Raw genomic sequence first — 57483 nt, forward strand, 5'->3', positions numbered from 1 at the left:
ATCACGGTTCGGGAGATGATGAGCCACCGGGCCGGGCTGTCCGGGCTGCCGATCAAAGCCGGCGACGACGTCCGCGACCATCTGCAGATGGAGGAACGGCTGGCCGCCGCACCGCACAGCGCGCTGCGCGGCCATCCCGCCTACCACGCACTCACCTACGGCTGGCTGACGTCCGGGCTGGCCCGCGCCGTGACCGGCAGCGGGATGCGGGAGCTGTTCCGGTCCGAGATCGCCGCGCCACTGGGTACCGACGGTCTGCACCTGGGCCGCCCGCCGGCCGGAGCCGCCACCCGAGCCGCCGAGATCATCGGGCCCCAGAAGATCCCCGGGCTGCCCGGCATCGGCTCGTGGGCGCCCACGGTGGCCCGGCATCCGTCGTCGGCGTTCTTCGGTGCGGTCTACTTCCCGTCGATGACCCACGCCATCCGCGGAGACACCCCGCTGCTGGACGCCGAGATCCCCGCCGCCAACGGGGTGGCCACCGCGCGCAGCCTGGCCCGCATGTATGCCGCGCTGATCAACGGTGGTGAGGTCGGCGGCGCCCGGCTGCTGTCGGCGGAGCGGGCTGCGGGACTGCGCGGACGAGTTGATCTGACCCGTGACCGCAACCTCGGTCTGCCGATGTCGTTCCACCTCGGCTATCACGCTTCCCCGGTGCCGGGGGTGCTCCCCGGATTCGGGCACGTCGGGCTGGGCGGTTCGCACGGCTGGGCGATGCCGGACTCGGGTCTGGCCATCGGTTTCGTGCACAACCGGCTGCTGACCCCGTTCTTGATCACCGACCAGGCCGGGTTCCTCGGCACCGCGCAGTTGATCCGCCGAGGCGCGGCGACCGCCCGCGCCCGCGGCTACCGGACCGTGTCGGACTTCGGGGCGCCCTATCAGCTGCCCGCCGCGGTCGCCGGCTGAGGACCCGGCCGTCCGGCCGGACTAGTCCAGTTGGAACAGGATCAGCAGCACCAGCGCCAGTGCCCCGATGCTCCAGCCCACCAGCGGGATCGCGACCGTCGCCGGTTCGCTGCGCCGGCTCCGCAGGCGGCCGGCACCGAAAATCACCAGTGACAGCAGCCCGGTCACGGCCGCGAACGGCGCCCAGACCGCGTCGATCTCCCGGAACAGCACGATCCCGGCCAACGCAGCGACACTGAGTGCGGTGCGTTCCCAAGCCAATTCGGTGCGCTCGTTCTGCAGGCAGGGGGGTTCGTCGGTCATCGTCAGGCCCGGAAGATCAACAGTGCCGCCGCGGTCAGTGCCGTCAGCACCAGCACCACGCCGAGCAGCACCGGCAACCGGCTGGGCGGCAGTTCGACACCGGCGTTCATCGCCTCCTGCACCTGGCGCCAGCGGCGCACCGAGAGCACGGCCAGCAACCCGCCCATGGCGATCAATCCCGCGCTCAGTCCGTGGCGCACGCCGGGGATCCCGAGGCTCGGCAGGATCATCAGCGCCACCCCGCCGCCGATCAGCGCCAGCGCGGTACGCGTCCAGGCCAGGAACGTCCGCTCGTTGGCCAGGGTGAACCGGTAGTCGAGCTCGGGCACGCCTGCCACCCTAATTAGGTCAACCGTTAGAATCGACGTAACGGCACCGATCCGGCCATCACCGGGGAGCCTTCGGAAGAACCGCCACCGTCGGTGGCCAACTAGACCCGAACGGGCCGGCCCGTCACAGCCTGCGAGTTGAGCGGCGTGCGCAAGCACGCAAGCGGGGTGGTACCGCGGCGCTCGCGCACACCGCGCGTCCGTCGTCCCCGTGCCGGAACATCAGGCACAGGAGACGACCGCCGTGGCCGACACCCCGCAGGCTTACCCCCGCTTCGCCGGCGGCACCCCCAACTTCCCCTCGCTGGAACTCGACGTACTGCGGTACTGGTCCGACGACGACACCTTCCGGGCCAGCATCGCCCGCCGCGAGGGCGCCCCCGAGTACGTCTTCTACGACGGCCCGCCATTCGCCAACGGCCTGCCGCACTACGGGCACCTGCTCACCGGCTACGTCAAGGACATCGTGCCGCGCTATCGCACCATGCGGGGCTACAAGGTGGACCGCCGGTTCGGCTGGGACACCCATGGCCTGCCCGCCGAACTCGAGGTGCAGCGCCAGCTCGACATCCACGACAAGGCCCAGATCGAGGCGATGGGCATCGGGGCGTTCAACGAGGCCTGCCGCGAATCGGTGCTCAAATACACCAAGGAGTGGGAGGCCTACGTCACCCGCCAGGCCCGCTGGGTCGACTTCGACAACGATTACAAGACCCTGGATCCCACCTTCATGGAGTCGGTGATCTGGGCGTTCAAGCAGCTGTGGGACTCCGGCCTGGCGTACGAGGGCTTCCGGGTGCTGCCGTACTGCTGGAACGACGAGACCCCGCTGTCCAACCACGAGCTGCGGATGGACGACGACGTCTACCAGTCCCGCCAGGACCCCGCGCTGACGGTCGGTTTCCTGGTGCCCGACGGGCCGCTGGCCGGGGCCCGCCTGCTGGTCTGGACGACGACCCCGTGGACACTGCCGTCCAACCAGGCCGTCGCCGTGCACCCCGAGGTCGACTACGCCGTCGTCGCCGCGCCCGACGGCAACCGCTACGTGCTGGCTAAGGCCCGGCTGGACGCCTACGCCCGGGAACTGGGGGAGGAGCCGCAGATCGTCGCCTCCTACACCGGCGCCGAGCTGCTCGGGACGCGCTACCAACCGCCGTTCCCGTACTTCACCACCGGGGACACCGCGGTCAACGCATTCCAGGTGCTGCCGGCCGATTTCGTCACCACCGAGGACGGCACCGGCATCGTGCACATGGCCCCGGCCTACGGCGAGGACGACAAGGCCACCACCGACACCGTCGGCATCACGCCCGCCAACCCGGTCGATTCCCGCGGCCGGTTCGACGCCACCGTTCCCGACTACGCCGGACAGCAGGTCTTCGACGCCAACCCGAACATCATCCGGGATCTGAAGAACCACACCGGATCCGCGGCGGCGGGCGGCGCGGTGCTGCTGCGCCACGAAACCTACGAGCACTCCTATCCGCACTGCTGGCGCTGCCGCAAACCGCTGATCTACCGCGCGGTTTCGTCATGGTTCGTGCAGGTCACCGAGTTCCGCGACCGGATGGTGGAACTCAACCAGCAGATCACCTGGCACCCCGAACACGTCAAAGACGGCCAGTTCGGCAAGTGGCTGTCGGGCGCTCGCGACTGGTCCATCTCTCGAAACCGCTATTGGGGCAGCCCGATCCCGGTGTGGAAGTCCGACGATCCGCTCTACCCGCGGATCGACGTGTACGGCAGCCTGGACGAACTCGAACGCGACTTCGGCGTGCGGCCGGACAACCTGCACCGGCCCTACATCGACGAGCTGACCCGGCCCAACCCCGACGACCCGACCGGCAAATCCACCATGCGCCGCATCGAGGACGTCTTCGACGTGTGGTTCGACTCCGGGTCGATGCCGTTCGCGCAGGTGCACTACCCGTTCGAGAACCAGGACTGGTTCCACACCCATTTCCCCGGGGACTTCATCGTCGAGTACATCGGCCAGACCCGCGGCTGGTTCTACACCCTGCACGTGCTGTCCACCGCCCTGTTCGACCGCCCGGCATTCAAAACCTGTGTGGCACACGGGATCGTGCTCGGCAACGACGGTGCGAAGATGAGCAAGTCGCTGCGTAACTACCCGGACGTGTCCGAGGTGTTCGACCGCGACGGCTCCGACGCCATGCGCTGGTTCCTGATGGCCTCGCCGATCCTGCGCGGTGGCAACCTGATCGTCACCGAACAGGGCATCCGGGAGGCGGTGCGCCAGGTGCTGCTGCCGCTCTCCAACGCCTACAGCTTCCTGGCCCTCTACGCCCCGAAAAAGGGTGTGTGGCGCACGGATTCGCAGAACGTGCTGGACCGCTACATCCTGGCCAAGCTCGCCCGGCTGCGCGACGACCTGACCGCGGCCCTGGATTCGTGCGACATCTCCGGGGCCTGTGAACAGTTGCGCCAGTTCACCGAGGCGCTGACCAACTGGTATGTGCGACGGTCCCGCAACCGGTTCTGGGAGGAGGACGCCGACGCCATCGACACCCTGCACACCGTGCTGGAAGTAACCTGCCGACTGGCCGCACCGCTGCTGCCGATGCTCACCGAGGTGATCTGGCGCGGCCTGACCGACGGGCGGTCGGTCCACCTGACCGACTGGCCCGCCGCCGATCTCCCGCACGACGAGGACCTCGTCGCGGCCATGGACCGGGTGCGCGACGTCTGCTCGGCGGGCTCCGCGCTGCGCAAGGCCAAGAAACTGCGGGTGCGGCTGCCCCTGCCGAAACTCACCGTCGCGACCGACGACCCGGACCAGCTGGCCCCGTTCGCCGAACTCATCGCCGACGAGCTCAACGTCAAGGGCATCGAGCTGACCGACGACATCGACGCACACGGCCGGTTCGAGTTGACCGTCAACGCCCGGGCCGCCGGACCGCGGATCGGCAAGGACGTGCAGGCCGCGATCAAAGCCGTCAAGGCGGGCCAGGGGGTGCTCAATCCCGACGGCACCCTGACCGCCGGCCCGGCAACCCTGATCGAGGGCGAGTACACCTCGAAACTCGTTGCCGCGGACCCGGAATGGACCCACGCGCTGCCCGACGGCGCCGGCCTGGTGGTGCTCGACGGCACCGTTACCGAAGAACTGGAGGCCGAGGGCTGGGCCAAGGACCGCATCCGCGAGCTGCAGGAACTGCGCAAGACCACCGGGTTGGATGTCTCCGACCGGATTCAGGTGGTGCTGGCGGTGCCCACCGACAAGGCCGCCTGGGCGCGTACCCACGCCGGTCTGATGGCCGGGGAGATCCTGGCCACCGGCTTCGAGATCGTCGAACCCGGCGCCCTGCCCGATGGCACCGACATCGGCGACGGCGTGCTGGCCCGGCTGACCAAGGCTTGACCGCGTCGAATCAGCGGACCTGGACCTGCCGGCGGTCGTAGCCGACGACATCGCCGGATTTCAGTTGCCGGCCGCGGCGGGTCTCCACCTCGCCGTTGACGCTCACCAGCCCGTCGCCGATCACCGCCTTGGCGTCGGCGCCCGAGTCGATCAGGTTGGCCAGCTTCAGGAACTGCCCCAGCCGGATACCGGCGTCGCGGATCGGCACCTCTTCCATGCCCGTCAGACTAGACGGGTGGCTCGCTGGGTTCTGCACCTCGACATGGACGCGTTCTTCGCGTCCGTCGAGCAGCTGACCCGCCCCACCCTGCGCGGTCGCCCGGTCCTCGTCGGCGGGCTGGGCGGGCGCGGCGTGGTGGCCGGGGCCAGCTACGAGTCGCGGGTGTACGGGGCGCGTTCGGCGATGCCCATGCACCAGGCCCGCCGCCTGGTCGGGGCGACGGCGGTGGTGCTGCCGCCGCGCGGCTCGGTGTACCGGGTGGCCAGCCACCGGGTGTTCGACACCGTCCGCGCCCGCATCCCGGTGCTGGAACAACTGTCCTTCGACGAGGCGTTCGGTGAACCCGTCGCGCTGGCCGGCGCCACCGCAGAACAGGTCGACCAGTTCTGCGCCGAGCTGCGCGCGGTCGTACTGGCCGAGACCGGCCTGATCGCCTCGGTCGGCGCCGGATCCGGCAAACAGATCGCCAAGATCGGCTCCGGCCTGGCCAAACCCGACGGTGTCCGGGTGCTGCGCCCCGACGAGGAGCGGATCCTGCTGGACGGCCTGCCGGTCCGCAAACTGTGGGGGATCGGTCCGGTCGCCGAGGAGAAACTGCACCGCCTCGGCATCGAAACCGTCGGCCAGTTCGCCGCCCTGGCCGAATCCGAGGCCGCCAGCATCCTGGGTGCCGGGATCGGGCCGGGCCTGCACCGGCTGGCCCGCGGTATCGACGACCGGCCGGTTGCCGAGCGGGCAGAGGCCAAGCAGATCAGCGCGGAGTCGACGTTCGCCGAGGACCTGCGGACCCTGGACCAGCTGCGCGACGCGGTCGGCCCGATCACCGAGGCCGCCCATCGCCGGTTGCTGGGCGACGGCCGCGGCGCGCGCACGGTCACCGTCAAACTGAAACGCTCGGACATGTCGACGCTGACCCGCTCGGCGACCCTGCCCTACGCCACCGCCGAACCCGCCACGCTGACCGCGACCGCGCTGCGGCTGCTGCTGGACCCGGTGCAGATCGGGCCGATCCGGCTGCTCGGCGTCGGCTTCTCCGGCCTGTCCGACGTCCAGCAGGAGTCGCTGTTCCCCGACCTGGACCAGGCCGACCCGGACGAACACGGCGGATCCGATGCTCCCGCACCCGAACCCGCGCGCACCGGCTGGCGGATCGGCGACGACGTCAGCCACCCCGAATTCGGCCACGGCTGGGTGCAGGGCGCCGGCCACGGCGTGGTGACCGTCCGCTTCGAAACCCGCGCCACCGGGCCGGGTATCGCCCGCACCCTGTCCGCCGACGACCCGGACCTACGCCCCGCCGACCCGCTGGAGAGCCTCGCCTGGGACCGGTGAGCTATCCCCAGCGCGCGAATGTCGCCGGCACATCGCGCCCGGCGGCCAGCGTCGCCATCAGCAGCACCCGCGCCTGCGGCGGCCGCAACCGCTGAGCCATCACCGCCCCGGCGTCGACCAGCGCCGATCCCGGCCCGTAGTCGGTGCCCACCGCGCAGAACGGCACCCGGGTGGACACGGCGACCGACACTCCGGCCGCGCAGTGCCGGGCCACCGCGGCGACCACGTCGGGCCCGGCGTTGCCCGATCCCATCGCCTCCAGCACGATCCCGCGCGCCCCGGCGGCCACACACCCGCTCAGCGCCGCGCCGTCGGCACCCGGATAGGCGGCCACGATGTCGACCCGCGGAGCCGCGGCCGCCGACACCCTCCCGACCGACAGCCGGGGCCGGTCGGCCGCCGGCGCCCCGGCGAACCCGCTGGGCGCCACCGGTCCGACCTTGTGCAGTCCGTGGGCGGCGAGCACTTCACCACCCAGGCACACCAGCACGCCGCGGTCGGCGACCGCCGGTTCGGCGGCCAGGCCGATCGCGTCGGCCAGATTGGCCGGACCGTCGGGCTCGGGATCGTCGGCGCTGCGCTGCGCTCCGGTCAGCACGACGGGCACCGCCACGTCCAGCGTCAGGTCGAGCCACAGCGCGGTTTCCTCCATGCTGTCGGTCCCGTGGGTGACGACGATCCCGTCGGCGCGGCCGTCGGCCGCGCCGGTCACGGCTTCGGCGATCCGGTCCCAGTCCGCGGGCAGCAGCGCCGAGCTGTCGACCGACATCAGGTCGACCGTGTCCAGGTCCACCTCACCGAGCAGCTCCGGGTCCACGACGGCGGCCAGCTCGGCGCCCGAGCGGGCGGGGCGCTTGACCCCGTCGCCGCCGGTGGTGGTGGCGATGGTGCCGCCGGTGGCGATCACGACGATGCGGGGCATCGTTGCATCATGCCCTGAGGGATGATGGTCGGGTGACGGACACGACCCCCGAGAACGTCGACGACGTGGAGGCGCCCGAGGAGCAGGCTCTGGAGACCGAGGCCGCCGACGAGGCGCCCGAGACCGAGCCCGCCGAGAGCGGCACCCCGGAAACCGCCGAGGACGAACCCAGCGAGGACGAACCCAGCGAGGACAAGCCCGCCGAGGACGAAGCACCCCGCCCCCGCCCCCGCCCCCGGCGCCAGGTCCTGCTGCTTCTGCTGGTGGCCGCGTTCGTGCTGGCCGTCGACGTGGCGACCAAGGTGCTGGCCGTCAAGATGCTGACCCCTTTTCAGCCCGTGGAGATCATCGGCGAGACGGTCACCTGGAACCTGCAGCGCAACTCCGGTGCGGCGTTCTCCATGTTCCGCGGCTCCACCTGGGTGCTGACCCTGATCGCGGCGGGGGTGGTGATCGGCATCGTCTGGATGGGCCGGCGGCTGGTGTCGAAGTGGTGGGCGCTGGGCCTGGGCATGATCCTCGGCGGCGCACTGGGCAACCTCGGCGACCGGATCTTCCGGGCTCCCGCGCCCCTGCACGGACAGGTCGTCGACTTCATCTCCATCGGCTGGTGGCCGACGTTCAACGTGGCCGATTCGGCCGTCGTCGGCGGGGCGATCCTGCTGGTAGCGTTGTCGCTGTTCGGTGTCGACTACGACACCCCCGCCCGGCGCGCCGATGACTGACCGCGTCATGCCGGTGCCGGAAGGGCTGGCCGGTATGCGGGTGGACGCCGGGCTGGCCCGGCTGCTCGGACTGTCCCGCACCGCCGCCGCGGCCATCGCCGAGGACGGCGGGGTGGAACTCGACGGCGTGCGGGTCGGCAAATCCGACAAGCTGATCGACGGCGGCTGGCTGTCGGTGACGATTCCCGACGCACCGCCGCCGGTGCAGAACGTGCCCGAGGAGATCGAGGGCATGACCATTCTGTACTCCGACGACGACATCGTCGCCGTCGACAAGCCGCCGGGTGTGGCCGCCCACGCCGGCGTCGGCTGGCACGGGCCGACGGTGCTCGGCGGCCTGGCGGCCGCCGGTTTCCGCATCTCCACCTCCGGTGTGCACGAACGCCAGGGCATCGTGCACCGCCTGGACGTCGGCACTTCGGGGGTGATGGTCGTCGCGCTGTCCGAGCACGCCTACACCGTGCTCAAGCGCGCCTTCAAATACCGCACCGTCGACAAGCGCTACCACGCGCTGGTCCAGGGCCACCCCGATCCGTCCAGCGGCACCATCGACGCGCCGATCGGCCGGCACCGCAGCGGAGAGTGGAAGTTCACCGTCGCCGAGGGCGGCCGCGACAGCGTCACCCACTACGACACCATCGAGGCGTTCACCGCCGCCAGCCTGCTCGACGTGCACCTGGAAACCGGTCGCACCCACCAGATCCGGGTGCACTTCTCCGCGCTGCACCACCCGTGCTGCGGCGACTTGGTGTACGGCGCCGACCCCACGCTGGCCAAGAAACTCGGCCTGGAACGGCAGTGGCTGCACGCCCGCTCACTGTCGTTTGCGCACCCCGCGGACGGCCGCCGGATGGAGATCACCGCGCCGTATACCGAGGATCTGCAACATGCTCTCGACGTGCTGCGGGCCCAGGGATGACGGTCGAGGACCCGTCGGGCCGGCTGGCCGCCAAGGCGCGGCGCCGGCGCTTCATGATGCTGACCGCCGCCGTCATCGGGCTGGCCATGCTGCTGCCCGGGCTGGCCACCGTCATGCAGCGCGACTCGACCCCGGCGGCAGACCAGGCGACCAGCACCACCCCGGCCGCTCCGGCCATCAAACCGCTCGCCGTCGTCGTGGTGACCGAGGTCGTGGGCGTCGGACCCGACGGGTGCCCGGCCCCGGGTCTGGGCCCCTACACCGAACACCGGCAACTGTGCGACCTGGAGAAGAAGGGTCTCTACACCCTCGGCTCGGACCGCATCGAACTGCAGTTGACCGGCGCGTCGGCCGTCCCCCCGTCGCTGGCCGAGGCGCTGAACCCGACGGCACCCCCGACCACGACCGCCGCCGCGTCCGGCGGCTACACCGTGCACGTGTTGATGACCCCGGAATCGGGGCGGGAGTTCGCCGACTTCACCGCCGCGCACCCGGGCAAACAGCTCGCCTTCGTGCGGGATTCGCAGGTGGTGTCGGCGCCGAAGGTCGACGGCCGCATCGAAGGTCAGACGCTGGTGCTCTCCGGTGAACTGACCGCCGAGCAGGCCGAACGAACCGCCGCGCTGCTGCGCAACGGCAGCTGAGTTGAGCCACCCGCAGACCCGGTCCGGCGCGGGCCTGCTGTTCGGGCTCGGCGCCTACGGGCTCTGGGGGCTGTTCCCGGCGTTCTTCCCGCTGCTTCTGCCGTCGGGAGCGATCGAGGTGCTGGCGCACCGGATCGTGTGGACGGCGGTGTTCATGGCGGTGGTGCTGGCGCTGACCGGCGCCCCCCCGCAGCTGCGGCACCTCGATGCCCGCACCTGGGCGCAACTGGGCGTCGCCGCGGTGCTGATCTCCATCAACTGGGGCAGCTACATCTGGGCCGTCAACAACGGCCATGTCACCGACGCCGCCCTCGGCTACTTCATCAACCCGCTGTTCAGCGTCGTGCTCGGTGTGCTGCTCTTCGCCGAACGGCTCAACCGCGCGCAGTGGGCCGCACTCGGCATCGCCGTCGTCGCCGTGCTGATCATCGCCGTCGAGGCCGGCTCCCCGCCGTGGGTCGCGCTGACGGTGGCCGGCAGCTTCGGTCTCTACGGTGCCGTCAAGAAGGTGGTCCCCGTCGACCCGACCATCAGCGTCGGCGTCGAAGCGGCGCTGATGACCCCGGTCGCGCTGGGCTATCTCGCCTTCCTGGTGCACGACGGCGGCACCACCTTCACCACACTCGGCGCCGGGCATGTGGTGCTGACGCTGCTGAGCGGCCCGGTCACCGCGATCCCGCTGCTGTGCTTTGCCGCCGCCGCCCAGCGCCTGCCGCTGGTGACCCTCGGACTGCTGATGTACCTGACCCCGGCGATGGCGATGACCTGGGGAATCGTCGTCGGCCACGAGGTGATGTCACCGGCCCGCTGGGCCGGCTTCGCGCTGATCTGGGTGGCCCTGGCGGTGTTCAGCGCCGACGCCGTGCGCCGGGCCCGGACCCGGTAGCGCCGACACGCCGGGGACGGCACGCCGGACACGCTCGACGCCCCGCGCGGGTGGGCCGAATCTGTCGGCGCTCGGTCATAGACTGGTCGTCCTATGGCTACCTCCGGATCCTTCGTGCACCTGCATAACCACACCGAGTACTCCATGCTCGACGGTGCGGCGAAGGTCAACCCGATGCTGGCCGAGGCCAAGCGGCTGGGCATGCCGGCCATCGGGATGACCGACCACGGCAACATGTTCGGCGCCAGCGAGTTCTACAACGCCGCCGTCAAGGCCGACATCAAACCGATCATCGGCATCGAGGCCTACATCGCCCCGGCGTCGCGGTTCGACACCAAGCGCATCACCTGGGGTGATCCCAGCCAGCGCTCCGACGACGTCTCGGCCAGCGGTGCCTACCTGCACATGACGATGATGGCCGAGAACGCCACCGGCCTGCGCAACCTGTTCAAACTGTCCTCGCTGGCGTCCTTCGAGGGCCAGCTGGGCAAGTGGCCCCGGATGGACGCCGAGATCATCGCCGAGCACGCCTCCGGCATCATCGCGACGACGGGCTGCCCGTCCGGGGAGGTGCAGACGCGGCTGCGCCTCGGTCACGACCGGGAGGCGCTGGAGGCCGCCGCCAAGTGGCGCGAGATCTTCGGTCCGGAGAATTTCTTCCTGGAACTGATGGACCACGGTCTATCCATCGAACGCCGGGTCCGCGAGGGATTGCTGGAGATCGGCCGCAAGCTCGACATCCCGCCGCTGGCCACCAACGACTGCCACTACGTGACCCGCGAGGCCGCGCACAACCATGAGGCGCTGCTGTGCGTGCAGACCGGCAAGACGCTGTCGGACCCCACCCGGTTCAAGTTCGACGGCGACGGCTACTACCTCAAGTCGGCCGAGGAGATGCGGGCCCTGTGGGATGACCAGGTGCCCGGCGCCTGTGACTCCACCGTCCTGATCGCCGAGCGGGTGCAGCCCTACACCGACGTGTGGACCCCGGTGGACCGGATGCCGATCTTCCCGGTGCCCGAGGGGCACGACCAGGGCTCCTGGCTGCGCCATGAGGTGGCCGAGGGCCTGCGGCGCCGGTTCCCCGACGGGGTCCCGCAGGAGTACATAACCCGCGCCGAATACGAGATCGACGTCATCTGTGGCAAGGGCTTCCCGTCGTACTTCCTGATCGTGGCCGACCTGATCAGCTATGCCCGCTCGATCGGCATCTGGGTGGGCCCGGGCCGCGGATCGGCGGCCGGCTCGCTGGTCGCCTATGCCCTGTCGATCACCAACATCGACCCGATTCCGCACGGCCTGCTGTTCGAGCGGTTCCTCAACCCGGAGCGGCCGTCGGCCCCGGATATCGATATCGACTTCGACGACCGCCGCCGCGGCGAGATGGTCCGCTACGCCGCCGAGAAGTGGGGCAGCGACCGCGTCGCCCAGGTCATCACCTTCGGCACCATCAAGACCAAGGCCGCCATCAAGGATTCGGCCCGAGTCCACTACGGCCAGCCCGGATTCGCCATCGCCGACCGGATCACCAAGGCGTTGCCGCCGCCGATCATGGCCAAGGACATCCCGGTCTCGGGCATCACCGACCCGAACCACGAGCGGTACAAGGAAGCCGCCGAGGTACGGGCGCTGATCGACACCGATCCCGATGTGCGCACCATCTACGAGACGGCGCTGGGCCTGGAGGGCCTGGTCCGCAACGCCGGCGTGCACGCCTGCGCGGTGATCATGAGCTCCCAGCCGCTGATCGAGGCGATCCCGCTGTGGAAACGCCCGCAGGACGGCGCCATCATCACCGGCTGGGACTACCCGTCGTGCGAGGCCATCGGTCTGTTGAAGATGGACTTCCTGGGGCTGCGGAACCTGACGATCATCGGGGACTGCCTGGCCAACATCAAGGCCAACCGGGGCGAGGACCTCGACCTGGAGAAGCTGTCCTTCGACGACGAAAAGACCTACGAACTGCTCTCCCGCGGTGACACCCTCGGGGTGTTCCAGCTCGACGGCGGCCCGATGCGCGACCTGCTGCGCCGCATGCAGCCCACCGAGTTCAACGACATCGTCGCGGTGTTGGCGCTGTACCGTCCGGGCCCGATGGGCATGAACGCCCACAACGATTACGCCGACCGCAAGAACGCCCGCCAGCCGATCAAGCCGATCCACCCCGAGCTGGAGGAGCCGCTCAAAGAGATCCTCGCCGAGACCTACGGCCTGATCGTCTACCAAGAGCAGATCATGTTCATCGCCCAGAAGGTCGCCTCCTACAGCATGGGTAAGGCCGATGCGCTGCGAAAGGCCATGGGCAAGAAGAAGATCGAAGTGCTGGAGGCCGAGTACCAGGGCTTCCGCGAGGGCATGATGGCCAACGGCTTCTCCGAGGGCGCGGTGAAGGCGCTGTGGGACACCATCCTGCCGTTCGCCGGGTACGCATTCAACAAGTCGCACGCCGCCGGCTACGGCCTGGTGTCCTACTGGACGGCCTACCTGAAGGCCAATTACCCGGCGGAGTACATGGCCGGGCTGCTGACCTCGGTCGGTGACGACAAGGACAAGGCCGCGGTGTACCTGGCCGACTGCCGGCGCCTGGGCATCACCGTGCTGCCGCCGGATGTCAATGAATCCGAGGTGAACTTCGCCTCCGTCGGCGCCGATATCCGGTTCGGCATGGGCGCGATCCGCAACGTCGGCGCCAACGTGGTTACCTCCCTGATCGAGACCCGGAAGGCCAAGGGGCACTTCACCGATTTCTCCGACTACCTGAACAAGATCGACATCTCGGCGTGCAACAAGAAGGTCACCGAGTCGCTGATCAAGGCCGGCGCGTTCGACTCGCTCAAACACGCCCGCAAGGGTCTGTTCCTGGTGCACACCGATGCCGTCGACTCGGTGCTGGGCACCAAGAAGGCCGAGGCCGTGGGGCAGTTCGACCTCTTCGGCGGCGGCAGTGAAGACGGGGCGGAGGGTGTCGACTCCGTCTTCACCATCAAGGTGCCCGACGAGGAGTGGGAGGACAAGCACAAGCTCGCCCTGGAACGGGAGATGCTGGGGCTGTACGTGTCCGGGCACCCGCTCGACGGCGTCGCGCACCTGCTGGCCAACCAGGTCGACACCCAGATCCCGGCGATCCTGGAGGGCGATGTCGCCGACGGTACCACCGTGCTGGTGGGTGGCATCCTGGCCGGCGTGAACCGGCGGGTCAACAAGAACGGATTGCCCTGGGCCTCAGCGCAACTGGAGGACCTCACCGGTGGTATCGAGGTGCTGTTCTTCCCGCAGACCTACTCGATGGTCGGTGCCGACGTCGCCGACGACGCCGTGGTGCTGGTCAAGGCCAAGGTCAATATGCGCGACGACCGGATCTCGCTGATCGCCCACGAACTGATCGTCCCGGATTTCAGCAGCGCCAACGGTAACCGGCCGCTGGCGGTCAGCCTGCCCACGCGGCAATGCACGATCGACAAGGTCAGCGCCCTCAAGCAGGTGCTGGCTCGGCATCCCGGGACCACCCAGATCTACCTGCGGTTGATCAGCGGCGAACGGATCACCACCCTGGAACTCGACCAGGGCCTGCGGGTGACCCCGTCCTCGGCGCTGATGGGGGACCTGAAGGCACTGCTCGGACCGGGCTGCCTGGGCGGCTGAGCATTCTGGCCGTCGCCCGTCAGTGCAGCAGGCTGACCGCGCGGGCGAACGCCAGCGCGACCTTTCCAGTCGGTCGCTACCGACCGGGACGGGTCAGCGCCGCATACCGGGTGCGGTGACGGTCGGTGCTGCCGAACTCGTACTGCACGGCGGTCAGCCGCTTGAAGTAGTCACCGATCGCCAGCTCCTCGGTCATCCCCATCGCGCCGTGCAGCTGCACCGCTTCCTGACCGATCAACCGGGCCGCCCGGCCGACGGTCACCTTCGCGGCCGACACCGCGCGGGCCCGCGCCGTCGGTTCCGCGTCGAGGTTCAGCACCGCCAGGCACACCGCGGCGACGGACTGCTGCAACTCCATGTACATATCGGTCATCCGATGCTGCAACGCCTGGAAACTGCCGATCGGCGCCCCGAACTGCTGGCGCGTCTTGGCGTATTCCACCGTGTCCGCCAACACGTTTCGCATGCACCCGACGGCCTCAGAGGCCACCGCCGTGGCGCCCTCGTCGAGCGCCCGCGCCAGATTCGACTCCGCGCAGCCGGCCTCGCCGAGCAGCGCGGTGCCCGGCAGCCGCAGTCCGTCGAAGGAAAGGTCCGCGGCGCGCCGGTCGTCGATGGTCCGGTAACCGTGCACCGAAACCCCGGGAGGAGATGCGGCCGCATCGAATTCGCAGACGAACAGCGACAGGCCCTCGTCTGTCCGCGCGGAGATGATCAGGTGATCGGCCAGTGGCGCGTCCAGGACGACGGTCTTCGCGCCGTCGAGCACCCACTCGTCGCCGTCGCGGGTCGCGGTGGACACCGGGGCCAGTTCGTCGACGGAACCGGCCTCGGTGGCGGCCAGCGCGACGACCGCATCGCCGGCGGCGATCCGCTCCAGCAGCGCGTGCGCGGTCTCACCGCCGGCACGGCGCAACAGGCCACCGCTCACCACGACGGTGCCGACATAGGGCTCGATCACCAGGGCCCGGCCCAGCTCCTCGGCGATGACCATCAACTCGACGGCCCCGCCGTCGCTGCCGCCGACGTCGGCGGGCAGGGTGGCACCCAGGATCCCCAACTCGTCGGCGAACGAACGCCAGATGTCGGGCTGCCAGCCGGCGCCGGTTCGGGCGGTGGCGCGGCTCGCGGCGAGGTCATAGCGGGCCGAGAGGAACCGGGCGAGCCCGTCGCGCAGCAGTTCCTGCTCGTTGTCGAGTCTGAAGTCCATTTACAGTCCTAGGGCGGCTTTGGCGAGAATGTTGCGTTGAATCTCGTTGCTACCGGCGTAGATCGAGCCGGCGCGGTCGTTGAAGTACCGCAGGGGTGCCACCGCCTGCCACGGTTGACCGCTGAGGTGTCCGTCGGCCGGGGGTTCGTAGTCGCTGATCGGTCCGCCGGGTGCGGTGGCATGCGGCTGGTACACCCGGCCGCGCGGCCCGGCCGCCTCCAGCGCCAATTCGGTGATCGCCTGACTCAGCTCGGTGCTGATCACCTTGAGCATCGACGAGTCGGTGCCGGGGTTTCCGCCGGCGGCCACCGCTGCCAGGGTGCGGAATTCGAGGATTTCCAACACCTCGGTGCGGATCCGCGCATCGGCGAGCTTGGCGGCGAAGGCAGGGTCGTCGATCAGTGCGCCACCGCCGGGCCCGGGCTGCACGGTGGCGGCCGCCGCGATCTCGTCGGCCATCACCTGCAGCGCAGGCGCGGTCACCGAACCGCCGCGCTCGAACTCCAGCAGATACTTCGCGACGGTCCAGCCGTCGTCGATCTCGCCGATCACGTTGCTCTTGGGCACTCGCACCCGGTCGAAGAACACCTGGTTCTGAACCCGCTCGCCGGAGGTCATCACCAGCGGATGGACTTCGATGCCGGGGCTGGACATCTCCAGGAGCAGGAAGGTGATGCCCTGCTGTTTGCGCGGGCCGCGGGTGGTACGCACCAGGGCGAACATCCAGTTGGCCTCGGTGGCATGGGTGGTCCAGATCTTCGAGCCGGTGCAGACCAGGTGATCGCCGTCGTCGACCGCTGCCATCTGCAGCGACGCCAGATCCGATCCGGACTCCGGCTCGGAGTAGCCCTGGCAGAAGAAGACCTCACCGGTGAGGATCCGCGGCAGGAAGTAGGCCTTCTGTTCCTCGGTGCCGTACCGGATGATCGCGTGCGCCACCATCCGGATGCCCATCGGGGAGAGCGGGGGAGCGCCCGCCAGCTGCGATTCGCGACTGAAGATGTAGTGCTGGGTCAGTGACCAGTCACAGCCGCCGTATTCGACCGGCCAGGCCGGCGCGGCCCAGCCACGCTCGTGCAGGATCGCCTGCCACGCCATGCTGGCCTCGTGGTCGGCATAGACGCTGGTCATCCGGTGACCGGCGCGTTGCAACTCCGGGGTCAGCTTCTCGGCGAGGAACGTTCGTACCTCGTCGCGGAATGCGCGGTCGTCGTCCGACCAATTCAGATCCATCGGTGTCCTCTGCGGGCGCTCGTTCGAAGTCCCTAGACCATACAACCGGTTGGTAGAGTGGGGAAGGTCCCGTCGGTTCGGGGCGTAGGCTGGAGGCCATGCCACTGACCGGAGAATACGAACCGAGCACGCTGGACTGGGCCCGTAAGAACGCCGAGGAGATCATGGCCTCCGGCGGCACCCAGGGAATGCAGATGCGCGGGATGGCCGTCATCCTGCTCACCACGATCGGCGCCAAGACCGGCAAGATCCGCAAGACCCCGCTGATGCGCGTCGAGCACGACGGCGAATACGCCATCGTCGCCTCGCTGGGCGGGGCACCGAAGAACCCGGTCTGGTACTACAACGTCAAGGCTCACCCGCGCGTCGAGCTCCAGGACGGCACCGTCACCGGCGACTACGAGGCGCGCGAGGTGTTCGGCGACGAGAAGGCCATCTGGTGGGAGCGCGCCGTTGCTGCCTACCCGGACTACGCCGACTACCAGGCCAAGACCGACCGGCAGATCCCAGTCTTCGTGCTCACCCCTGCCTGACCCGCGTCTGCGGCGTGGCACCATATACCGGTGTCCGCCGCGCCGAGCCAGTCAGCCCAATCGGGCCTGTCCGCCACCGAGGTGGAGGCTGCCGCGCGCCGGATTGCCGACCTCGTCACGCCCACCCCGCTGCAGCACAGTGACCGACTGTCGCAGCTGACCGGTGCCCGGGTCTACCTCAAGCGCGAGGACCTGCAGGTCGTCCGCTCCTACAAGATCCGCGGCGCCTACAACCTGCTCATGCAGCTGCGCCCGAGCGAGGTCGCCGCCGGCGTCGTGTGCGCATCGGCGGGCAACCACGCCCAGGGCTTCGCGCTGGCCTGCCGCTCCATGGGTATCCACGGCCGGGTCTACGTACCGGCCAAGACCCCGAAGCAAAAGCGCGACCGGATCCGCTACCACGGCGGCGACTTCATCGAACTGATCGTCGGCGGCTCCACCTTCGACATCGCCGCGGCCGCGGCCGCGGACGACGCCGCGCGCACCGGTGCAACCCTGGTTCCGCCGTACAACGACCTGCGCACCATGGCCGGACAGGGCACCGTTGCCGTGGAGATCCTGGAACAACTCGGTCGCGAGCCCAACCTCGTCGTCGTTCCTGTCGGCGGCGGTGGCTGCATCAGCGGCATCACCGCCTACCTGGCCGAGCGCACCCAGTCGACCGCGGTGCTGGGCATCGAACCGGCCGGCGCGGCGTCGATGGTGGCCGCGCTGGCCGCGGGTGAGCCGGTCACCCTGGAGCACGTCGACCAGTTCGTCGACGGCGCCGCGGTGGCCCGTGCCGGTGACCTGCCCTTCCAGGTGCTGTCGGAGGCCGGGGACATGGTGTCGCTGACCACCGTCGACGAGGGCGCGGTGTGCACCGCCATGCTGGATCTGTACCAGAACGAGGGCATCATCGCCGAGCCCGCCGGCGCGCTGTCGGTGGCCGGACTGATGGAAGCCGACATCGAACCCGACACCACCGTGGTTTGCTTGATCTCCGGCGGCAACAACGACGTGTCCCGCTACGGCGAGGTGTTGGAACGCTCCCTGGTGCACCTGGGCCTGCGGCACTATTTCCTGGTCGACTTCCCCCAGGAGCCCGGCGCGCTGCGCGGCTTCCTCGACGAGGTGCTCGGCCCCAACGACGACATCACCTTGTTCGAGTACGTCAAGCGCAACAACCGGGAGACCGGGGCGGCGCTGGTCGGCATCGAATTGAGCTCTGCCGGAGACCTTCCCGGGCTGTTGGAGCGGATGAAGACCTCCGAATGCCACATCGAGATGCTCGAGCCCGGAACGCCGGCGTATCGCTATCTGACCTGAGACAGCGCACAGCTGCGGCCAGTACGGTGGGAGTCATGACCACGTTGCAGAGCCCTGCCGTCGCTACCGTCCTGGATCGGATGTACGCCGAGAGCGGTGCCCAGTTCGAGCAGTTGCGCTCACCGGACTCGCCGCTGCGCGCCGGGATGAAACGGCTGGCGGGCGCCAGCGCGCAGGAGCGCGCCGACGCCCTGGCCGAGGTGTACATGCCGGTGTCCCCGGAGGCGGGCCGGCTGCTGTACTCCCTGGTGCGCGCCACGAGACCGGCGGTGGTGGTGGAATTCGGTATGTCCCTGGGTATTTCGGCGATCCACCTGGCCGCCGGGGTCCGTGACAACGGGACCGGCCGGGTGATCACCACCGAACTGTCGGCGGTCAAGATCGCCGCCGCCCGCGCGACGTTCGACGAGGTGGGGCTGGCCGAGGAGATCACCATCCTCGATGGCGACGCCACCCAGACCCTGGCCGACGTGGACGGGCCGGTCGGGCTGGTGCTGCTGGACGGGTGGAAGGAGCTCTATCTGCCGGTGATCAAGCTGCTGGAGCCCAAACTCGCCCCGGGTGCGCTGATCCTGGCCGACAACACCAGCCACGCCGAAACCCAGCCCTACCTCGACTACGTACGGGAGCCCGGCAGCGGCTACGTCAGCGTGAACATCACCGAGAACAAAGGCGGGGACGACCCCGACGGCATGGAGATCACCTGCTGGACGGCCCGGGGCTGACGGAACGGGCCGCCACCGTCGCGGCCAGCACCAGGGCCACGACGATCGCCCACGGCACCAGCACAGCGACCAAGGGCAGCAGCGCGGCGGTCCCGGTGAGCCACGCGGCGCTCGCCAGCATCGCGACCAACGCCACGGCGGCCACCCCGATCAGGGTGAGGCGGCTGAATCGTCGGCCGGCGACCAGGGCAGGGGCCGGCTGGGTGTCTACGGGATGGGTGGCCCAGTCGGCGTCGCGGTACACCAGTCGCGCGGTCAGCACCATCGCCACCAGCACCACGGCGGTGAACACCCAGGCACTTAGCGCCAGCTGAACACCGCCGCTGAGGATGTGCCCGCTGGCGCACCCGCCTGCCATCCGGGCGCCGAACAACACCAGGAACGACCCACCGAACGCTGCGGCGGCCCGGCGCCCGGTGCTCGCGCCAAACCGGTTGCGCCACGACGGCGGCAGCACCGGCCGGAAGCCGCCGAACCGGCGGGCGATCAGCACCGCGGACACCAGGCCGCCGAACATCACCCCGACGTCGGTCAGCGGCTCCCAACCGATGCCGCGAACCACCTCGGCGGTGTAGTCGTAGCCGGGCAGCACCAGCTTGCCGACCAGCCACGAATACGTGGTGGACTGGCCGAAGATCTGCCGCAGGAAGATCGCGGCGACGACCAGCGTCGCCACCGAGGCCGCCACGATCAGGATCCGCCGGGCGTAGAAATCGTCCGACGTCACCAGGTCCTTGTCGCCGGCAGTGCCCCCACCGCCACTGTCGCGGACCAGATCGACGGTCCCTTCCCGCAGGTAGGCGTTGGTATCGGCCATCCGGGCGCGGTCGTGCTCATCTAGGCTGCAGCTGCGCAGGTGCCGCAGGCAACTACTGGTGCCGCCGGAGTAGCGGGGCAGGAACAGCAGGGCGCCGAACATCAGCACCGCGTAGCCGACCGCCACCAGGAACGTCAGTCCCGGCCGGAAGCTGTTGATGTTGCCGGTGACGATCAGATCCCCGTAATTCGCCGCGTGCACCAGCCATTTTCCGACCGGCGTCTGGTACAGCAGCGTCCAGGCCACCGCGCCCAGCAGTGCGCCGGGAATGGCGTACAGCGCGTCGCGGCGCCCCTCGCCGAACGCGATCCACTCGGTGCCGGGGAAGTAACCGCTGATCGCGACGCCGATCCCGAACAGCAGGCCGCCGAGCAGCACACCCCACAGGTAGAGAGGCTTGGGCCCGAAATGCATGGCGAAGCCCAGCGCGTGCAGGCCGTAGAGCAGTACCGCGCCGATCGCGGTGACCGAGGCGAAGCAGCCGATGATCAGTCGGTCGAGCAGACGTGCGGTGCGGATGACGGTCTCCGGGTTGCCGATGCCCCAGTGTGCGGCCGGAATGCCGAAACCCATCCCGACCAGCAGGCCCACCCACAGGGGTGCGGTGACACCGATATGCATGCCGCGCAGTGTAATCAGGAAACCTGAATACCCCCTGGGGTTTTTACTGTGACGGTGTTCTCAGTACCGCGAACGACTCGCCGGCCAGCACCGTCGCACCCTCGCCGACCTGGGGATCTCCCCAGGCATAAACGATCTCCCCGGTCACCGGCACCGCCACCGGATCCGGGCCGAAATTGCCGGCGATCGCCAGCGAACCCCGGTGCATCACCAGCCAGCGGGCGTCCTCGTCGAAGTCGACCCGCAGGTGATCGAGCCGGAAGTCCGCCAGATCCTCCTCGGAGCGGCGCAGTGCGATCAGCTCCCGGTAGCAGTCGAGCAGCCGGGCATGCGACCCCGATCCCAGCTCCGTCCAGTCCAGTTTCGAGTCGGCGAAGGTGCGCTCATCCTGCGGGTCGGGGATCTCCTCGGCGTCCCAACCGTGCTCGGCGAACTCCGCGCGGCGCCCGACCCGGGTGGCCTCGGCCAGCTCCGGCTCCGGATGCGAGGAGAAAAACTGAAACGGGGTCGACGCGGCCCATTCCTCACCCATGAACAGCAGCGCGGTGAACGGGCTCAACAGTGCCAGCGCCGCACTGAGTGCCAGCTGCCCCTCGCTCAGGTATCCACTCGGCCGGTCACCGGCCGCCCGATTGCCGACCTGGTCGTGCGTGCAGGTGTAGGCCAGCAGCCGATGCCCCGGAATCGCGGCGGTGTCCAGCGGCCGGCCGTGCCGGCGCCGGCGGAACGACGAGTAGCTTCCGGCATGGAAGTAACCGTTCTTCAAGGTCTCCGCCAGGGTGGCCAGTGAACCGAAATCGCCGTAGTAGCCGTGGCGTTCGCCGGAGACCGCGGTGTGCAGCGCGTGGTGGATGTCGTCGTCCCACTGCGCGGTCAGTCCGTAGCCGCCGTCGGCGCGCGGGGTGATGAATCGCGGGTCGTTGCGGTCGCTTTCGGCGATCAACGTCAGTGGACGGCCCAACTGCCCTGCCAGCGCATCGGTTTCGGCCGCCAGCTCCTCCAGGATGTGTACCGCGGTGGTGTCCACCAGCGCGTGCACCGCATCCAGCCGCAACCCGTCGGCGCCGAAGTCCCGCAGCCAGCCCAGTGCACAGTCGATGATGTAGCGGCGCACCTCGTCGGAATCGGCGTCGGCGATGTTGATCCCGTCGCCCCACGGGTTGCTGGCCGCCGACAGGTACGGACCGAACCGCGGCAGGTAGTTGCCCGACGGGCCCAGGTGGTTGAACACCACGTCCAGCAGCACCCCGAGACCGCGGGCATGGGCACCGCGGATGAACCGCATCAGTGCATCGGGGCCGCCGTAGGGTTCGTGCACGGCGTACCACAACACCCCGTCGTACCCCCAGCCGTGGCTGCCGGCGAACGCGTTGACCGGCATCAGCTCGACGAAATCGACCCCGAGATTCACCAGGTGATCCAGCCGGTCGATGGCCGAGTCCAGCGTCCCGCCGGGCGTGAACGTGCCGATGTGCAACTCGTAGATCACCGCGCCCTCGAGGTGGCGGCCGGCCCAGCCGGTCTCCGTCTCATGCGGGTGACCCCGGCTTCCCCTCGGCTCCGCCGGCGCTTCGCGACCGCTCCGCCGAGCCTCGCCGGACCACCCGGAAGCCGGTGGCTGCCACAGCGCCGAGGCGGCGTGCACGCCGTCGGGCTGGCGCCGCGACCGCGGATCCGGCAGCAACGTCGGGTCGTCGTCGAGCAGGAAGCCGTACCGGCTGCCGTCGCCCGCCTCGACCGTCGCGCGCCACCAGTTGTCCTCATCGCGGCGCATCGGGTGGGCGACCCCGTCGACCTCGACGCGTACCCGCTCGGGCCGCGGCGCCCAGACGGCGAACTCCTGCTCAGCCATCGGCGCGCTCCAACAGCGCCACGGCTGCAGCGTCGAACAGCACCGCCAGCGGCACCCGCCCGGACACCGCGCCACCCCCGACCAGATCGGCCCAGCGCCCCGGAGGCAACTCCAATGTGGTGTTCTCCCAGCCGGTCTGCGCCAGGGCGACGGTCCACCGGGACACCGCGACGACGACGTCGTCACCCCGGGCAAACGACACCAGGTGCGCCGCGCGGGGCCCGTCGGCGATCAGCGGACGGTACTCGCCGGACAGCAACGACGCCGGACGGCGGCACCGTAACCGCAGCGCCGCGGTCACCACGTCGAGCTTCGGGTGGCCGTCGGCCAGCGCGGCGCGGCGGGCGGCGAAGTCGACCGGCCGCCGGTTGTCCGGATCGACCAGACTGTCCTCCCACAGCTCGGTGCCCTGATAGACGTCCGGCACGCCGGGAACGGTGAGGGCCAGTAGCTCCTGTGCCAGCGCGTTGTCGCGGGCGTGCGGGGACAGCTGAGCCACCAGCATGCTCAGCCCGTCGGCAACCGGTCCAGCGCACACCGCGTCGATCCAGGCGTGCACGGCCGCCTCGAACTCGGTATCCGGATCGGTCCAACTGGTGTGCAGACCGGACTCCCGGATCGCCTTCTCGGCGTAGGCGTGCAGCCGGGACCGCAGCTCGTCGTCGACGTTGCCGTCTTCCGGCCACACCCCGAAGATGTTCTGCCACAGGAACAAACCGGTCATCGGATCGGGGGAGGAGGCCACTTCCTCCCATGCCGCCACCTGGTCGGCCCAGACGTCGGGAACTTGCGACAGCACCGAGATCCGGGCGCGCACGTCCTCGCCGCGCTTGGTGTCGTGCGTGGTCAGCGTCGTCATCGACGATGGCCAGTACCGGCTGCGCTGCGCCGCGGCGCGGTGGAACTCCGCGGCGCTGACGGCGAATCCGCCCGGACTGCAACCGACTTCGTTGCCCGACACCAGCACCGGGTCGCGGTAAAACAGGCAGTCCTCGACCGCCTTCGCCGTCACCGCGCCGCACAGCTGCTGCAGCCGGGCGGCCGGCTCCGGCTGCTGCACCGCCGCCGACACCAACAGCAGCGGGTCGGCCAGCTCCGGCCGGGCGAGGACCACCTCGGCGATCACCCGGCCCAGCATCGCCGAGAGCCCGTGGTAGTCGCAGCGGTACACCGGGATCCGGGAGACCAGCGCGACGATCGCCTCGGCCAGCAGCTCGTGATCGTGGCCGACGGCGGCGATCACGCACCGGCGCAGCCGCGACAGCTCCGCCGGCAGCGTTTCGGTCGCAGCCGAGCACTTGAGCTCGGTGACCGTCGCCGCTACCCGGGTCCGATCGAATCCGGCGGCGCCGGCCAGCGCGGTCAGCGCCGGCTCGCCCGCGGGATCGACGAGTACGCCACCGATCTCCCGCAGCGCGTCGTAGCCGGTGCTGCCCTGGACTGCCAGCGTCGGCTCCAGCGCCTCGTCGGCGGCCAGGATCTTCTCGACCACCAGGTAGGCGTCCGGGCCGACCAGCCCGCGCAGCCGGTGCAGATACCCGGCCGGATCGGCCAGTCCGTCGGGATGATCGATGCGCAGCCCGTCCACCAGCCCCTCGTCGAACCAGCGGCGCACCTCGGCGTGGCTGGTCTCGAACACCTCCGGATCCTCCTGGCGCAGCCCGGCCAGATCGGTGATGGAGAAGAACCGGCGATAGCCGCATGCCCCGGTGCGCCAGTCGACCAGCCGGTAATGCTGTCGGGCGAGCACCTCCACCGGATCGCCACCCCCGGTACCCGCGGCGATCGGAAAGGCCTTGTCCCACAACCGGAGGCGATCGCCGTCGATTCTCAGCCCGGCCAGATCATCCTCGGATCCCAGCACCGGCAGCACGATCCGGCCCTCATCCAGGGCCCAGTCGATGTCGAAGAACCGGGCGAACCGCGACGACCGGCCGTGGGCGAGAACGTCGGACCACCACGGGTTGTACTGCGGCAGTGCCACACCCAGGTGATTGGGCACAATGTCGACGATCAGCCCGATACCCCGGTCGCGCGCAGCCGACGAGAGTCGCGCCAGCCCCTCCGGGCCGCCGAGCGCCGACGACACGCTGGTGGGATCGGTGACGTCGTAGCCGTGCTCGGAGCCGGGTGCCGCAGTCAGGATCGGCGACAGGTACAGGTGTGAGATCCCGAGGTCGGCGAAGTAGTCCAGCAGGTCGGTGGCCTCGTCGAATCCGAAGCCGGGCCGCAGTTGCAGACGGTAGGTCGACAACACCGGGAACGCCATGGGTCAGCCCGTCTTCCGCCAGACCAACACCGACCGGCCGGGCAGCGTGAACGTTTCGCCCGCGCCGAGCATCCGATCACTGAACCCGTCGGGCGCGGAGGTGTCCAGCGCCGCCGTCCACTGCCGGGCATAGCTCTCATCCGGCATCGCCACCGGGATCGCGGCCAGGTGGGCATTGAAGCACAGCAGGAAGGAATCGTCGACGACCCGCTCGCCGAGGTGACTGGGTTCGCGGATGGCCGCCCCGTTGAGGAACACGGTCACCGACTTGAAACCGGAATACCAGTCGCCGTCGGTCATTTCCAGGCCGTCGCGGGTGAGCCAGGCGATGTCGCCGATCTCGTCGGCGGTGTGGACCGGCTTGCCGTTGAAGAACCGGCGCCGCCGGAACACCGGGTGGTTGCGCCGCAGTTCGGTCGCCCGGCGGACGAAGGCCAGCAGGTCGGCGTTGGTGTCGCGCATGGACCAGTCCATCCAGGACAGCGGAGAGTCCTGGCAGTAGGTGTTGTTGTTGCCCAGCTGGGTGCGCCCGATCTCGTCGCCGTGACTGATCATCGGGGTGCCCTGACTGACCATCAGGGTCGCCATCATCGCGCGCATCTGCCTGCCGCGCAGTTCCAGGATCCTCGGATCGTCGGTGGGGCCCTCCACGCCGCAGTTCCAGGACCGGTTGTGGCTTTCGCCGTCGCGGTTGTCCTCGCCGTTGGCCAGATTGTGCTTCTCGTTGTAGGACACCAGGTCTGACATGGTGAAACCATCGTGGGCGGTGACGAAGTTGATGCTGGCGCTGGGCCGGCGCCCGGTGGCCTCGTACAGGTCCGACGAGCCGGTCAGCCGGGACGCGAACTCGCCGAGGGTGGCCGGCTCCCCGCGCCAGTAGTCGCGCACGGTGTCGCGGTACTTGCCGTTCCACTCGGTCCACAGTCCGGGGAAGTTGCCGACCTGATAGCCGCCCTCGCCGACGTCCCACGGCTCGGCGATCAGCTTGACCCGGCTGACTACCGGATCCTGCTGCACCAGGTCGAAGAACGCGGACAGCCGGTCGACGTCGTGCAGCTCGCGAGCCAGCGTGGAGGCCAGGTCGAACCGGAACCCGTCGACGTGCATCTCGGTCACCCAGTACCGCAGTGAGTCCATGATCAGCTGCAGGGTGTGCGGGTTGCGGGCGTTGAGACTGTTACCGGTACCGGTGTAGTCCTTGTACAGCCGCTGGTCCTCATCGAGCCGGTAGTAGGCGGCGTTGTCGATGCCGCGGAAGTTGATCGTCGGTCCCAGGTGGTCGCCCTCGGCGGTGTGGTTGTAGACGACGTCGAGGATCACCTCGATGCCCGCCTCGTGCAGGCCCTTGACCATCAACTTGAACTCGGCCACGGCGCCGCCGGCGTGGCGGGTCGCGGCGTACTGATAGTGCGGAGCGAAGAAGCCAACGGTGTTGTAGCCCCAGTAGTTTCGCAATCCCAGGTCCAACAGCCGGTGGTCGTGCAGGAACTGATGGCACGGCATCAGCTCGAGCGCGGTCACATTCAGCGACTTGAGGTGGTCGATGATGACCGGATGCGCCAGCGCGGCATAGGTGCCGCGGATGGCGTCCGGGACGCCGGGGTGGGTCAGGGTCATGCCCTTGACGTGCGCCTCGTAGATGATCGTCTCGTGGTACGGGATCCGCGGTGCCCGGTCGTTGTCCCAGGCGAAGTACGGGTTGATCACCACCGAGGACATCGTGTGCCCGGCCGAGTCCACCCCGGGCGGCACCCCGCCGGTCGCAAGATCCTCGGCGTTCAGGTCGTAGGAATACAGCGCCTGGCCGAAGCTGAAGTCGCCGTGGAAGGACTTGCCGTACGGATCCAACAGCAGTTTCGACGGGTCGCAACGCTGGCCGGCGCTCGGATCCCACGGGCCGTGCACCCGGAATCCGTACCGCTGCCCGGGCGCCACCCCCGGCAGGTACGCGTGCCAGACGTGGCCGTCGACCTCGTCGAGGGTGATGCGGGTTTCGGTGTCGTCGTGGTGCAGCAGCGCCAACTCGACCTTTTCGGCCACCTCGGAGAACAGCGCGAAGTTGGTGCCGGCCCCGTCGAACGTCGCACCCAGGGGATAGGGCGACCCGGGCCACATGGAGGTGATGCCGGACTGGCTGCGGTCGGCGTCCGCTCCGACGGGAAGCTTGCCTGCAGATACATTCGCCCGGCCGACGCTCATACGAGTGACCCTAACCGTCCCGGCGTCGCGCGTCTCACCACCAGCCGGTGGCCTCGCCCATCTGCCTGCCCAACTCATCGGTCATGGACCGCATATAGGTCGCGGTGAAGTGGTGGGAGTCGTGGTAGATCAGCACGTTGCCCTCAACGGCGCGGCAGAAGTCCGGCCGGCACACCGCATCGCTCATGTCCAGCGGGCGCAGCACCGGGTACTCGCCCAGATAGTTCAGTGTCGGATTGGTGTCGGCCAGCACCACGTCACGCTTGATGCCGCAGGAGACCGCGTTTCCGCCGCGGGACAGGCAATCCCGCGGAAAGAACGGGTTGCCGTTCTTCACCAGCCACGGCGTGTCGCGCATGGCCAGCACCGGTATTCCGGCGTTGTTGAGGATGTCCCAGATACCGACGTAACCGGCCGGCATCACGTCCCCGGGCTTGATGTTCCACGGCCGGGTGGAGGTGGTGAAGACGAAGTCGGGCTGGTCGTTGACCAGATCGGTCATGGTCTTCTCCACCCACTGGTGGCATTCGGGGTAGGGGGCGTTGTTGCCCATGATCAACGGCACCGGCTCGGTGGTCAGCGCGCAACCCATCTTCAGGTAGGTGACGATCTTGAAGTGGTGAGCCTTGCCCAGCAGATCCAGTGCGGTGATCCAGTGCTCGGCGTGTGAACCGCCGGCCAGGGCGACCGTCCGGGTGGCGTTGGCGTCGCCGTAGACGCATTTGATGACGTCGACGTTCTTGAAGTCGCTGATGCAGTTGTCGGCGGTGGTGACCGGTACGTCGTCCTTGGCCTCCATCGGTGTCGGGCGCATCGGCACCTTCGGCACCCGGACACCGCGCAGCAGTGCGCGCGCACCCGGGTAGTCCCGCGGATTCAGGGTGGCCAGCGCGGAGTTGTTGGCCCGCTGGGCCACCACCTCCTTGCTCCAGGCGATCGACGTGCCCACCAGGCCGGCCGCCAGGGCAACGATCACCACGGTCAGCGCCGCGACGGGCCGCAGGAACTGGAATCGCAGCGCCGGCCGGGCCAGGCTCGGCGCGTCGGGGACGGGATTCTGGTGCCGCAGCGGCTCCTCCACGAACCGCATGGTCAGATACGCCAGCACACCCGATATCAGCAGGATGACGGCGCCGTCGAGGAAGCCGGCGTGCGGCCGCCCGGTCCCGGCCAGCCAGAAGATCAGCAACGGCCAGTGCCACAGGTACAGCGCATAGGCCATCGAACCCAGCGTCACGAACGGCGACCACGCCATCAGCCTGCTGACCGCCGGCAACCGGTCCCGGGTGCGACGGTCGGCCTGCCGGTTCGCCGCGGCCAGGATCATCAGCACCGTCGCGCCCACCGGCACCAGGGCCCACGGGCCGGGGAACTCCTTGACCCCGTTGATCCACATTCCGCAGGTCAGGATCAGCCCCATCGCGACGAAGGCGGCGACGTTACGCAGCCACATCGGCCAGCGGACCAGGGGAACCGCGGCGCCGGCCAGTGCACCGGCCAGCAGTTCCCAGGCGCGCGCGAAGCTGTCGTAGTAGGCGCGGGTCTGGTCGGCCCGATGCTCGAAGATCGCGTAGACGAACGACGCCACCGTCGCCGCGATCAGCACCACCAGGAACACCGTGCGCAGCTTCGGGCCGCGCCAGGGCCGCAGCAGCGTTGCCAGTCCGAGCACCAGGATCAGCATCGCCAGGTAGAACTGGCCCTGCACCGACATCGACCAGATGTGCTGCAGCGGACTGACGGCCTCCCCGGCCCGCAGGTAGTCCGCGGCGGTGTTGGCCAACTCCCAGTTCTGGTAGTAGCCGAGACTGGCCAGCGTCTGGTCGGCGTAGGTTTCCCACCGGGTCTGCGGCTGGATCCACACCGTCAACACCGCGCCCGCGGCGAGCACCAGGATCAGCGCCGGGAGCAGGCGCCGCACCAACCGGGTGAACTGGTGCACGGGCCGCAGCGGCGCCGCCGGGTTCAGGGCGGTACGCAGCAGTTTCCCGCCGAAGAAGAAGCCGGAGAGCACCAGGAAGACGTCGACACCACCGGACACCCGCCCGAACCAGACGTGGAACAGGGCGACCAGACCGATGGCCACACCGCGAAGGCCGTCGAGATCGTGTCGGTAGAAGCCCGTCTTCCTGGTCCCCATCACGGCCGGGGTGCCAGGCTCGGCGGGCGGAACCGGCCGATTCGGGGTCGAGGTAGCCATTGTCGCCTGACAGGTTACCCAACTCACCTGGGTGAACTCGAACTGCGACAACGGGCCTTTTGCGTTGAGACAGAGCCCACGCCGGGAAAACCAGGGAAATTTCGGCGTGAATTCTGGATGAACGGGGAATGCCGGTCTCGGCAGTGCAGCGCTGCCGATACCCTGGCAACCCGTGCAGCCGCCCGCGATGTCCGCGTCCCAGATCAGTGCGATCGACGCCGCGCACATCTGGCATCCGTACGCCCGGATCGGTGCGGCCGCGCCGGGCGACGGCGGCGAGCTGGCCCCCGTCGTGGCCACCGCGGCCCGCGGCGCCGAGCTCACCCTGCACCACGACGGCCGCGAGATCGTCGCCCTCGACGCGATGGCCTCCTGGTGGACGGCGGTGCACGGCCACGGGCACCCGGTCCTCGACGCGGCCCTGACCCGCCAGCTCGGCGTGCTCAACCACGTCATGTTCGGCGGTCTCACCCACGAGCCGGCCGCCCGGCTGGCCCAGCTACTGGTGCAGATCACCCCCGAACCCCTGCAGACCGTGTTCTTCTCCGACTCCGGCTCGGTGGCCGTCGAGGTCGCGGTCAAGATGGCGCTGCAGTATCAGCGGGCCCGCGGACTGACCGGCAAACACCGGCTGATGACCTGGCGCGGCGGCTACCACGGCGACACCTTCACCCCGATGAGCATCTGCGATCCCGACGGCGGCATGCACACCATGTGGAACGCCGGCGAACACTCCCTGCTGGCCACCCAGATCTTCGCGCCGCAGGTCCCCACTCACTACGACCCCGCCTACAGCGCCGCCTTCGAGGGGCAGCTGGCCGCGCACGCCGCCGAGGTCGCCGCCGTCGTCGTCGAACCCGTCGTCCAGGGCGCCGGCGGGATGCGGTTCCACGACCCCCGCTACCTCACCGACCTGCGCGCGGCCTGCGACCGCCACGACGTGCTGCTGGTGTTCGACGAGATCGCCACCGGCTTCGGCCGCACCGGGGAACTGTTCGCCGCCGATCACGTCGGTGTCAGCCCCGACATCATGTGCGTCGGCAAGGCGCTGACCGGCGGGTACGTCACCCTCGCGGCGACCCTGTGCAGCACCGAGATCGCCGGGGTGATCAGCGCCTCGGACGACGGCGCGCTGATGCACGGCCCGACCTTCATGGCCAATGCGCTGGCGTGTGCGGTATCGGTGGCCAGCGTCGAGCTGCTGATCGGACAGGACTGGCGGGCCCGGGTCGCCGAGATCGGCGACGGGCTGCGCGATGGCCTGGGTCCGGTCGCGAACCTGCCCGGGGTGGCCGACGTCCGCACCCTCGGGGCCATCGGGGTCATCGAGTGCGATCGGCCCGTCGACGTCGCCGCTGCCACCCGCGCCGCGTTGGACCGCGGCGTGTGGCTGCGGCCGTTCCGCAACCTGATCTACGTCATGCCGCCGTTCATCTGCACCCCGGCCCAGATCGAGCAGATCACCCTCGCCATGACGGCGGCCGTCCGTGCGTTAACCTGAACACCGTTCAGGAGGGAGTCCGAAGGTGACGCGAGCCGCCCTATCGCCACTGGCCTGGCTCGACCGCGTCGCCGAACGCCGCCGCGCCGCGAACCTGCGCCGCAGCCTGCGCACCCGCGGACCCGTCGGGACCGAGCTGGACCTGGCGCGCAACGACTACCTCGGCCTGACCGACCACCCGGAGGTGATCGCCGGCGCCGTCGACGCGGTGCGCACCTGGGGCGCCGGATCCACCGGATCCCGGCTGGTCACCGGCAACACCGAACTGCACGAGCGGTTCGAGACCGAACTGGCCCGATTCGTCGGCGCCGAGTCGGCGCTGGCGTTCTCCAGCGGCTACACCGCCAACATCGGCGCGGTGGTGGCACTGACCGGAACCGACTGCCTACTGGTGTCCGACGAGCTCAACCACGCCTCGCTGGTCGACGCCGCCCGGCTGTCGAAGTCCCGGGTGCAGATCAACCCGCACCGCGACACCGCCGCCGTCGAGAAGATCCTGGCCGCCCGCGACGAGGAACGCGCCGTCGTGGTCACCGAGTCGGTGTTCTCCACCGACGGAGTCCTGGCACCGCTGCGCGAACTGCACAGCGCCTGCCGCCGCCACGGCGCACTGCTGCTGGTCGACGAGGCGCACGGGCTGGGCGTCCGCGGCGCCGGCGGGCAGGGCCTGGTGCACGAGCTCGGCCTGGCCGGGGAACCGGACATCGTCGTCACGGCGACGATGTCCAAGGCGCTGGGCAGCCAGGGCGGCGTGGTGCTCGGCCCGGCGGCCGTGCGTGCCCACCTGATCGACGCCGCCCGGACCTTCATCTTCGACACCGGGCTGGCGCCGGCTTCCGTCGGCGCGGCGCTGGCCGCACTCGGCGTGCTGGAACGCCACCCCGAACTCGCCGCGGCCGTGCTCGACAACGCCGCGGCCCTGGCCGGCGCCTGCGGTGCCGATCGCCGCCCGGAATCGGCCGTCGTCTCGGTCATCCTCGGCGATCCGCAGCGGGCCCTGGACGCGGCGGCGGCGGCCCTGGAGCGCGGTGTGCGAGTCGGGGTGTTCCGGCCGCCAACCGTGCCCGAGGGCACCTCCCGGCTGCGGTTGACCGCCCGCGCCTCGCTGACCGCCGACGAGCTTACCCAGGCGCAGCAGGTGCTGACCGACGTGCTGCGTCCCGGTTCCTGAGGTCCCGTGAGCCTGCTGTTCGTCACCGGCACCGACACCGGAGTCGGCAAGACCGTCGCCACCGCGGCGCTGGCCTCTCACGCCCGGCAGGCCGGACTCGACGTCGCGGTGTGCAAACCTGCGCAGACCGGTACCGCCGACGGCGACGACGATCTGGCCGAGATCGGCCGGCTCGCCGGCGTCACCCGGCTGTCAAGCGGTGCGCGCTACCCCCAGCCGCTGGGGCCGGTCGCCGCGGCCGAAGTGGCCGGCATGGCGCTGTGGGACGCCGACGAACTGCTCGCGGTGATCCGCGCCGCCGATGCGCCGGGCCGGTTGACCCTCGTCGAAGGCGCCGGGGGGCTGCTGGTCGCCCTCGGTGCGGGCGGGGTGACGCTGCGCGATCTGGCCCGGCGCTTGGGCGCCCCGGCGCTGGTGGTGGTCCGCGCCGGGCTGGGCACCCTTAACCACACCGCCCTGACCTTGGAAGCGCTTGCCGCCCAGGGGATTTCGTGTGCCGGATTGGTCATCGGGTCGTGGCCGGCGCAGCCGGGGCCAGCCCAGGTGAGCAACCGCGAGGCGCTGGCCGGCCTGGCGCCGGTGCGGGCGGTGCTGCCCGCCGGTGCGGGGACGTGCACATCGGCGGACTTTGCCGCGCTGGCCCGCGACTCGTTCGATCCCGGTTGGGTGGCCGGGCTGGTGGCCGGCACCGGGGGAGCGGGATTCCGAGCGTTCCCCTCGTTTCATTGACGGTGGCCGGCAAGGCCGGCAGCACCGCGCTGGCTACCGCCACGGTCCGCGCCGCCGAATCGCTGCAGGCGGGAATGCTCGTCGATGGTGAACCTCAGCACCGATAAGCGGCGGTGCGGGCGGTGCTGCCCGGCGGTGCGGGTGCCTGTCTCCGCCGGACTTCGCCGCGCGTGCGGCCACCGCCTTCGATCCCGGCTGGGCCGCGGGGCTACTCTCGGCGGGTGCGCAAACCGCAGGCGGCCGCGACGTCTCTGGGTCTGATCGTCCTGGGTCTCACACTGCTCGGCTGCAGCCGCCCGCAGGCGCCGGACCGCGACACCGAAAATGATTCGGCGGCAATCGAATCCGCTCTGCGCCAGTGGTCACACGATTTCACCGCCCGCAACCTCCCGGCGGTGTGTGGACTGTTCGCCGACGATGCGGTACTGGCCTATCCGGGTGCCCCCGACCGCGACCGGAAAGCATTCTGCAATCAGATCGGCGCGCTGTTCGCCGACCCGGCGAAGCACTACAGCTACGCCGAACCGGAGATCTCCGGGATCCTGGTCGACGGCGACCTGGCCGTCGTCCGCCTGGTGTGGACCCTGACGACCAGCGACGTATCGGACGCCGTCGTCGACACCAGTCGTGAGGATGGGCTCGACGTCTTCCGGCGCCAGCCCGACGGAACGTGGAAAATCTACGTCTCGCACGCATTTCCGCGATAGTGCCCATCGAGTCAGCGGCCACGCAGGCGGCGATCCGCCGTATTGGCAGCGATCGGTGCTGCGTCCGTGATCTCGAAGGGGTGGCCGATTGCCAGGCACGGCCGGTGGCGTGGGTCAATCGCGCGGCAGCGTGAGGCGGCTGCACGCCGACGTACCGCATCGAGCGGCGATCCCGTCGATCAGCAGCATGAGCCCGAACGCGAACCGGGTGCCGGCGTCGTCGTCGAGCACCGGTGAGTCGCCGGGCAACGCGGCACCGGCGGCGTCCCACTGCAGCCGGGACTGCTCGTCGACGGTGAAGCCCAGCACGTAGTAGACGACGGTGCGGGCGGCCAGCGCCGGTTGGTCCCCGGTCAGCCCGGCCTCGGCCGCGGCCGCACCGAGGCGGTCGACGATCACGCGCACGGCCGTGGACTGTCCCGCGGCGAAGCCGGCGGAGACGAGTTCGGCGCCATCGGTCCGCGACAGCAGCGCGTCGCGCAACCGTCGCGCCACCGCACCGATGACGTCGGGCCAGTCGCCGGTCAGCCCGGCCAGTTCCTCGACGGCCGGGCGCAGCAGCTCGTCGGCCACCGCGCCGAGCAGCTCCTGCTTGCTGGTGAAATGCCAGTACAGGGCGCCGACGGTGACGTCGAGCTCACGGGCCAGCCGGCGCATGGTCAGGTCCGCGATACCGTAGGCGTCGAGGACCTCGGTCGCCTTGGCGACGATGGCCGATTTTTGGTAGGGGTCGCGTTTGTGCTGTGGCACGGCGCTAGCCTAACCTGAACACCGTTCAGGACAAGTGTGCAGGAGGATGCGGGTGACGCAGGCGGCGACCGATGTGCTGGGCCTGGCCCGCGAGCAGGTGCTCGAGCGGGGCGAGGGACTGTCCAAGGATCAGGTCCTGGAAGTGCTTCAGCTGCCCGACGACCGGCTCGAAGAACTCCTGGCGCTGGCCCACGAAGTGCGCATGCGCTGGTGCGGCCCCGAGGTCGAGGTCGAGGGCATCATCAGCCTCAAGACCGGCGGCTGCCCGGAGGACTGCCACTTCTGTTCCCAATCCGGCCTGTTCGCCTCCCCGGTACGGAGCGCGTGGCTGGACATCCCCAGCCTGGTCGAGGCCGCCAAGCAGACCGCCAAGTCCGGCGCCACCGAGTTCTGCATCGTCGCCGCGGTCCGCGGACCCGACAAGCGACTGCTGTCCCAGGTCGCGGCCGGCATCGAGGCGATCCGCAACGAGGTCGACATCCAGATCGCCTGCTCGCTGGGCATGCTGACCCAGGAGCAGGTCGACGAGCTGGCCGCCATGGGCGTGCACCGCTACAACCACAACCTGGAGACCGCGCGCTCCTTCTTCCCCAACGTGGTCACCACCCACACCTGGGAGGAACGCTGGGGGACGCTGGAGATGGTGCGCGAGGCCGGCATGGAGGTCTGCTGCGGCGGCATCCTCGGCATGGGTGAGACCCTGGAGCAGCGCGCGGAATTCGCCGCCGACCTGGCCGCCCTCAACCCGCACGAGGTGCCGCTGAACTTCCTCAACCCGCGCCCGGGCACCCCGTTCGGTGACCTGGAGGTGCTGCCGGCCGCCGATGCGCTGCGCGCGGTCGCCGCGTTCCGGCTGGCGCTGCCCAAGACCATGCTGCGCTTCGCCGGCGGCCGGGAGATCACCCTGGGCGACCTTGGCGCCAAGCAGGGCATCCTCGGCGGCATCAACGCCGTCATCGTCGGCAATTACCTCACCACCCTGGGCCGCCCGGCCGAGTCGGACCTGCAGCTGCTCGACGATCTGCAGATGCCGATCAAGGCGCTCAACGCCAGCCTGTGATGACCGACCAGCTGCCGGAGATCGTCGGCGCCGGAAAGTTCAACGTCTACACCGGAATCGCCGCCGATTCCGCGGCCGGCGCCAAGGTCCCCACGGCCGCTCAGCTCGGCCTGGAGGCGCCGCGGTTCTGCGCGGCCTGCGGACGACGGATGGTGGTGCAGATCCGGCCCGACGGCTGGTGGGCCAAGTGCTCCCGGCACGGGCTGGCGGATTCCACGGAGCTGGATACACAGCGGTAAGTCGCAACCCGGGCTACGGTTTCCTGCTATGCCCACGCGATGTTTCCGGCGAATCCTCTACCTGCTCGTCGTATTGTTGATCGCCGGGACCGGTGCATTGGTCGGTGGCGTGCCCGCAGCGTCGGCGGAGGGCCGGCACTACGTCATCGCCACCGATATCACCTTCCCACCGTTCGAATTCCAGGACGAGCGCGGCAACTTCGTCGGCATCGACATGGATCTCATCCACGCGATCGCCGAGGACCAGGGCTTCCAGGTCGACATCAAACCGCTGGGCTTCGACGCCGCGCTGCAGGCCGTGCAGGCAAACCAGGTCGACGCGGTGATGGCCGGCATGTCCATCACCGACGAGCGCCGGCAGACGTTCGACTTCTCCGACCCGTATTTCGACTCCGGCATACAGATGGCCGTGCTGGCCACCAACGACGACATCCGGACCTACGCCGACCTGCGGGGCAAGCGGGTCGCGGTCAAGAACGGCACCGAGGGCGCCGCGTTCGCCGAATCCATCAAGAACCACTACGGTTTCAGCACCGTCTCGTTCGCCGACTCGTCATCGATGTACGACGAGGTGCGCACCGGCAACTCGGTGGCGGTCTTCGACGACTACCCCGTGCTGGCCTACGGAATCGAACAGGGCAACGGGTTCAAGACGGTGACCGCCAAGGAAGCCGGCAACAGCTACGGGCTGGCGGTCAACAAGGGCCGCAACGCCGAATTCCTGCAGGCCTTCAACGCCGGCCTGCGCAATCTCAAGGACTCCGGGCGCTACGACGAGATCGTCGAACGCTATCTCGGCGCCGCAGCCATCACCCCGGACAACTCATTCCTCGGCCTGCTCAAGAGCACCTTCCCGCTGCTGATGCTGGGCCTGCGGATGACGCTGATCCTCACCGCGGTGTCCATCGTGATCGCATTGGCGCTCGGTGTGCTGTTCGGGCTGCTGCGGGTGTCCCGGTCGGTCTGGCTACGGGCCATCGGCACCACCTACGTCGACATCTTCCGCGGCACGCCGCTTCTGGTGCAGGCCTTCTTCATCTACTTCGGCATCCCCACCGCGCTGGGGATCCAGATGTCGGCGATGACGGCCGGCATCATCACGCTGTCGCTGAACGCCGGCGCCTATATGACCGAGATCGTCCGCGGCGGCATCCTGTCGGTGGACAAGGGGCAGATGGAGGCCGCCCGCAGCCTCGGCATGGGCTACCTGCCGACGATGCGCAAAGTCATTCTGCCGCAGGCGTTCCGCACCATGATCCCGTCGTACATCAATCAATTCGTGATCACCCTCAAGGACACCTCGATCCTGTCGGTGATCGGCATCGCCGAACTCACCCAGACCGGGCGGATCATCATCGCCCGCAACTTCCAGTCCTTCACCATGTGGCTGATCATCGGCATCATCTACTTTGTCGTGATCATGACGCTGACCAAACTCTCGGACCGGATGGAGAAGAGGTTGGTGAAATGACCCAGGACACGGCTGCGGATACCGTCAAGATCCGAATCGAGGGACTGCACAAGTCTTTCGGTGACCTGGTGGTGCTCGACGGCATCGACACCACCATCGCCCACGGCGAGGTCGTCTGCGTGATCGGGCCGTCGGGATCGGGCAAGTCGACGTTCCTGCGTTGCCTGAACAAGCTGGAGGACATCACCGCCGGGCGGGTCATCGTCGACGGGTTCGACCTGACCGACAAGCGCGTCGACCTGGACCGGGTGCGCCAGCACATCGGCATGGTGTTCCAGCACTTCAACCTGTTCCCGCACCTGAGCGTGATCGACAACGTCACCCTCGCGCCGCTGGTCACCAAGAAGATGGACCGGTCGGCCGCCGAGCGGCGGGCGATGGAGCTGCTCGGGCAGGTCGGCCTGGCGGACAAGGCGCACGTCAAGCCGTCCACGCTGTCCGGCGGGCAGAAGCAGCGGGTGGCGATCGCCCGGGCGCTGGCGATGAACCCATCGATCATGCTGTTCGACGAGGCCACCAGCGCCCTGGACCCGGAGATGGTCGGCGATGTGTTGGAAGTGCTGCGGGAACTGGCCCGCGGCGGCATGACGATGGTGGTGGTGACCCACGAGATGGGATTCGCCCGGGAGGTCGCCAGCCGGGTGATCTTCATGGCCGGCGGGCACATCGTCGAGGAGGGCCCGCCCGCCGAGATCTTCGACCACCCCAGACATCCACGGCTGCAGGACTTCCTGTCCAAGGTGCTGTAGCGCTCAGTCCCGGGCTGCGATCTTCCCGGCGATCATCGTCGCGACGGCGTTGGCCCGGTGCTCAGCCATTGATCCACTACCGCGTCCACCGACCGAGTATCGACCCGCCGCGGGTAGGGTCGGAACGGTTGTTTGACGGAAAGGGCGGCGCGGTGACCGAGCAGACACTGGCTCCACGGTTGTCCCCGGAGCGTGCGCTGCTCCGGGTGGTCGGCGTGCAGACCGTGCTGGGCGCACTGCTGGGGGCCCTGTGGGCCCTGCTGGCGCCGCCGGTGCACGGCGTGGTCGCGCTGACCAAGACCGGTAAGCGGGTGCACGCCTACCTCGGCAGCGAGGCCGACCACTTCTTCCTGTCCGCGACGCTGATGCTGGGCCTGGTTTCGGTGCTGGCCGTGGTGACGGCGGTCGCGGTTTGGCACTGGCGGGCCCACCGCGGCCCGGTGATGGTGCTGACCGTGGTGCTGGGATCGATCACCGCGGCCGGGGCGGCCGCGGGTGTGGGGACGGTGCTGGCCTGGCTGCGCTACGGGTCGCTGGATATCGACGGCGCGCCGGTCACCCCGGAGCACAAGCTGCACTTCGTCACCGAGGCCCCGTCGGTGTTCTTCGGTACCCAGCCGCTGCAGATCGCGCTCACCCTGCTACTTCCGGCCGTCGCCGGTGCGCTCGTGTACGCGATCGCCGCAGCAGGCAGTCCGCACGACGACCTGGGCGGCTATCCGGCTCAGAGGGAACCGGACCTCGCCCCGCACGTCATCATGTGAGCGGGTTGCGGCGGGTTGCGGCGGGTTACAGCGGGTTGCGGCGGGTTACAGCGGGTTGCGGCGGACCATCTGCCCGCCGACCAGGCGCACCAGCACGGCGCCCAGGCGGGCCATACCGGCGTAGGTGATCGGGTTGAGCAGGGTCGGCCACACGGTGCGGACCATGTTGTCGGTCACCGGCCGGTTGTCGAACCGGTCGGTCAGCCAGCGCAGCGCCATCGGCGCCGCCAGCGGATGCAGCGACAGGTGCTCGCTGAACAGGTCTCGGTGGTAGGCGACCTGCGCGCCCCCGGCCGTGTACGTGGCGGTCAGCTCGTCGATCGCGTCGACGGCGATGATCTGGTCGTGCACGGCCTGCACCACCAGCAGCGGCATCTCGGGCACGTTGTGGCCGAGCCGGATCTCGTCGAAAATCCGCACCAGTTCCGGTGATTCGGTCAGTTCCTCCAGCGGGCAGTCCACCAGATCGTCCATGTCCTTGCGGAACATGCTCAGCACGGCCTGCACGGTGGAGAGCTTCTCGATCCGGGCCAGCATCGCCTTGCCGGTCGCGTTGGCGTGGGTGTCGATCAGCTTGTGCAGCTCGGGATAGACGTGGGTCAGCGCGGCGACGACGGTAGCGGGCAGTCCGGAGAAGGTGCTCCCGTTGAGGCGGTGGAAGGTCTTGCCCAGATCGCCGACGGGGGAGCCGAGCACGGCGCCGACGATGTTGAGCTCGGGGGCGTAGTAGCCGGCCAGCTCCGCGGTCCATCCGGTGGCTAGACCGCCGCCGGAGTAACCCCACAGCCCGATCGGGGCGTCGGGCGGAACCGCCGCCCGCTCGAAGGACAGCGTCGCCCGCAGCGCGTCGAGGGAGCGGTAGCCGGGCTCGGCCGGGGCGCCCCACCGCCCGTTGAGGCCCTCGTGGTCGGGTACCGAGATGATCCAGCCCTCGGCCAGCGCCGCGGCGATCATCAGGAAGTCGATGTGCACGACCGAGCCGAGCGAGGTGGCGTCACGGCGCAGCCCGGAACCCTGGCGCAGGGCGTACGACGGGAAACAGCGGTCGGCGACGGCATCGATGGCGCACTGGTAGGACAGCACGGGGGTGGGGTAGCGCGAAGACCGCTGCGCCGGGATGAGCACCGTGGTGACCGCGGCCTCCGGTGCGCCGGTGCAGTCCTGGGTGCGGAAGAGCAGCTGCACGGCGGTGATGCGCTGCGGGATGATCCCGAACAGACCGAGCTGCACATCTCGGGTGCGCAGCACCGTGCCGGGCTCTGCGTGCTCGAACCCCTCGGGGGCGATGAAAAAGGGATCCTCTGAGGGAAGCAGCGGTACGCCGGTGGCACGATCCCACTGTTCGGGGACATCGATCCACCTGGGACACGCGATGGCTTCGGCGACGGTCATGGGGCTCCCTCCGGGCTTCGTACATAGTTCCTTAACGAACCCTTAAACACAAGTACCCTTATGGTGAGTGTCTATGCAGGTGGGCGCAGTGCGGCGAACTCGTCGGTAACCCGCAGTTCGTCGTCGGTGAACCGGAATAAGGCCGCTGGACGTCCGCCCGAGCGCCCCGAGGCGGCCGTCGTGCCGGTACGGGTGATCACCCCGCGTCGCGCCAGCACCCGTTGCAAATTGGTGGCGTCCACCTGGTGGCCGAGTGCGGCACTATAGATGGAACGCAATGTGGACAGCACGAATTCCCTTGGCGCCAGTGCGAATCCGATATTGGTGTAGGACAGTTTGGCGATCAGCCGGGCATGGGCGTGGGTGACCATCGGTCGGTGGTCGAACGCCATCGGGGGCAGGTCGTCGACCGGGTGCCAGCGGGTGTCCGGCGGCAGTTCGGGTTGTGCGGGGGAGGGCACCAGGCCCAGGAACGTCGACGCGATGGTCCGCACTCCGGGCACCCGGTGCGGATCGGAGAACACCGCCAGCTGCTCAAGGTGGGCAATCTCACGCAGGTCGACCTTCTCGGCGAGTTGCCGGCGCACGGACGTGGTGAGGTCCTCGTCATCGCGCAGACGGCCGCCGGGCAGCGCCCACGCGCCGCGCTCGGGATCCAGCGCCCGCTCCCACAGCAACACGCTGAGCTGCGGTTTTCGGGTGTCCAGGCCGCGAACCTGGAAGACGACGGCGAGCACCTCGTGCGCGGTGCTAAACTGTGACATGTTTTCGATCATAAGTCGAAAACCTCGAACTCCGAAAGGAGCGGTCATGACCGTCACCGACCGCATGGATGTCGCCAGCACCCTGGCCGACGCCATCATCGAGGGCCCGCGCGGGTACGACGGCGTCGTCGGCGACGCCGCCTGGGCCGCCGAGATCCGCCGGCTGGCCGACCTGCGCGGCGCCACCCTGCTGGCGCACAACTACCAGCTCCCGGCCATCCAGGACGTCGCCGACCACGTCGGGGACTCGCTGGCGCTGTCCCGGATCGCCGCCGAGGCCCCAGAGGACACCATCGTGTTCTGCGGCGTGCACTTCATGGCCGAAACCGCCAAGATCCTGTCCCCGGACAAGACCGTGCTCATCCCGGACCAGCGGGCAGGCTGCTCGCTGGCCGACTCCATCACCGCCGAGCAGCTGCAGGAATGGAAGGACGACTACCCCGACGCGGTGGTGGTGTCCTACGTCAACACCACCGCGGCGGTCAAGGCGCTCACCGACATCTGCTGCACCTCGTCGAACGCTGTCGACGTGGTGGCCTCCATCGATCCCGACCGCGAGGTGCTGTTCTGCCCCGACCAGTTCCTCGGCGCGCACGTCAAGCGGGTGACCGGGCGGCAAAACATGCAGATCTGGGCCGGCGAATGCCACGTGCACGCCGGCATCAACGGCGACGAACTAGCTGAGCAGGCCCGCAGCCATCCGGGAGCGGATCTGTTCGTGCACCCCGAATGTGGCTGCGCCACCTCGGCGCTGTATCTGGCCGGTGAGGGTGCGGTGCCCGCCGAGCAGGTCAAGATCCTGTCCACCGGCGGCATGCTGGACGCCGCTCGGGAAACCGGTGCCCGCCAGGTGCTGGTCGCCACCGAGGTCGGCATGCTCCACCAGCTGCGTCGCGCCGCCCCGGATGTCGAGTTCCTCGCCGTCAACGACCGGGCGTCGTGCCCCTACATGAAGATGATCACCCCCGCCGCCTTGCTGCGCTGCCTGCTCGACGGCGCCGACGAGGTGCACGTGGATCCGGAGACCGCCGCGCGAGCGCGGGCCTCGGTGGAGCGGATGATCGCCATCGGTCAGCCCGGCGGCGGGGAATGATGCGCGCGCCGGCCTGCGGCGGTTCGACACGCTGGCAGCAGCGCGCCGACGTCGTGGTGATCGGCGTCGGGGTGGCCGGACTGGCCGCCGGACTGGCCGCCCAGCGCGCCGGCCGGCGGGTGCTGGTGCTGTCCAAGACCCGGCACGCGCGCGGCAACACCGCCACCAGCTACGCCCAGGGCGGGATCGCCGTCGTCCTGCCGAACACCGATGACAGCGTCGCCGCGCACGTCGCCGACACCGTCGTGGCCGGCGCCGGCCTGTGCGACGCGGCCGCGGTCACCTCCATCGTCGCCGACGGCTACCGCGCGGTGTCCGACCTGGTCGGGCTCGGGGCGCGGTTCGACACCACACCCGAGGGCACCTGGTCACTGACCCGCGAGGGTGGCCACCACCGGCGTCGCATCATCCACGCCGGCGGCGACGCCACCGGCGCCGAGGTGCAGCGCGCCCTCGACGTCGCCGCGGCCACCCTGGACATCCGGGAACAGCACACCGTCGTCGAACTGCTGCACGACGGCAGCCAGGTCACCGGCGTGCTGGTCGAGGGGCCGGACGGCCCGGGCATCGTGCACACCCCCGCGGTGATCCTGGCCACCGGCGGGCTGGGCCAGCTCTACCGCGCCACCACCAACCCCGCCGCATCCACCGGCGACGGTGTGGCGCTGGCGCTGTGGGCCGGAATCGGGGTGGCCGACCTGGAGTTCATCCAGTTCCACCCGACCATGCTGTTCGACGGGACCTCCGGCGGCCGGCGCCCGCTGATCACCGAGGCGCTGCGCGGTGAGGGCGCAACGCTGGTCGACGCCACCGGGCAGCCGATCATGGCCGGCGTGCACCCGCTGGGGGACTTGGCGCCGCGCGACGTGGTTGCGGCGGCCGTCGACGCTCGGCTGCGTGCCACCGGAGCCGACTGCGCCTACCTCGACGCCCGCGGGGTACCCGACCTGGAGCGCCGCTTCCCGACCGTCACCGCCGCCTGCCGCCACGCCGGCATCGACCCGGTGCGCCAGCGCATCCCGGTGTTACCGGGCGCGCACTACAGCTGCGGCGGCGTACGCACCGACACCCACGGCCGGACCGAGATGGCCGGTCTGTTCGCCGCCGGCGAGGTCGCCCGCACCGGCATGCACGGCGCCAACCGGCTGGCCTCCAACAGCCTGTTGGAGGGCCTGGTCGTGGGCGGCCGGGCCGGCGAAGCCGCCGCCGCGCACGCCGCGGCCACCGGCGCGACGCTGGCCGTCGTCGCCGACACCGCGCCCCGCGGCGCCATTGGCCGGACCGCACTGCAGCAGGCCATGTCCGCCGACGCGGCGGTGGTCCGCGACGCAGCCGGACTGTCCCGCATCGCGGCGCTGCTGGCCGACGCCGAGCCGGCGGCCTCTTTTGAGGCCGCCGCCCTCACCACGGTGGCTACGGCTGTCGTCACCGCCGCCACCGCGCGCACCGAGACCCGCGGGGCACACCACCGCGCCGACTACCCCGACACCGACGACCGTCAGGCCCGCAGCATCGCGGTCCGGCTGGTCGACGGTCGACCGCTGGTCGACGCCCCCGCGGCGGTGGCCTGACATGCTGGCCGACTTCGAACTCGCCGACGCCCGCGCGGTCATCCTGCGTGGCCTGGAGGAAGACCTGCGCTACGGGCCCGACGTGACCACCATGGCCACCGTGCCCGTCGACGCCCGATCCACGGCGGCCATGGTCGCCCGCACCGCCGGGGTCGCCGCCGGTATCGACATCGCCCTGCTGGTGCTCGACGAGGTGCTCGGCGCCGACGGCTACCGGGTGATCGGCCGCGCCGAGGACGGCGACCGGTTGCGGGCCGGGGAGTCCCTGCTGACCCTGGAGGCCGATACCCGCGGGCTGCTGACCGCCGAGCGCACCATGCTGAATCTGGTGTGTCACCTGTCCGGGATCGCCACCGAGACCGCCCGCTGGGTCGACGCGGTCGAGGGCACCGGTGCGCGCATCCGCGACACCCGCAAAACCCTGCCCGGCCTGCGCACCCTGCAGAAGTACGCGGTGCGCGTCGGCGGCGGCGTCAACCATCGGATGGGTCTCGGTGACGCAGCGCTGATCAAGGACAACCATGTCGCCGCCGCCGGTTCGATCGTCGCCGCGCTGCGCGCCGTGCGTGAGGCCGCCCCCGATCTGCTCTGCGAGGTCGAGGTCGATTCGCTCGACCAGCTCGACGAGGTGCTCGCCGAGGACGTCCAACTGATCCTGCTGGACAACTTCGCCGTCTGGGAGACCCAGATCGCCGCGCAGCGGCGCGACAGCCGGTCCCCGGGCGTGCAGCTGGAGTCCTCCGGCGGCCTGAGCCTGGACGCCGCGGGCGCCTACGCCGCCACCGGGGTCGATTACCTGGCCGTCGGCGCGCTCACCCACTCGGTGAGCGTGCTCGACATCGGCCTGGACATGTAGCGCGGCGGATTTTTAAACCGCTGGACCGATCAGGAACAATGTCAGGTGATGGCCACCTTCTGCATGCCCCGCGTCGACCTGCGTGAGCGCAGCCTGTCGGCGGCCGAGTTGCGCGCCGCGCTGCCCCGCGGCGGCGTGGACGTCGACGCCGTCGTCCCGACCGTCCGGCCGATCGTCGACGACGTCGCCGAACGCGGCGCCACCGCAGCCCTGGAGTACGGCGAACGGTTCGACGGCGTACGGCCCGACGCCGTGCGCGTCCCGGCCGCCGCGCTGACCGCGGCTCTTCAGACCCTCGACGCCGACGTGCGCGCCGCCCTGCAGGTCGCCATCGACCGCACCCGCGCCGTGCACGCCGATCAGCGACGCACCGACACCGTCACCGAGGTGGCACCCGGCGCCGTGGTCACCGAACGCTGGCTGCCGGTCGACCGCGTCGGCCTGTACGTACCTGGCGGCAACGCCGTCTACCCGTCCAGCGTCGTGATGAACGTGGTGCCCGCGCAGATCGCCGGCGTGTCCTCGCTGGTCATCGCCAGCCCCCCGCAGCGCAGCAACACCGGCGCTTTCACCGGCCTGCCGCACCCCACCATCCTGGCCGCGGCCGCACTGCTCGGCGTCACCGAGGTGTGGGCGGTCGGCGGCGCGCAGGCCATCGCGCTGCTGGCCTACGGCGGCACCGACACCGACGGGTCGGGCACGTGGACTGAGCTGGCCCCGGTCGACATGATCACCGGCCCCGGCAACATCTATGTCACAGCGGCGAAACGGATCTGCCGCGCCCAGGTCGGTATCGATGCCGAAGCCGGGCCCACCGAGATCGCCATCCTGGCCGACGGCACCGCCGACCCGGCGCATGTCGCCGCCGATCTGATCAGCCAGGCCGAGCACGACGAGATGGCCGCCAGCGTGCTGGTGACCGCCAGCACCGAGCTGGCCGACGCCGTGGACGCGGCGCTGACCGAACAACTGGCGACCACCGTGCACCGGGAACGGGTGCTCACCGCGCTGGCCGGACCGCAGTCGGCCACCGTGCTGGTCGACGACCTCGACACCGGAGTGCGGGTGGTCAATGCCTACGGAGCCGAGCACCTGGAGATCCAGACCGCAGATGCCGCCGGCGTGGCAGCCAGAATCCGCAGTGCCGGAGCGATTTTCGTCGGCGCCTACGCCCCGGTCAGCCTCGGTGACTACTGCGCCGGCTCCAATCACGTGCTGCCCACCGCGGGCAGCGCGCGGCACTCCAGCGGCCTGTCGGTGCAGACGTTCCTGCGCGGCATCCACGTCATCGAGTACACCGAGGCCGCTCTCAAGGAGGTCAGCGGGCACGTACAGGCCCTGGCGGCCGCCGAGCAGCTGCCCGCCCACGGCGAGGCCGTTCGACGCAGGTTCGCCCGGTGACCGCGGCACCCGGCACGCGGATCTCGCTCGACGACCTGCCGCTGCGCGCCGACCTGCGCGGTAAAAGCCCCTACGGCGCACCGCAACTGGCCGTCCCGGTGCAGCTCAACACCAACGAGAACCCGCATCCGCCGACCCGGTCACTGGTCGACGACGTCACCGCCTCGGTGGCCGCCGCGGCCACCGTGCTGCACCGCTATCCCGACCGCGACGCCGTCGCGCTGCGCGCCGATCTGGCCGCCTACCTCACCGACCGCACCGGGGTGCGGCTCGGGGTGGAAAACCTCTGGGCGGCAAACGGATCCAATGAAGTCCTGCAACAGCTGCTGCAGGCGTTCGGCGGCCCGGGACGCAGTGCGCTGGGCTTCGTGCCGTCCTACTCGATGCACCCGATCCTGGCCGATGCCACCCAGACCGCTTGGTTGACGGCGCCGCGGGCCGCCGATTTCAGCCTCGACGTGGACGTGGCCGTCGCCGCGATCACCGAGCACCGTCCCGACGTGGTGTTCGTGACCAGCCCGAACAACCCGACCGGGGGCAGCGTCACACTGGAAGACATCCGCGCCATCCTGGCGGCGATGACCGGCGGGATCCTGGTGGTCGACGAGGCCTATGGCGAATTCTCCAGCCGGCCCAGTGCGGTCGCGCTGATCGACGAATACCCCGATCGGCTGGTCGTCAGCCGCACGATGAGCAAGGCGTTCGCCTTCGCCGGCGGTCGGCTGGGCTATCTGGTCGCCGCACCCGCCGTGATCGACGCGATGCTGCTGGTCCGGTTGCCGTATCACCTGTCGGTGCTGACCCAGGCCGCCGCCCGGGCCGCGCTGCGCCACGCCGACGACACGCTGGGTTCGGTGGCGACGCTGGTCGCCGAGCGCGAGCGGGTGACCGCCGCGCTGACCGGTAGGGGTTATGCCGTCGTGCCCAGCGACGCCAACTTCGTGCTGTTCGGGCCGTTCGCCGACGCGGCGGCGGCCTGGCAGCGCTATCTCGACGCCGGGGTCCTGATTCGCGACGTGGGGATTCCCGGACACCTGCGCGTCACCATCGGACTGGCCGCCGAGAACGACGCCTTCCTGGCCGCAAGCGCCGAACTCGTGCAGGGAGCATGATGACCAATCGCATCGCCACCGTGACCCGTACCACCCGGGAATCCGACATCACCGTCGAGATCGACCTGGACGGCACCGGCATCACCCAGATCGACACCGGCGTACCGTTTTTCGACCACATGCTGACCGCGCTCGGCAGCCACGCCAGCTTCGACCTGACGGTCCGCGCCGTCGGCGACACCGAGATCGAGGCCCACCACACGGTGGAGGACACCGCGATCGTCCTCGGCCAGGCACTCGGCGAGGCCCTCGGGGACAAGAAGGGCATCCGTCGGTTCGGCGATGCCTTCATCCCGATGGACGAGGCGCTGGCGCACGCCGCCGTCGACGTGTCCGGTCGGCCCTACTTCGTGCACACCGGCGAGCCGGATTACCTGGTGGACTTCACCATCTCCGGCACCGGCGCGCCGTACCACACGGTGATCAACCGGCACGTGTTCGAGTCGCTGGCGCTCAACGCCCGCATCGCGCTGCACGTGCGGACCCTCTATGGCCGCGACCCGCACCACATCACCGAGGCCGAGTACAAGGCCGTGGCCCGGGCGCTGCGGGCGGCCGTGGAACGGGATCCCCGGGTGACCGGTGTGCCGTCCACCAAGGGGAGCCTGTGAGCGGGAGCGCGCGTGAGGACCGCAGCGAGGACCGCAGCGTAGCGAGGATCGCAGCGAGGACCGGAGCGTGTGCGGAGCGGGGGAGCCTGTGAGCGGTAAATCCGTCGTCGTACTGGACTACGGCTCGGGCAACCTCCGCTCGGCGCACCGGGCGCTGGAACGCGTCGGTGCCGAGGTCACGGTGACCGACGATCCGGGCGCCGCCGCGGCCGCCGACGGCCTCGTCGTTCCCGGAGTCGGGGCGTTCGAGGCCTGCATGACCGGTCTGCGCGCCATCGGTGGGGAGAAGATCATCGCCGAGCGGGTATCCGCCGGTGCACCGGTGCTCGGCGTGTGCGTCGGCATGCAGATCCTGTTCGCCCACGGTGTGGAATTCGGTGTGGATTCTCCCGGAGTGGGCATGTGGCCCGGTTCGGTGACCCGCCTGGACGCCCCGGTGATCCCGCACATGGGCTGGAATACGGTGAACGCCGCACCGGGCAGTCGATTGTTCGCCGGCCTGGACACCGGAACCCGCTTCTACTTCGTGCATTCCTACGCCGCACAGCGCTGGGAGGGCGATGCCGACGCCAAGCTGACCTGGGCGCGCCACCACGTGCCGTTCCTCGCCGCGGTCGAGGACGGCCCGCTGGCGGCCACACAGTTCCATCCGGAAAAGAGCGGTGACGCGGGTGCGGCGCTGCTGTCCAATTGGGTTGAAGGGTTGTGAGAGCGTGTCGCTGATTCTGTTGCCGGCCGTCGACGTCGTCGAGGGCAGGGCCGTGCGGCTGGTCCAGGGACAGGCCGGCAGTGAGACCGAGTACGGCTCGGCGATCGACGCCGCTATGGCCTGGCAGCGCGATGGCGCGGAGTGGATCCACCTGGTGGACCTCGACGCCGCGTTCGGTCGCGGATCGAACCGGGAACTGCTGGCCGAGGTCGTCGGGAAACTCGATGTGGCGGTGGAACTTTCCGGCGGAATCCGCGACGACGAATCGCTGCGCGCCGCGCTGGCCACCGGCTGCGCGCGAGTGAACCTGGGCACCGCCGCGCTGGAGAACCCGAAGTGGTGCGCCCGCGCGATCGCCGAGCACGGTGAGCGGGTGGCCGTCGGCCTGGACGTACAGATCGACGAGGCCGGGCGGCACCGTTTGCGGGGCCGCGGCTGGGAGACCGACGGGGGTGACCTGTGGGCAGTACTCGAGCGCCTCGACACCGAGGGCTGCTCGCGATTCGTCGTCACCGACGTCACCAAGGACGGCACCCTGACCGGGCCGAACCTGGACCTGCTGGAAACCGTCGCCGAGTGCACCGAGGCGCCGGTCATCGCCTCCGGCGGGGTGTCCAGCCTGGACGACCTGCGGGCGATCGCCACCCTGACCGACTGCGGCGTGGAAGGCGCGATCGTCGGAAAGGCGCTCTACGCCGGGCGATTCACCCTGCCGCAGGCCCTGGAAGCCGTCCGCGGCTGATCCGGCCCGATGACCGCACCCTCTGCCGAGCAGCTCGCCGAGTGGCTGGACGCCGCCGCCGCGGTGCTCGACGGGGTGTCGGCGCAGTTCATCCACGGGCATCGCGCCGATTCCGCGGTCGTCAAGCGCGGCAACGACTTCGCCACCGAGGTGGATCTGGCCATCGAACGCCAGGTGGTGGCCGAGCTGACCCGGGCGACCGGTATCGGGGTGCACGGAGAGGAGTTCGGCGGCGCCGCGGTCGACGCCGAACTGGTGTGGGTGCTCGACCCGATCGACGGCACCGCCAACTATGCGGCCGGGTCTCCGCTGGCGGCGATCCTGCTCGCCCTGCTGCACCGCGGCGAGCCGGTACTGGGCCTGACCTGGTTGCCGTTCACCGGTGAGCGCTACCGCAGCGATGCGATGGCACCGCTGGTGCCTGGCCGGTTGGCGGAGTCGATCGTGGGCATCGGAACGTTCAACATCGCCGCCCGCGGCCATTTCCCAGGCCGCTACCGGGCGGCGATCCTGGAACGGTTGAGCTACGGGTGCTCGCGGGTGCGGATGCACGGCGCCACCGGTGTCGACCTCGCCTATGTCGCCGCGGGAATACTCGGCGGGGCAATCAGTTTCGGACATCACGTATGGGATCACGCGGCCGGTACCGCGCTGGTGCGCGCGGCGGGCGGGATCGTCACCGACCTCGACGGGACACCGTGGACCCCGGCGGCCCGTTCGGTGCTGGCCGCCGTACCGGGTGTGCACGAACAACTGCTCGAACTGGTGGCCTCCGTCGGCCCCCGGGAGGACTACCTGTGAACGAGGACTGCCTGTGAACACCGTCAACGACGTCGCGACCCGCGTGATCCCCTGTCTGGACGTCGACGACGGCCGGGTGGTCAAGGGCGTCAACTTCGAAAACCTGCGTGACGCGGGCGATCCCGTCGAGTTGGCCGCGCGTTACGACGCCGAGGGTGCCGACGAGCTGACCTTCCTGGACGTCACGGCGTCGTCGTCGGGTCGGACCACCATGCTGGAGGTGGTGCGCCGGACCGCCGAGCAGGTGTTCATCCCGCTGACCGTCGGCGGCGGCGTCCGCTCGGTCGCCGACGTGGACGTGCTGCTGCGGGCGGGTGCGGACAAGGTGTCGGTGAACACCGCGGCGATCGCCCGGCCGGAACTGCTGGCGGAGCTGTCCCGGCAGTTCGGGTCGCAGTGCATCGTGTTGAGCGTGGATGCCCGCACCGTTCCGGCCGGTTCGGCGCCCACCCCGTCGGGCTGGGAGGTCACCACCCACGGCGGGCGAAAGGGGACCGGGATCGACGCGGTCGAGTGGGCGACCCGCGGTGCCGAGCTCGGGGTGGGGGAGATCCTGCTGAACTCGATGGACGCCGACGGCACCAAGGCCGGCTTCGACCTGCCCATGCTGCGGATGGTGCGCGCCGCGGTCGCGGTGCCGATCATCGCCAGCGGCGGAGCGGGCGCCGTCGAGCATTTCGCCCCCGCGGTGGACGCCGGAGCCGATGCGGTGCTGGCGGCCAGCGTGTTCCACTTCGGTGAGCTGACCATCCCTCAGGTCAAGGCGGCGATGAGCAGCGCGGGGATCACCGTCCGATGAGCGAGCCCTTGAGCGAACTGGATCCCGATATCGCACGCCGGCTCAAGCGCAACGCGGACGGCTTGTTCACCGCGGTGGTGCAGGAGCGCGGCAGCGGCGACGTGCTGATGGTGGCCTGGATGGACGACGCCGCACTGGCTCGCACGCTGGAAACCCGTGAGGCGACCTATTTTTCGCGATCCCGCGGCGAGCAGTGGATCAAGGGCGCCACCTCCGGACACACCCAACGGGTGCACGAGGTGCGGCTGGACTGCGACGGGGACGCGGTGCTGCTCACCGTCGACCAGGTCGGCGGTGCGTGCCACACCGGTGATCACAGCTGCTTCGACGCCGACCGTCTGCTGTAGTCGAGGACGCATAACAGACGCCGGCCGAACAAGGGCTGAAGAGCCGCGTTCAGGCCGGAGACCGTGTTTCCCGGGCGCAATAAATGTGTCTGGCGAGTACTCGGAACCGCCCTAGGCTGGATAGACATGGAGCCCGTAAAGCCGCCACGGGGCGGGAAGATATACGGGACCGTCGCGGCGGTGCTGGCCGCTGTGGTCAGCGGCGCATTCGCGATGTGGGTGACGACGGTTGATTCGGCCGCCGGTTTCGACGCGGGTGTCTTCGCCGGGCTCTGGGGGACGACGTTCCTGGCGCTGGCGGGGCTGCTGCTGTTGCCCCTGCGCATCTACCAGTACGGACGCGAATCGGTTGATTCCGTCCGGCGGTTGACGACGTTCACCTCAGCCGCACCGAACTCTGGGGGACCGGCGTCGCGCTGGGGTCGCGCGCAGCTGTCGCCCGCAGACGTGCGGATACGCCCGTCGGCCCCGGCGGGCGAGGTAACCCGCGGACGCTCGGTCTCCGGTATGCGGACCTTTGCGGTGATCACCCTGCTCGGCGCGGCAGCAGTGTGCCTGGCGCTCGGGCTCTGGGCAATCGGCGCCGGCAACGCGGTGCTCGCGGCCCTGATGTTCGCGCTGGCCCCCGTGTGGGTGCTGTCGCTGGTCGGATGGCTGCCGCCGCGCGTTCTGCGGGGGCGGGTCAGCACTGGGCCCGACGGTCTGACGCTGCGTTCCAGCCGGTGGCTGGACGCGGTGGTGGCGCTGATCCTGGTCGACGGCATCGTCGCGCTGGGTCTCTGGGGGATTCTCGGCTATACCGGCCGGGTCGGGGAGCCGGCCGTGTTCGCCGACGCCCCGATTCTGTACCCGGTGGTCTTCGGTGGCCTGTCCGCGTTTCTGGGTGTTCTGCTGGCGGTGTACCTGCGCCGCGGCGGGGCGACCCAGCTGCAACTGGACGCCTACGGCTTCCGGATTTTGAACGGGCTCGGGTCGACTCACGGGGCATGGTCGGAGATCGTCGCGATCACCGATGACGATCCCACCGGGACCATCACCCCGGAGGCCATCACTCTGGTCAACGCGGGCGGATACACCGCGACGCTGAGCCGGCCGGATTTCCTGGTGCCCGATACCGAAGCGCTGCGCGCGTTGATCTGGTTCTACTGGCAGAACCCGCAATACCGGATCGAGCTCACCGACAGCCGGGCCGCTAACCGACTGCTCGGGTCCGCTCGTCGAGAAGAGCTGCACCTTGGCCTCGGTCGATAGCGCCACCGAAAGCGTGCTGTGGCAGGCGAATCCGCCCGGTCCGAGTTGTGAGCACGTGCAGGCAGGCGACGGGCTGTGCCGGTTGCAGTATGGAGCGGGCATCGTACGGGTGATCTGACCGCCGGATCCGAATCCCGACGGGCGTCAGCCGACGATCCGGCGGATGTCCCACAGGTGGTGGTGGCACTCGTGCACGGCACCCCAGCATCGATGGGAGCAGCCGTCTCGCTAGCTGCGGAGTGTTCCGGTGGTTCTGGGTCGGTGGTGGTGGCGGGTGAGTAGGCGCCCCGGGTGGTGGTAGTTGTTGACTTGGGGTCCGTTGGTGTCGAGTTTGGGGGGTGGGACCCATTCGACGAGGCCGTCTTTGCGTAGGCGGACGGTCCAGCGGGTGGCGGGGTCGCCTTCGGTCATTCGGTGGTTTCCGGGGCAGGTTTGGGCCAGGGCGTCGACGTTGGTGTGTCCGTCACCGCGCCAGGGGTCGCAGTGGTGGATTTCGCAGCGGTATCCGGGGGTGGTGCAGGTGGGGAACATGCACCCCAGATCGCGGGCGTAGAGCACGATCCGCTGCCCCGGACTCGCGGTGCGCCGGGTGCGTCCCAGGTAGAGGGGGATGTTGGTGTGGCGATCGAACACCGCGAGGCAGTGATACGCCTCGCGGGCTTCGCGGATCACATCACTCATGGGGAGCACGGTGCCCCCGGCGGTGATGCCCACCCCGACGGCATCGGTGAGGTCTTGCAGGGTGGTGGTGATGACGATGGTCGCCGGTAGGCCGTTGAGTTTGCCGAGGCTCCCGGAGACCAAGACGGTGCGCCCCGGCGGCGAGCAGGGCGTCGTGGGTGCGTTGTTCCACCGAACGCTTATCACCGTCGATCTGCTCGGCCGACAGGGTCCCGTCGGTACAGGTGTTCTTTTGGGCGGGGTCGCACATGCCGGGGGCGCCGAGTTCGGCGCAGATCGCCTCGACGGTGGCCCGCCACTGCGGGGTCACCCAACCGGAGAGTTTGCTCATCCCGTCGACGCCTTGGGGGCCGATGACGATGCCGCGGCGGCGTGCGCGGTCTTCGTCGTCGAGGGGGCCGTCGGTGTCGATCATCGAGGCCAGCCGCAACGCCAGGGAGCGCAGGTCTTCAGGCGTGGTTTCGGTGGAAGGGCCGGCCAGGTCGGCTTCCACTTCCGCGCGCAGTTCCGGGTCTACCCGCTGGGGCAGGCGCTTTTGGCGCCGAACTCCCGGGGGCTGAGCCGGGCCATGACCCGGTGATCGGTGACCGCACGCGCGCGGGCCAGGGCCTCCAACCGGCCCGCCACCGCCAGCACATCGGTGTCCGAGAGGGCGTCGAGGTTCAACGCGTCGAAATCAGCCGTCGCGGCTTCCAGCCGGCCCAGAGCGGCGGCGACGGTGCCGCGATCCGCCAGCCGGCCCACCAGCGGGGCCAGGCCCGGATCTGGGAGCACCTCCCCGGGAACCGTCGTCGAACTCATACCCAAACGCTAGTTCCAGCCACCGACAAAAACCCCGGTCAGACCGACAAAACAAGCACCCCAACTCTAAGAATTCAATGAGAAAATATGGGCGCCCGACCATCCGCGCTGCTATCGACGCACGGGCCGGGTGAATCGACGCGCCGAGGCCTGACCGTCGCCGCGGCCGGCGTCGAACGGAATCAGAGGATCAGCCGGTCCGCCCGGGTCCGTGCGCTCCAGCGGCCGTCGGCGTACCCGACCGCGATCGGATGGTCGAACGCCGCGGTCACCGTTTCGGTGCACAGCACCTCGCGTGCCGCGCCGACGGCCACCGTCTGGCCCTGCGAGATCAGCAGCGCGTGCGTCGTCGAGGTCGGTAGTTCCTCTAGATGGTGGGTGACCAGGATCGACGCCATCTCCGGATCGGCCTCCGAGAGCGCATCGATGGTCTCCAGCAGCTGCTCGCGGGCGGCCACGTCCAGTCCGGTGGTCGGCTCGTCCAGCAGCAGCAACCGGGGCGCGGCGATCAGCGCCCGGGCGATCAACGCGCGCCCCCGTTCCCCCTGAGACAGGGTGGGCCACAACGCATCTGCGCGCCGATTCAGCCCGACCAGGTCGATCATGGCGGCGGCCCGCGCGGACTCGTCGTCCGATGGCGACCAGCGCATCGGAAGGTCGATGGTGGCGGTGATTCCGGTCAGCACCACCTCCCGCACGCTGAGCGCGGTGTGCAACCGGTGGCGCGGGTTGACGTGACCGATGCCGTGGCGCAACCGGGCGAGGTCGGTGCGGCCCATCTGCTCTCCGAGGATGTGCACCGTCCCCGACGTCGGGAAGGTGACCGCCGCGCAGAACCCGAGCAGCGTCGACTTCCCGGCGCCGTTGGGCCCCAACAGCGCCCAGTGTTCACCCGCGCCGACGGTCAGCGAAATACCATCGATGATCTGCTTGCCGTCGCGCCGGAAGGTGACCTCGTCGAGGTGCAGGACCGGTGTCACGCCGAGCGGCTCCGCAGCACCTCCAGGGCGCGGTCGGCGTGGGTGTCCATGGACAGTTCGCTGGCGATGACATCCAGCACGCGGCGGTCGGTATCGATGACGAAGGTGGTCCGCTTGACCGGCATGAACTTGCCCAGCAGTCCGCGCTTGACGCCGAACGCGGTGGCCACCGCGCCGTCGGCATCCGAGAGCAGCGGGTAGTCGAAGCGCTCCTTGTCGGCGAACCGCGCCTGTTTGTCGACGGGATCGGTGCTGATACCGACGCGCTGACCGCCGGCGGCGGCGAACTCGGCGGCCAGATCCCGGAAGTGGCAGGCCTCCTTGGTGCACCCCGGCGTCATCGCGGCCGGATAGAAGAACAGCACCACCGGGCCGTCGGCGAGCAGTTCGGAGAGCCGTCGCGGGGCGCCGGTCTGATCGGGCAGGGTGAAATCATCGACGACGTCTCCAGGCTTCATGTGGATTCACGCTACTCCCGGCTGTGCCCGGATCGTGGGTGCCGGTCTGGGAGGATGATCGCGTGCAGTCCGATATCTCCGACATCACCAGCCGGGAGGAATTCCGGTCGCTGGCCGCGGTGCACCGGGTGGTCCCGGTCACCCGCAAGGTGCTCGCCGACAGCGAGACACCGCTGTCGGCCTACCGCAAGCTGGCCGCCAATCGCCCCGGCACGTTTCTCCTGGAGTCCGCGGAGAACGGCCGGTCCTGGTCGCGCTGGTCGTTCATCGGCGCGGGCGCACCGAGCGCGCTGAGTGTGCGCGACGGCTCGGCGGTGTGGCTGGGCGAGGCACCCGCCGGTGCCCCCACCGGCGGAGATCCGCTGACCGTGCTGCGCGATACCCTGGCGCTGCTGGAAACCGAACCGCTGCCGGACCTGCCGCCGCTGTCCGGCGGCATGGTCGGATTCTTTGCCTACGACCTGGTGCGACGGCTGGAACGGCTGCCCGAGCTCACCACCGACGATCTGGGGCTGCCGGATCTGCTGATGCTGCTGGCCACCGACCTGGCCGCCGTCGACCACCACGAGGGCACCATCACCCTGATCGCCAACGCGGTGAACTGGAACGGCACCGACGAACACGTAGACGCCGCCTACGACGACGCGGTCGCACGACTGGAGGTGATGACCGCCGCGCTCGGCGAGCCGCTCGGCTCCACCGTCGCCGGGTTCGGGCGCCCCGCCCCGACCCATCGCGGCCAGCGCACCGTCGCCGAGTACAGCGACATCGTCGCCAAGTTGGTCGGCGACATCGAGGCCGGCGAGGCCTTCCAGGTGGTGCCGTCGCAGCGCTTCGAGATGGACACCCCCGCCGATCCCATCGACGTCTACCGGATGCTGCGGGTCAGCAACCCCAGCCCGTACATGTACCTCATGCACGTGCCCGACGGATCCGGTGCGACGGCGTTCTCCATCGTCGGCTCCAGCCCGGAGGCGCTGGTCACCGTCAACGGCGGACGGGCCACCACCCACCCGATCGCCGGCACCCGGTGGCGCGGCGCCACCGAGGAGGAGGACCTGCTGCTGGAGAAGGACCTGCTGGCCGACGCCAAGGAACTCTCCGAGCACCTCATGCTGGTGGATCTGGGCCGCAACGACCTGGGCCGGGTGTGCGTGCCGGGCAGCGTGCGGGTGGAGGATTACAGCCACATCGAGCGCTACAGCCACGTCATGCACATCGTGTCGACGGTCACCGGTGACCTGGCGCCGGGCCGTACCGCACTGGACGCCGCCACCGCCTGCTTCCCGGCCGGCACCCTGTCCGGAGCGCCGAAGGTCCGCGCGATGGAGCTCATCGAGGAGGTCGAGCTCACCCGGCGCGGCCTCTACGGCGGCGTGATCGGCTACCTGGACTTCGCCGGCAACGCGGATTTCGCCATCGCGATCCGCACCGCGCTGATGCGCGACGGGAAGGCCTACGTGCAGGCCGGCGGCGGGGTCGTCGCCGACTCCGACGGCGAATACGAGTACAACGAGTCGGCGAACAAGGCGAAGGCCGTGCTGAACGCCATCGCGGCGGCCGAAACCCTGCACGCCCCGTCCGATGGCTGACGGTTCGGTGCGCAGCCTGCGGGTGGCCCAGCTGCTGCTGGTTGCGGCCGCCGCCGCGCTGTGGGGCGCCTCCCGGCTGACCTGGGTGACGGTCAGCACCGTCGCGGACCTGGGGGAGGCCAAGACCGTCCGCCTCGACGGCGCCACCTGGGCGGCGGCGCTGGTGCCGTTGGCGCTGGTCCTGCTGGCCACCGCGGTCGCCACGCTCGCTGTCCGGGGCGTGTTGCTGCGGGTGCTTGCGGTCCTGGTGGCGCTGACGGTCGCCGGTATCGGCTACCTGGGCATCAGCCAGTTCACCGGCGCCGACGTGACGCCGCGAGCCGCCGTGCTGGCCGATGTACCCGTCGCCTCCGTCGCCGAGGTCCAGCGCAGCCATCCCGCGGCGGTATTGCCCCTGCTGGCAGGGGTGGTCGGACTGGCCGCAGCGGTGCTGATGATGCGGGTCGCCCGGGGCACCGCGGGCACCGTCGGACGCTATGCCGCACCGGCCGCCCGGCGCGACGCCGCGGCCCGGCCGGGTGCGGCCGGTGGCGAGGTTTCCGAGCGCAGCCTCTGGGATGCGATCGACGAGGGCCACGATCCGACGGTGCTGCCCACCGACCCCGATTCCGGGGCCGAGGGCCGGTGAACCCCGTGGCGCCCGCGACGGCTACCCTTCAAGGAAATCCCACACAGCGAATGCGTACCGAAGGGAAACGTCAGCCATGAGTTCGGCGAGCGTCCTCGACTCCATCATCGATGGAGTCCGCGCCGACGTTGCCGCACGCCAAGCTGTGGTGAGCATGGCCGAGATCAAGGCCGCCGCCGAAGCCGCCCCGCCGCCGCTGGATGTGATGGCGGCACTGCGCCGGCCGGGGATCGGGGTCATCGCCGAGGTCAAGCGGGCCAGCCCGTCGCGCGGCCCGCTGGCCAACATTGCCGACCCCGCCGACCTGGCCCAGGCCTACCAGAACGGCGGCGCCCGCATCATCAGCGTGCTGACCGAGGAGCGACGGTTCCAGGGTTCGCTGGCCGACCTGGACGCCGTGCGCGCCGCGGTGTCGATCCCGGTCCTGCGCAAGGACTTCATCGTCGGGCCGTACCAGATCCATGAGGCCCGCGCGCACGGCGCCGACATGCTGCTGCTGATCGTCGCCGCCCTGGAGCAACCCGCGCTGGAGTCGATGCTGGACCGCACGGAATCCCTCGGGATGACCGCCCT

At 69.8% G+C, this 57483-nt stretch carries 52 protein-coding genes and 1 pseudogene (2 of these 53 running past the window's edge); 35 read left to right on the top strand and 18 right to left on the bottom strand.

Translation table 11 applies throughout. The annotated features are described in order from the left end of the window. Window positions 1-909, top strand: the 3' portion of a protein-coding gene (gene lipL, locus G6N16_RS12245) for an esterase/beta-lactamase LipL (RefSeq protein WP_407663691.1). 378 nt of this gene lie to the left of the window's left edge; only the last 909 of its 1287 coding nucleotides appear in the window; its start codon lies off the left edge, out of view; it ends in the stop codon at window positions 907-909. 21 nt (window positions 910-930) lie between these two features. Here lipL and G6N16_RS12250 read toward each other — a convergent pair whose 3' ends face one another. Next, complete coding sequence (locus G6N16_RS12250) at window positions 931-1212, bottom strand: DUF202 domain-containing protein (protein WP_083030455.1); 282 nt, start codon at window positions 1210-1212, stop codon at window positions 931-933. Window positions 1213-1214: 2 nt separating this feature from the next. Then, window positions 1215-1550 carry a YidH family protein gene (locus G6N16_RS12255; RefSeq protein WP_083030454.1) on the bottom strand — a complete coding sequence of 112 codons (336 nt, stop codon included), beginning with the start codon at window positions 1548-1550 and terminating at the stop codon, window positions 1215-1217. A 235-nt stretch (window positions 1551-1785) separates the two neighbouring features. Between G6N16_RS12255 and ileS the strand changes: the two genes are divergently transcribed. After that, complete coding sequence (gene ileS, locus G6N16_RS12260; RefSeq protein ID WP_083030507.1) at window positions 1786-4923, top strand: isoleucine--tRNA ligase; 3138 nt, start codon at window positions 1786-1788, stop codon at window positions 4921-4923. 10 nt (window positions 4924-4933) lie between these two features. Here ileS and G6N16_RS12265 read toward each other — a convergent pair whose 3' ends face one another. Continuing rightward, the gene (locus G6N16_RS12265) at window positions 4934-5140 is read right to left on the bottom strand and encodes an RNA-binding S4 domain-containing protein (RefSeq protein WP_083030453.1); all 207 of its coding nucleotides are present in this window, start codon (window positions 5138-5140) and stop codon (window positions 4934-4936) included. A gap of 45 nt (window positions 5141-5185) precedes the next feature. Here G6N16_RS12265 and G6N16_RS12270 point away from each other — a divergent pair, with 45 nt between their 5' ends. Beyond that, window positions 5186-6475 (top strand): DNA polymerase IV, encoded by a 1290-nt coding sequence (locus G6N16_RS12270; protein WP_083030506.1) that lies wholly within the window; start codon window positions 5186-5188, stop codon window positions 6473-6475. A 1-nt stretch (window position 6476) separates the two neighbouring features. On the opposite strand, the gene G6N16_RS12275 is transcribed toward G6N16_RS12270, so the two are convergent. Continuing rightward, entirely contained in the window at window positions 6477-7397 is a 921-nt protein-coding gene (locus tag G6N16_RS12275) for an asparaginase (protein ID WP_163787865.1), read from the bottom strand. A 32-nt stretch (window positions 7398-7429) separates the two neighbouring features. Between G6N16_RS12275 and lspA the strand changes: the two genes are divergently transcribed. The 5 genes from lspA to dnaE all read left to right on the top strand — a co-directional run bounded on the left by lspA (window position 7430) and on the right by dnaE (window position 14213). After that, a complete protein-coding gene (gene lspA / locus G6N16_RS12280; RefSeq protein ID WP_407663643.1) occupies window positions 7430-8122 on the top strand; it encodes a signal peptidase II in 693 nt (230 codons plus the stop codon). After that, window positions 8115-9041 (top strand): RluA family pseudouridine synthase, encoded by a 927-nt coding sequence (locus tag G6N16_RS12285; protein ID WP_083033681.1) that lies wholly within the window; start codon window positions 8115-8117, stop codon window positions 9039-9041. The genes lspA and G6N16_RS12285 overlap by 8 nt, the downstream gene beginning before the upstream one ends. Continuing rightward, window positions 9038-9685: a SecDF P1 head subdomain-containing protein gene (locus tag G6N16_RS12290; RefSeq protein WP_083033683.1), complete on the top strand. Its 648-nt coding sequence runs from the start codon at window positions 9038-9040 to the stop codon at window positions 9683-9685. The genes G6N16_RS12285 and G6N16_RS12290 overlap by 4 nt, the downstream gene beginning before the upstream one ends. 1 nt (window position 9686) lies before the next feature. Next, on the top strand, window positions 9687-10571 hold the full coding sequence (gene rarD, locus G6N16_RS12295) for an EamA family transporter RarD (protein WP_083033686.1): 885 nt from the start codon (window positions 9687-9689) through the stop codon (window positions 10569-10571). Window positions 10572-10664: 93 nt separating this feature from the next. Next, a complete protein-coding gene (gene dnaE, locus G6N16_RS12300) occupies window positions 10665-14213 on the top strand; it encodes a DNA polymerase III subunit alpha (protein WP_083033689.1) in 3549 nt (1182 codons plus the stop codon). 76 nt (window positions 14214-14289) lie between these two features. On the opposite strand, the gene G6N16_RS12305 is transcribed toward dnaE, so the two are convergent. Then, window positions 14290-15423 carry an acyl-CoA dehydrogenase family protein gene (locus tag G6N16_RS12305; protein ID WP_083033691.1) on the bottom strand — a complete coding sequence of 378 codons (1134 nt, stop codon included), beginning with the start codon at window positions 15421-15423 and terminating at the stop codon, window positions 14290-14292. After that, on the bottom strand, window positions 15424-16656 hold the full coding sequence (locus G6N16_RS12310) for an acyl-CoA dehydrogenase family protein (protein WP_083033693.1): 1233 nt from the start codon (window positions 16654-16656) through the stop codon (window positions 15424-15426). It abuts the gene before it with no gap. Window positions 16657-16754: 98 nt separating this feature from the next. On the opposite strand from G6N16_RS12310, the gene G6N16_RS12315 reads away from it, so the two are divergent. From G6N16_RS12315 to G6N16_RS12325, 3 genes are read left to right on the top strand one after another with little or no spacing between them, the layout of a single operon-like run. Next, window positions 16755-17189 (top strand): nitroreductase family deazaflavin-dependent oxidoreductase, encoded by a 435-nt coding sequence (locus G6N16_RS12315; RefSeq protein WP_083033695.1) that lies wholly within the window; start codon window positions 16755-16757, stop codon window positions 17187-17189. Window positions 17190-17219: 30 nt separating this feature from the next. After that, window positions 17220-18497, top strand: coding sequence for a threonine ammonia-lyase IlvA (ilvA, locus tag G6N16_RS12320; protein WP_083033696.1), 1278 nt, complete (start codon window positions 17220-17222; stop codon window positions 18495-18497). A gap of 35 nt (window positions 18498-18532) precedes the next feature. Further along, the gene (locus G6N16_RS12325; protein ID WP_235674068.1) at window positions 18533-19222 is read left to right on the top strand and encodes an O-methyltransferase; all 690 of its coding nucleotides are present in this window, start codon (window positions 18533-18535) and stop codon (window positions 19220-19222) included. On the opposite strand, the gene G6N16_RS12330 is transcribed toward G6N16_RS12325, so the two are convergent. From G6N16_RS12330 to G6N16_RS12350, 5 genes are all read right to left on the bottom strand, one after another. Beyond that, the gene (locus tag G6N16_RS12330; protein WP_083030209.1) at window positions 19197-20660 is read right to left on the bottom strand and encodes a YeeE/YedE thiosulfate transporter family protein; all 1464 of its coding nucleotides are present in this window, start codon (window positions 20658-20660) and stop codon (window positions 19197-19199) included. The genes G6N16_RS12325 and G6N16_RS12330 overlap by 26 nt on opposite strands. A gap of 43 nt (window positions 20661-20703) precedes the next feature. After that, window positions 20704-22512 (bottom strand): malto-oligosyltrehalose trehalohydrolase, encoded by a 1809-nt coding sequence (treZ, locus tag G6N16_RS12335; protein ID WP_083030210.1) that lies wholly within the window; start codon window positions 22510-22512, stop codon window positions 20704-20706. Beyond that, window positions 22505-24781 (bottom strand): malto-oligosyltrehalose synthase, encoded by a 2277-nt coding sequence (treY, locus tag G6N16_RS12340; RefSeq protein ID WP_083030211.1) that lies wholly within the window; start codon window positions 24779-24781, stop codon window positions 22505-22507. Before treY ends, treZ begins: the two co-directional genes overlap by 8 nt. 3 nt (window positions 24782-24784) lie before the next feature. Further along, complete coding sequence (gene glgX / locus G6N16_RS12345) at window positions 24785-26896, bottom strand: glycogen debranching protein GlgX (protein WP_234805793.1); 2112 nt, start codon at window positions 26894-26896, stop codon at window positions 24785-24787. Window positions 26897-27014: 118 nt separating this feature from the next. Beyond that, on the bottom strand, window positions 27015-29180 hold the full coding sequence (locus tag G6N16_RS12350; protein WP_083030213.1) for an acetyltransferase SucT: 2166 nt from the start codon (window positions 29178-29180) through the stop codon (window positions 27015-27017). A gap of 187 nt (window positions 29181-29367) precedes the next feature. Here G6N16_RS12350 and G6N16_RS12355 point away from each other — a divergent pair, with 187 nt between their 5' ends. The 4 genes from G6N16_RS12355 (at window position 29368) to G6N16_RS12370 (ending at window position 33288) form a co-directional block, all read left to right on the top strand. Next, window positions 29368-30681, top strand: coding sequence for an adenosylmethionine--8-amino-7-oxononanoate transaminase (locus G6N16_RS12355; protein WP_083030214.1), 1314 nt, complete (start codon window positions 29368-29370; stop codon window positions 30679-30681). 25 nt (window positions 30682-30706) lie between these two features. Next, a complete protein-coding gene (locus G6N16_RS12360; protein WP_083030215.1) occupies window positions 30707-31852 on the top strand; it encodes an 8-amino-7-oxononanoate synthase in 1146 nt (381 codons plus the stop codon). 6 nt (window positions 31853-31858) lie between these two features. Beyond that, a complete protein-coding gene (gene bioD / locus G6N16_RS12365; RefSeq protein ID WP_083030216.1) occupies window positions 31859-32581 on the top strand; it encodes a dethiobiotin synthase in 723 nt (240 codons plus the stop codon). A 221-nt stretch (window positions 32582-32802) separates the two neighbouring features. Next, on the top strand, window positions 32803-33288 hold the full coding sequence (locus G6N16_RS12370; protein WP_083030217.1) for a YybH family protein: 486 nt from the start codon (window positions 32803-32805) through the stop codon (window positions 33286-33288). 114 nt (window positions 33289-33402) lie between these two features. Here the strand turns inward: G6N16_RS12370 and G6N16_RS12375 are convergent, their stop codons facing one another. Continuing rightward, a complete protein-coding gene (locus tag G6N16_RS12375; protein ID WP_234805787.1) occupies window positions 33403-34038 on the bottom strand; it encodes a TetR family transcriptional regulator in 636 nt (211 codons plus the stop codon). Between the two features lie 46 nt (window positions 34039-34084). Here G6N16_RS12375 and bioB point away from each other — a divergent pair, with 46 nt between their 5' ends. The 5 genes from bioB (at window position 34085) to G6N16_RS12400 (ending at window position 38321) form a co-directional block, all read left to right on the top strand. Further along, window positions 34085-35098, top strand: coding sequence for a biotin synthase BioB (gene bioB / locus G6N16_RS12380; protein ID WP_110810793.1), 1014 nt, complete (start codon window positions 34085-34087; stop codon window positions 35096-35098). Further along, entirely contained in the window at window positions 35098-35337 is a 240-nt protein-coding gene (bsaP, locus tag G6N16_RS12385; protein ID WP_083030218.1) for a biotin synthase auxiliary protein BsaP, read from the top strand. Before bioB ends, bsaP begins: the two co-directional genes overlap by 1 nt. A 28-nt stretch (window positions 35338-35365) precedes the next feature. Continuing rightward, window positions 35366-36808 carry an amino acid ABC transporter substrate-binding protein/permease gene (locus tag G6N16_RS12390; protein WP_083030219.1) on the top strand — a complete coding sequence of 481 codons (1443 nt, stop codon included), beginning with the start codon at window positions 35366-35368 and terminating at the stop codon, window positions 36806-36808. Next, entirely contained in the window at window positions 36805-37557 is a 753-nt protein-coding gene (locus G6N16_RS12395; RefSeq protein WP_083030220.1) for an amino acid ABC transporter ATP-binding protein, read from the top strand. The genes G6N16_RS12390 and G6N16_RS12395 overlap by 4 nt, the downstream gene beginning before the upstream one ends. A 152-nt stretch (window positions 37558-37709) precedes the next feature. After that, complete coding sequence (locus G6N16_RS12400) at window positions 37710-38321, top strand: DUF2567 domain-containing protein (RefSeq protein ID WP_235674069.1); 612 nt, start codon at window positions 37710-37712, stop codon at window positions 38319-38321. 45 nt (window positions 38322-38366) lie between these two features. Here G6N16_RS12400 and G6N16_RS12405 read toward each other — a convergent pair whose 3' ends face one another. Continuing rightward, on the bottom strand, window positions 38367-39713 hold the full coding sequence (locus G6N16_RS12405; RefSeq protein ID WP_083030222.1) for a lipase family protein: 1347 nt from the start codon (window positions 39711-39713) through the stop codon (window positions 38367-38369). 71 nt (window positions 39714-39784) lie between these two features. Further along, a complete protein-coding gene (locus G6N16_RS12410) occupies window positions 39785-40477 on the bottom strand; it encodes an NUDIX hydrolase (RefSeq protein ID WP_083030283.1) in 693 nt (230 codons plus the stop codon). Window positions 40478-40523: 46 nt separating this feature from the next. Between G6N16_RS12410 and nadA the strand changes: the two genes are divergently transcribed. From nadA to G6N16_RS12470, 12 genes are all read left to right on the top strand, one after another. Next, complete coding sequence (gene nadA / locus G6N16_RS12415) at window positions 40524-41570, top strand: quinolinate synthase NadA (RefSeq protein ID WP_083030223.1); 1047 nt, start codon at window positions 40524-40526, stop codon at window positions 41568-41570. Continuing rightward, window positions 41567-43141: an L-aspartate oxidase gene (locus tag G6N16_RS12420; RefSeq protein ID WP_083030224.1), complete on the top strand. Its 1575-nt coding sequence runs from the start codon at window positions 41567-41569 to the stop codon at window positions 43139-43141. Before nadA ends, G6N16_RS12420 begins: the two co-directional genes overlap by 4 nt. A gap of 1 nt (window position 43142) precedes the next feature. Then, window positions 43143-43997, top strand: a complete 855-nt coding sequence (nadC, locus tag G6N16_RS12425; protein ID WP_083030225.1) for a carboxylating nicotinate-nucleotide diphosphorylase — start codon at window positions 43143-43145, stop codon at window positions 43995-43997. Window positions 43998-44045: 48 nt separating this feature from the next. Beyond that, a complete protein-coding gene (gene hisD, locus G6N16_RS12430; RefSeq protein WP_083030226.1) occupies window positions 44046-45398 on the top strand; it encodes a histidinol dehydrogenase in 1353 nt (450 codons plus the stop codon). Next, window positions 45395-46510 carry a histidinol-phosphate transaminase gene (locus G6N16_RS12435; RefSeq protein ID WP_083030227.1) on the top strand — a complete coding sequence of 372 codons (1116 nt, stop codon included), beginning with the start codon at window positions 45395-45397 and terminating at the stop codon, window positions 46508-46510. Before hisD ends, G6N16_RS12435 begins: the two co-directional genes overlap by 4 nt. Further along, on the top strand, window positions 46510-47121 hold the full coding sequence (gene hisB / locus G6N16_RS12440) for an imidazoleglycerol-phosphate dehydratase HisB (protein ID WP_083030228.1): 612 nt from the start codon (window positions 46510-46512) through the stop codon (window positions 47119-47121). Before G6N16_RS12435 ends, hisB begins: the two co-directional genes overlap by 1 nt. 88 nt (window positions 47122-47209) lie before the next feature. Further along, window positions 47210-47830: an imidazole glycerol phosphate synthase subunit HisH gene (hisH, locus tag G6N16_RS12445; protein WP_083030229.1), complete on the top strand. Its 621-nt coding sequence runs from the start codon at window positions 47210-47212 to the stop codon at window positions 47828-47830. A gap of 4 nt (window positions 47831-47834) precedes the next feature. Further along, window positions 47835-48572, top strand: coding sequence for a bifunctional 1-(5-phosphoribosyl)-5-((5-phosphoribosylamino)methylideneamino)imidazole-4-carboxamide isomerase/phosphoribosylanthranilate isomerase PriA (gene priA / locus G6N16_RS12450; RefSeq protein WP_083030230.1), 738 nt, complete (start codon window positions 47835-47837; stop codon window positions 48570-48572). A gap of 9 nt (window positions 48573-48581) precedes the next feature. Beyond that, window positions 48582-49373, top strand: a complete 792-nt coding sequence (locus G6N16_RS12455) for an inositol monophosphatase family protein (protein WP_083030231.1) — start codon at window positions 48582-48584, stop codon at window positions 49371-49373. A gap of 13 nt (window positions 49374-49386) precedes the next feature. Beyond that, complete coding sequence (gene hisF / locus G6N16_RS12460) at window positions 49387-50172, top strand: imidazole glycerol phosphate synthase subunit HisF (RefSeq protein WP_083030232.1); 786 nt, start codon at window positions 49387-49389, stop codon at window positions 50170-50172. Then, window positions 50169-50519, top strand: coding sequence for a phosphoribosyl-AMP cyclohydrolase (gene hisI / locus G6N16_RS12465; protein ID WP_083030233.1), 351 nt, complete (start codon window positions 50169-50171; stop codon window positions 50517-50519). Before hisF ends, hisI begins: the two co-directional genes overlap by 4 nt. A 126-nt stretch (window positions 50520-50645) precedes the next feature. Then, window positions 50646-51770, top strand: a complete 1125-nt coding sequence (locus G6N16_RS12470; RefSeq protein WP_133052911.1) for a hypothetical protein — start codon at window positions 50646-50648, stop codon at window positions 51768-51770. A gap of 228 nt (window positions 51771-51998) precedes the next feature. Here G6N16_RS12470 and G6N16_RS22130 read toward each other — a convergent pair. The 4 genes and pseudogenes from G6N16_RS22130 to G6N16_RS12495 form a co-directional block, all read right to left on the bottom strand. Then, window positions 51999-52944, bottom strand: a pseudogene (locus tag G6N16_RS22130) (DUF222 domain-containing protein). A gap of 20 nt (window positions 52945-52964) precedes the next feature. Continuing rightward, window positions 52965-53252, bottom strand: coding sequence for a hypothetical protein (locus tag G6N16_RS12485; protein WP_083030237.1), 288 nt, complete (start codon window positions 53250-53252; stop codon window positions 52965-52967). A 182-nt stretch (window positions 53253-53434) separates the two neighbouring features. Next, window positions 53435-54232: an ABC transporter ATP-binding protein gene (locus G6N16_RS12490; protein ID WP_083030238.1), complete on the bottom strand. Its 798-nt coding sequence runs from the start codon at window positions 54230-54232 to the stop codon at window positions 53435-53437. After that, a complete protein-coding gene (locus G6N16_RS12495) occupies window positions 54229-54690 on the bottom strand; it encodes a peroxiredoxin (protein WP_083030239.1) in 462 nt (153 codons plus the stop codon). Before G6N16_RS12495 ends, G6N16_RS12490 begins: the two co-directional genes overlap by 4 nt. Before the next feature lie 38 nt (window positions 54691-54728). Here G6N16_RS12495 and G6N16_RS12500 point away from each other — a divergent pair, with 38 nt between their 5' ends. The 3 genes from G6N16_RS12500 to trpC all read left to right on the top strand — a co-directional run. After that, a complete protein-coding gene (locus tag G6N16_RS12500) occupies window positions 54729-56282 on the top strand; it encodes an anthranilate synthase component I (protein ID WP_234805789.1) in 1554 nt (517 codons plus the stop codon). Beyond that, window positions 56275-56910, top strand: a complete 636-nt coding sequence (locus tag G6N16_RS12505) for a TIGR02234 family membrane protein (RefSeq protein WP_083030240.1) — start codon at window positions 56275-56277, stop codon at window positions 56908-56910. The genes G6N16_RS12500 and G6N16_RS12505 overlap by 8 nt, the downstream gene beginning before the upstream one ends. A 76-nt stretch (window positions 56911-56986) precedes the next feature. Next, window positions 56987-57483: the 5' portion of an indole-3-glycerol phosphate synthase TrpC gene (gene trpC / locus G6N16_RS12510; RefSeq protein ID WP_083030241.1), read on the top strand. It continues 322 nt past the right edge of the window; the window shows 497 of its 819 coding nt (coding positions 1-497); it begins with the start codon at window positions 56987-56989; its stop codon lies beyond the right edge, outside the window.

Source organism: Mycolicibacterium insubricum (assembly GCF_010731615.1).
Taxonomy (GTDB): domain Bacteria; phylum Actinomycetota; class Actinomycetes; order Mycobacteriales; family Mycobacteriaceae; genus Mycobacterium; species Mycobacterium insubricum.

Excerpts from the sequence above, each read along its gene's own strand:
- G6N16_RS12250 (WP_083030455.1), bottom strand. The coding sequence starts at position 1,212 with ATGACCGACGAACCCCCCTGCCTGCAGAACGAGCGCACCGAATTGGCT.
- G6N16_RS12265 (WP_083030453.1), bottom strand. The coding sequence starts at position 5,140 with ATGGAAGAGGTGCCGATCCGCGACGCCGGTATCCGGCTGGGGCAGTTC.
- G6N16_RS12270 (WP_083030506.1), top strand. The coding sequence starts at position 5,186 with ATGGACGCGTTCTTCGCGTCCGTCGAGCAGCTGACCCGCCCCACCCTG.
- G6N16_RS12275 (WP_163787865.1), bottom strand. The coding sequence starts at position 7,397 with ATGCCCCGCATCGTCGTGATCGCCACCGGCGGCACCATCGCCACCACC.
- G6N16_RS12285 (WP_083033681.1), top strand. The coding sequence starts at position 8,115 with ATGACTGACCGCGTCATGCCGGTGCCGGAAGGGCTGGCCGGTATGCGG.
- G6N16_RS12290 (WP_083033683.1), top strand. The coding sequence starts at position 9,038 with ATGACGGTCGAGGACCCGTCGGGCCGGCTGGCCGCCAAGGCGCGGCGC.
- dnaE (WP_083033689.1), top strand. The coding sequence starts at position 10,665 with ATGGCTACCTCCGGATCCTTCGTGCACCTGCATAACCACACCGAGTAC.
- G6N16_RS12305 (WP_083033691.1), bottom strand. The coding sequence starts at position 15,423 with ATGGACTTCAGACTCGACAACGAGCAGGAACTGCTGCGCGACGGGCTC.
- G6N16_RS12310 (WP_083033693.1), bottom strand. The coding sequence starts at position 16,656 with ATGGATCTGAATTGGTCGGACGACGACCGCGCATTCCGCGACGAGGTA.
- G6N16_RS12315 (WP_083033695.1), top strand. The coding sequence starts at position 16,755 with ATGCCACTGACCGGAGAATACGAACCGAGCACGCTGGACTGGGCCCGT.
- G6N16_RS12325 (WP_235674068.1), top strand. The coding sequence starts at position 18,533 with ATGACCACGTTGCAGAGCCCTGCCGTCGCTACCGTCCTGGATCGGATG.
- G6N16_RS12330 (WP_083030209.1), bottom strand. The coding sequence starts at position 20,660 with ATGCATATCGGTGTCACCGCACCCCTGTGGGTGGGCCTGCTGGTCGGG.
- treZ (WP_083030210.1), bottom strand. The coding sequence starts at position 22,512 with ATGGCTGAGCAGGAGTTCGCCGTCTGGGCGCCGCGGCCCGAGCGGGTA.
- treY (WP_083030211.1), bottom strand. The coding sequence starts at position 24,781 with ATGGCGTTCCCGGTGTTGTCGACCTACCGTCTGCAACTGCGGCCCGGC.
- glgX (WP_234805793.1), bottom strand. The coding sequence starts at position 26,896 with ATGTGGCCCGGGTCGCCCTATCCCCTGGGTGCGACGTTCGACGGGGCC.
- G6N16_RS12350 (WP_083030213.1), bottom strand. The coding sequence starts at position 29,180 with ATGGCTACCTCGACCCCGAATCGGCCGGTTCCGCCCGCCGAGCCTGGC.
- G6N16_RS12355 (WP_083030214.1), top strand. The coding sequence starts at position 29,368 with ATGTCCGCGTCCCAGATCAGTGCGATCGACGCCGCGCACATCTGGCAT.
- bioB (WP_110810793.1), top strand. The coding sequence starts at position 34,085 with ATGCGGGTGACGCAGGCGGCGACCGATGTGCTGGGCCTGGCCCGCGAG.
- bsaP (WP_083030218.1), top strand. The coding sequence starts at position 35,098 with ATGACCGACCAGCTGCCGGAGATCGTCGGCGCCGGAAAGTTCAACGTC.
- G6N16_RS12390 (WP_083030219.1), top strand. The coding sequence starts at position 35,366 with ATGCCCACGCGATGTTTCCGGCGAATCCTCTACCTGCTCGTCGTATTG.
- G6N16_RS12395 (WP_083030220.1), top strand. The coding sequence starts at position 36,805 with ATGACCCAGGACACGGCTGCGGATACCGTCAAGATCCGAATCGAGGGA.
- G6N16_RS12405 (WP_083030222.1), bottom strand. The coding sequence starts at position 39,713 with ATGACCGTCGCCGAAGCCATCGCGTGTCCCAGGTGGATCGATGTCCCC.
- G6N16_RS12410 (WP_083030283.1), bottom strand. The coding sequence starts at position 40,477 with ATGTCACAGTTTAGCACCGCGCACGAGGTGCTCGCCGTCGTCTTCCAG.
- nadA (WP_083030223.1), top strand. The coding sequence starts at position 40,524 with ATGACCGTCACCGACCGCATGGATGTCGCCAGCACCCTGGCCGACGCC.
- G6N16_RS12420 (WP_083030224.1), top strand. The coding sequence starts at position 41,567 with ATGATGCGCGCGCCGGCCTGCGGCGGTTCGACACGCTGGCAGCAGCGC.
- nadC (WP_083030225.1), top strand. The coding sequence starts at position 43,143 with ATGCTGGCCGACTTCGAACTCGCCGACGCCCGCGCGGTCATCCTGCGT.
- hisD (WP_083030226.1), top strand. The coding sequence starts at position 44,046 with ATGGCCACCTTCTGCATGCCCCGCGTCGACCTGCGTGAGCGCAGCCTG.
- hisB (WP_083030228.1), top strand. The coding sequence starts at position 46,510 with ATGACCAATCGCATCGCCACCGTGACCCGTACCACCCGGGAATCCGAC.
- G6N16_RS12455 (WP_083030231.1), top strand. The coding sequence starts at position 48,582 with ATGACCGCACCCTCTGCCGAGCAGCTCGCCGAGTGGCTGGACGCCGCC.
- hisI (WP_083030233.1), top strand. The coding sequence starts at position 50,169 with ATGAGCGAGCCCTTGAGCGAACTGGATCCCGATATCGCACGCCGGCTC.
- G6N16_RS12470 (WP_133052911.1), top strand. The coding sequence starts at position 50,646 with ATGGAGCCCGTAAAGCCGCCACGGGGCGGGAAGATATACGGGACCGTC.
- G6N16_RS12485 (WP_083030237.1), bottom strand. The coding sequence starts at position 53,252 with ATGAGTTCGACGACGGTTCCCGGGGAGGTGCTCCCAGATCCGGGCCTG.
- G6N16_RS12495 (WP_083030239.1), bottom strand. The coding sequence starts at position 54,690 with ATGAAGCCTGGAGACGTCGTCGATGATTTCACCCTGCCCGATCAGACC.
- G6N16_RS12505 (WP_083030240.1), top strand. The coding sequence starts at position 56,275 with ATGGCTGACGGTTCGGTGCGCAGCCTGCGGGTGGCCCAGCTGCTGCTG.